This window comes from Enterobacter cloacae complex sp. OE43NF (assembly GCF_023544405.1).
GTDB classification, from domain to species: domain Bacteria; phylum Pseudomonadota; class Gammaproteobacteria; order Enterobacterales; family Enterobacteriaceae; genus Enterobacter; species Enterobacter cloacae.
On record NZ_JAMJFW010000014.1, the window covers coordinates 1 to 57,671 of the forward strand.

Here is a 57,671-nt window from a genome sequence, read left to right on the forward strand (position 1 = left end):
TATGGTGCTGGCTGTTTCATCTGGACAAGGGACGGGGGGCTAAATGGCAACACCAGGTAGTTTAACTATCGGGGGCAGCGATGCCTCCCGTATCAATTCAACTCAGAACAGTAATAACAGCAGTGCTACCCGCACCAAAGGTGAAAACGGATTCACCATCCTTGCATCTGTATATAATTCGTCCTCAGATAGCTATATTCAGAACTATCAGGCGATAGTGTTTGATGCCGTGACGGATACGGGAATACGCAGACAGGCTGATATTACCAGCTATCCCGTTGAGAGCGGGGCAGAGGTGAGCGATCACGTTCAGATTAAGAATAATACATTCAAGCTATCGGGGATTATTTCCGAAACTCCGGTGAGGCTGGAAAAGGATTTGTTATACAGCGCTGGTGTGAATGGCACTCGTATCAGTCAAGCTATCGAATACCTCGATAAGATGTTTGAAAGTCGCCAGCCCATCACATTAGTGACAGAGCACAAAGTGTACGATAATGTTATTCTCTCCGGTATTTCCTACGATTATAAATCTGAATACGCGATGCAATTCGATCTTGAATTTGAACAGATCAGGCTTGTCAGTAAAGCTACAGTTAATGTGATTGCAACTAAAACGCAGGGAAATAAATCTGTAGGCGGTACGGTGAAACAGAAGGTGGTGAACAATGCACCTAAGAAAACTGAATCTGACACTGTTACGACGGAGTTTAAAAAATGAGGGGCTTATGCCCCTTTTTTGATGGTTTCAACACTAAAGCAATGAATCCACATTTTTAAAAGGGACAGATTTAAAAAGATAGCCCTGTAATCCCCAAATTCCCACCTCACGCAGTAACCCCATATGATCTCTATTCTCAATCCCTTCAATAATAATTTTGTCGCAGTGTTTTTTGATTGATGCAATCAACAGGTTGAAGGTTGGTTTCTGCACCTGTTCATTAAAGAAGCAGCGATCTATCTTTACAACCTCAAAGTATCCTTCGATCAAACTAACTACATTCGCGTTTCCTGCGCCAAGGTCATCGAGCCATAGCCCATTTACACCCTGGCTCAGCGATTTTAATAAGGGACTTTTCAATCCCTTATCCAAACCAGGGAAATGCTCAGAAAGTTCAAGTTTGACGAATGGCATAGATTCAAATGCTTTTATCAATGTTTGATCGTGCCGAACGAGAAAAGCCATTTGTTGATCAATGTTTAGTGTGCAAAAAAGTTTATTTCGTTCGAACCACTTTTGTTTGCTGGAAATGATACCGCATTGTTCGTATAGAAAGAGCCGCTTCCTATCTAAATCCCAAGATGAAATAACAAAGTCAGGATGACAAGGACGGCCATCATTGGAAATGAAACGAGTTAAAAGTTCAACGCCCATTAATCTCTCGTCAACATTCATTATTGGGTCTGCAATATAAATGTGTTCCATACTAATTGCTCATTTTAGTTATGTACTGATTATCATCTAAAAAATACCATTTATCAATAAAAGCGATCAATAATTTGTTTTTGATCGTTGTAATCTATTAATTTTTGGTGGTTGACTTTTTTAAAAGTTGTTTGAGTAAATAAATTCTGTCATCCTTTTTTATCTTTTATTTATTATTTATCAATTGGTTGGTTGTTTTTTTTGTGAGAGCTAAGCTCGCAGGTATGAGCAAGGTGAATAGCAGCGCATCAAAAAAATAATTTGACATTAGTTATAAATTTATGCGTGGGGAGCTTGCTCCTCTTTGTTTAATTCTGGGAAAGTGATCTCTGGATAGGCCACCATTTCCACATAGTCGGATAGCTCTTTCATGGAACACCCCGCGCTGTAGGTTTTGAATGCTTCTGTGGCAGCGGCTTGGGAAGAGTGTCCCGTGATGTAGCCGATCCGTTGTTCGGGTACTCCGGCACGGTCGAGACACGTGATAAAATGCCCCCTCAAACTGTGAAAGCATTGACGGTCTGTAGCCATAGGCACTACGCGACGCCGTAAGCGGGTGAATGCTTGGGAATAGAATGGTCCTTTCTTACCGTCTTTGCGTTCAATCTTGTTAGCCTGTGGTAACAGGTAATCTCCAGTGTTCAAACTCAGATAATAATCCACCATGCCGATCAGAAAAGCATGGATAGGAATGTGTCTAATCCCTGCCTTCGTCTTGGATTTGCTAATGTAGAATGTCCGTATCCCTTCCACCATAACGATCTCTTCTTTCTTCAAGCTGGCTATTTCGTCCAGCCTTGCACCAGAGAACAAACCGATCAGAATAACTGCTCGTAGCTCTTCGTCTGCTTCGTTGAGTAGTGTAGATAGCTGATGCCATTCAAACGGCTGATAGCTTTCAATTGTGCGCCGCGCTTCAAGGTTGTGACCATGAAACGGATTTAGGGGGGCTATAGCGTCATAGCGGCGTTTGGCGAACTCGTAGAGGCTACCTAACGATGTAAGCCAGTTTTGCACGGTCTGGGGCGCTACATCGCGTTTCTGCTGCTCTTCTATGAAGTCTGTAACTAATCGGCGTCCAATCTGATCCAGGCTGATATCAACTTTCCCAATACTCTGGAGAAACACCTCAACGGCTCGCGCCGATTTGCTCAGTGTGGAGAATGATCTCCGATCCTGGTAGGCAGTAGCGTATTCATCTCGTAAGAAGCACAGGTGAGGAATCGAACTGGCTCGCTCTTCAATCAATGGTTTATTCTTGTTCTTCCTGATTTGAGAGTGCAGGGAAGTGATCGCAAGCTGAATACGCTTATCCTCAGTATCAGGCTTGAACTGTTCTTTAAGGTTGTTCCACTCTACCAGCATGTGGTTACGGAAGTGACGCGCCTTGTAGATATCTCTTGTCCCTGTACTTTTCCGATACAGGCGCTTCCCGCCGAACATGTGACGCATATAAGACGGGATGTAGATTTGAAACTGCCATACACCGTCCGGTGAAAGATAAAGATACTCCTGGCCCTTGATTGTCATGAGACTGATCCTCTAAAATCTCGCAATCAAGTATCAATAATAGTTACTATGTTGATTCGATGATCGTCGCGTTGCGGAAATTATGAAACAGAGTTTCGATTCCCTTCGCCCGCTCCAGACCTTTCTTAAAGACTAAATCCTAAGCGACTCTGTTTAAAGCTTTCTGGCTGATTTACTTACTGTAAGCAATTTTGAACATCGCACTGCCATCCAGCATTCTCGCTAAATAGCAGTCCGACGTTTTTGACGTTAACCCTTTATTTTTAGTTCCTTGATACGGAAATCATTTCCCATACTGGCTGACACATGGCTGACTACCGCGAGTTCAGCCTGACTGCCCGTGGCTTTGAATTTTCCACTCAGGGTTACCCATTCATTTGCCTGCTTCAGTTCCAGGGGGGCGGAAATGTCTTTGCCATCAGCACGCAGCGAAACCTTTGGCGCTTCATATTTTCCTATGATGCGCGCAATTTTCACCGTCCAGGTATATTCATGCCCGGCAGTCAGACCTGTCAGCGTCTTTTTGAGGATCTCACCGGCATGGTTTTTATTAGGTCTGGTAATAAACTCGACGGCGCGGGTGCTGGTGTCAACCAGGTAAAGATCGTGCCCGGCAGGTCCGGCCTGCCAGTTATTCCAGTTATCGCGCTCAAAGTTGGTTAAATCTTCAAACGGAGCTGCCGCCGCGGCGGAAATATCCGCCTCGCGATACACTTCAACGCTGAATTCACCGGCGTTGTCTTTGTACTGGTCTTTGCCATCGGCAAAAATCAGTGTCAGCGCCCCTTCAGCAGGAACCGACCAGCGGTATTTATGATTACCAACCGGATAATTTTCGTTACCAATGCGTGCCTGAAGCGAAGGATTGCGTAACGTTAGCGTTTCACCCTCTCGGGGAATACGCCCCTGTGGTGCGGTAAGCGCAAAATTTTCACTTCCATTCCTGGCCCAACCACTGGCCAGAATAGTAATTATCTCTCCCGCTTTGAGGGCAACTCCTGTATTTGTCCCTTCGGCATTTTTTGCGTCAACTTTTCCTGACCAGATTAAATTTTCGCTCATGTCTGACTCCTGTGACAGCGTGGCGAAGAATTTCGCCATTGAAAGATAGTCCTTACGAAATGCGTGATTTAAGTCACTCAGTTCTGCTAACCGCCTGATAATTTGAATAAATAAAATCCTGAGAAGCACGAACTTCTCATCATCATTACCCGGTTGTTATCGGCAGGAATGAGAATAGTCAGGTGGTATATACAATTCAAAACGCTAAAAGCTTTATTAAGGGTTGCGATTTTGTAATCAATTAAAAATATTAAAATAATTATCGCTGAATTAGGAATAATCTTAAGAAATAAGAGGGTGAGTGCAGGGTTTTTAAATCGTTTATTCTCCCCATTGTTTACGTTGATATTCATGTAAGCACTTCAGGAAATCGGGCATACTTATCACGTGTCATGCGGGTAAAGTTCAAAAATAAACAAATTATCTTTTTACGTATGCCATACCCTCTGATATACCTTCATTCCCTCATACCAGTCTGAGTGATGGCCGCTGTGGTCTATACTGGCCATTATCGAATACCCAAAGGTGGTGTCATGCATATATTGCCTCCTGTTCGCCCTGAACACTCCATTGAACGTCTGACGGCGGTACTTGAACCCATTGCGGAAAAAGTGAAGCTCGCGCCGCGCAAGCGGATTACCTGGAAACATAAAGGCCGCCAGCAAATGTATCTTTTTCAGGAAGGAGAGCTTTCTTTGTTGCGTGCATCTGACGGGTTGCTGTTAGTTAGCGTTTTTGAGCCACATCTGTTCGGCATTGCCGAGATGATCCAGCCGACGCAAGGACATATACTACGCGCAGAACGGGAGTCTCTGATTTTGCGTGCTGATGCAGATGAAGCCGCCGCGCGATTTCGTGAACAGGGCGTCTGGGAGGATGTGGCAGCCTTGCTGTCGTACCATACGGCCTATCTCATTTATCGTGATGCCCAGGTTGTGCAGCAGCGCACCTATTCCGTGATTCGCAGCTATCTGCAGGAGATGATATTACTGCACGATGAGGTGCGGATGCGAACAACTATTCTGGAATATATTCAGGATCGTACGCTTCTTTCCCGCAGCAGTATTCTCAATGTATTATCTGCACTTAAGCAAGGTAAATATATCGCGTTCAAACGTGGCGGATATTTACTGGAGGTAGGGCATTTGCCAGAGTCATTTTAAAATTTAAAAATAAACAGAAAATGATTTCGCGATCGTCGTGTTTGTCGATATCGTTTGCTCACTGAAATATTCAACAGAGTAAACGGGATTTCTATGAAAAAGACACTTGTTGCATTAATTCTGGCTAACGCTTTTACCGCAACGTCTGCATTTGCAGCGGCAGATACAGGCACCTGGTATAGCGGTGCTAAATTCGGCTGGTCACACTATTTTGACGCCAACACCGGCTCGAAAGCGAGCGATAATAATAATGGCTCGAACCAGTATAATATCGATCATGATAATATCGGTGGTGGGGTATACGCGGGTTATCAGATGACTCCGTGGCTGGCACTGGAAGGCGGGTACGATTATTTAGGCAATATGCAGATTAAAGGCAAACATAGCGCGGGGGCACAAATGAAAAGCCAGGGGCTACAGATGTCCTTAAAAGCCAGCTATGCCGTGACCGACAGCTGGGATATCTATGGTCGTGCCGGAGCGATGGCCTATCGTGCTGAATCTGATGTAAGTGGTCACAATCGTTTTGAAACAGGCGTTCGCCCGCTTGCCGCAGTCGGGACGGAGTATGCGTTTAACAAAAATTTAGCGGGCCGTCTGGAATATCAATGGGTAAGCAACGTGGGTAATGCCAACCAGATTGGCGTCAGCAGCGACGTAAGCTCTGTGACTGCTGGACTGACATGGCGATTTGGACAGCAGGATTAATCTTTGCCATCCTTTCCGTTACAAAAGCCCGACTGTTCAGCAGTTGGGCTTTTGGCATTTAACCGGTGACTAAAGGTTGAAGGACAATGTTAATCTTTTGCAGCCCCGTGACGTTTTTATCTTTCAGGTACTGCTGATTAACCATTTCCAGCTGCTCAAGTTTAGTCAGCGAGGCGAAGACCGGCTGAACAGGGCTATCTTCGGTAAAAATATCTTTCGCGGTAGTCTGTTGTAAATAATCTGATTTCAACTGCGCTGTTAAACGGTCGATCTGAACTTTATTTTCCTGATACAGCGCAGCGATATGCGATGCCGGAATTTCTGGCGGTTTTTCTCCGGGTAAAACTAATGGGATCTGCAGATGATGGATTTGTTCAACCTTATCAGGCGCAGAAGCGCTGCAGGCGGTTAATAAACTGAGGCTGAGCAGAGTCAGTAATAATGACCGTTTCTTCATGGGGGACTCGTGTTAAATAAGCAGAGCGGACATTATCGTAAACAACCGATACATCTTCAGATTAAACTTGTTTAATTTTAAATATCCCGGCGGGAATAATCAGCCAGGCTGACGCAGCCACCCCGTCTGCGTCAGTCATGCACGCAGGGGAAACAATCCGGCAAGAAAACGCTATACGTTATAGCCATCAGGATCCCGTAAGGCTATGCTTCATTCAGCACGATAATAATTACAGAGGCAATGTCATGGATAAAGAACTACTGGATGCGGGTTACCGGGCCTATACCGGGGAGAAAATTGACGTCTACTTCAATACCGGGATCTGCAAACACTCCGGTAACTGCGTGCGCGGCAGCGCAAAGCTGTTTAATCTGAAACGTAAACCGTGGATCATTCCTGATGAAGTGGACGTGGAAACCGTTGTACGCGTGATTGATACCTGCCCGAGCGGTGCGTTGCAGTATCGCCAAAAATAAGCGAGGAACCATGGATATTCTGGAAGGCCATAACAAGTTTTATGTGAACGATGCGAACGGCAATCAGGTTGCAGAGATTGTCTTCGTACCCACAGGTGAGCATCTGAGCATTATTGAGCACACCGATGTCGATCCGAGCCTGAAGGGGCAAGGGGTTGGTAAGCAGCTGGTGGCGAAGGTGGTGGAGAAAATGCGCGGTGAGAATCGCAAAATTATCCCGCTGTGCCCGTTTGCAAAGCATGAGTTTGATAACACGCGGGAATATGACGATATTCGGGCGTAAAACACACCGGCGATGGCCGGTGTTTTTTATCTCACCTGCTCCAGCAGCAATCCCAGCGCGATCGCCACCATAATCCCCCCTGAGGCCATGCTCACCGCACGTGCCGCCTGCGGACGGGTCGCCAGCACCGCTTTCGAACCATATCCCACCAGCAAATAGACCAGTGTGCAGGTGAAAAGATGCATCACACCCAAGGCCGACATCTGCGTGGCAATCGACCAGCTTCCCTTTGGATCGGTAAACTGCGGAAGCAACGCCAGAAACAGTAAGAAGACTTTTGGGTTGAGCCCGCTGATACATAATCCCTTCACCGCCCACTGTTTCCAGTTTCCTGCATGCTGCACGGTGCTTTCCGGCGCGGCAGGATGGCGTAACAGCGTGATGCCGAGCCACAGCAGATAAACCGCCCCCGCAATTGTCAGCCCTGATAATGCCAGTGGATGTTGAGCAATCAACACACCCACGCCCGCCACTACGACCAGCGTGGCGAGCAGATGCCCGGACATCAGTCCCATCACCGCCGGCACTACGCGCCGCCCGTTGATCCCGGCGCTGATCGCATAGGCCCAGTCTGCACCCGGTGTCATGATGAGCAGGAAGGACACCACCCAAAAACCGGCCACAATACTCATTTCCATCGTCTGTGAAACTCCTGTACCTGAATTACCCGGAGAGAAAGAATATCGGTATCGGTACGAAATGAGTTTTCAATGTTATGCTCATAAAACGCTAAAATTGAGAAAATCTTCCATATGGATAGCATTGATCGAAAAATTCTTGCTGAACTGCAGGCTGATGGCCGTTTATCTCTTACGGAGCTGGCGGAGCGGGTGAACCTGAGCCTCTCTCCGTGTCACCGACGCGTACGTGCGCTGGAGCAGAGCGGAGCCATTACGGGGTATCGCGCCAATCTCGATCCCGCCAAAATGGGGTTTAATTTCCTGGCGATTGTGTTTGCCACCCTGAAAGAGGGTGATAAGAAAGCGGTCAGCGCGTTCGAAGAGGCGGTGGAAGAGATCCCGCAAATCGTGCTGGCCCAGCGATTATTTGGCGATCCCGACTACCTGATGCATGTTGTCACCCGCGATCTGTCGGCTTTTCAGAAACTGTATGACGAGAAACTTTCTGCCATGCCAGGCGTACAGCATCTTCGCTCTACGCTGGTGATGAAAACGGTCGTGCAGGACAGACCGTTTCCACTGTAAAAATCAGACGCGCCCGGCAGAAGGCCGGGCACGCGAGGGTTAGCCGACAAACATCACCGACACGCACAGCACGCCAACAATCAGCGTGAGCAGGCTGCCAATGGAGCGATACGGCTTCAGGGAGGGGATCAGGTAGGTCGACAGCGTCGGCATGATAAACAGGATCATGGCGATAAGCGGACCGCTGATGGCGTAAATCATCGAAATGGCGTTCGGGTTAATGCAGCAGACCGCAAAGGTGATCAGCGACACGCCCAGAATAGAAATCGCACGGTTAAAGGCGCGGCTCTTCTTCACGCCGACCTGATTCAGCGACGACTTCACGATTTCCGTCGCCCCTTCAATCACCCCAAAATAGGTGCCCAGGAACGATTTCGACATGGCAATAATCGCCACAATAATGCCGGAAATGCCGAGCCAGGCCGGAGAAGAGGGCATCATCGACAGCGCTGACAGGATCGTCACCCCTTGCTCTTTTGCGGTCACAATATAGGACGGCGGAATCGAGAGCAGGCAGCTGAACACAAAGAACAGCACGCTCAGGCAGATGATCAGATACGCCACCTTCATGATTTTCTTGCACTTGTCCATGGCTGCGTCACCGAACTTCTCGCGGCGATCGACGGCAAAGGTGGAGATAATCGGCGTATGGCTAAACGCGAACACCATCACCGGGATTGAGATCCACACCTGATGCAAAGTGTGGCGATCAAACGCCATCTGGCTGGTGAGCAGTGAGGGTTGCCAGCTGCCGGTCAGGTACAGGGAGACAAACAGGAAATAGGCGATCAGCGGAAATACCAGGAAGCCCATCACTTTGATCGTGATATGACGCCCCATCAGGAAGATAAGATTCAATACCAGTACCACGCCAAAACTGACCAGCACGCGAGTGGCGGTATCCACTGTCATCCTTTTTGCCAGCTGCTCCGTTAATGAATTGGTGATGGCCACGGCGTAAATCTGCACCACCACGAAGAAGGCGATGAAATAGAGCGTGGTGATCAGATTCCCAATTTTCCTGCCGTAGTAGTGGGAGACCGCGCCAGTGATCCCTTCATTGCCTTTCGTTTTTGACGACAGGATAAATTGCGCCAGCGCTTTATGCGGCCAGTAGGTTAATGGGTAGGCCACAAGGGCGGTAATGAACAGGACAATAGCGCCTGCGGAGCCCAGCTGGATGGGCAAGAACAGCGTTCCTGCGCCCACGGCCGTGCCATAGAGAGCGAAACTCCACAGAGTCTCATCTTTTGACCAAATTTTCGACATTAGAGCAACGTATCAACTAGCAAACCATTCAGAATGGAGTGCAATTTACCATAGTTATGCGTTGAGAGCGCAGTTGCTTCGACGGAGTTTGGCCGGACCAGTCGTCCGGCCAGAGGGGAGTTAGCCCGCCAGGGCGCGTCGCTGCTGACGACGCTTCAGGAATTTCTCACGTAACGTGTCATACGCCCAGTTGTAGAACATGGTGTAGGGCAGGAAGAACAGGAAGAAACCTATTTCCAGCGTGAATGCCTGCAGCAGCGTGACGCCAAGAACCGCAGCGACAATCGACACGCCAATCACGATAAACCCACATTCGAACCCCAGGGCATGCAGCGCGCGGACTTTTGCCGTGCGTTTTACGCGCTGGACAGGCCAGAAACGGTCGAAACCGAAGTTATAGATAATGTTCCAGAGCATGGCCGTGGTGGCGAGGATAATGGTCAACCCACCCATCTCCACCACGGAACGCTGCATCAGCCAAGCCGCCGTTGGGGCGAGGATCGCCGTGGCAATCCCCTCAAAGCAGACCGCGTGGAAGATCCGCTCCGGCAGTTTACGTTGGAGTGCATCCTGATGTTGCATAGCTTTCGACCTCGTTAATTCGCCGGTATGGGCGTTGATGGCGCCTATTTTTATCGCTAAAGGTGATATATTAAAGATGGTATCCATCGATAAAGTAGATAGGTTATGCGCTACTCACCTGAAGCCCTTACCGCGTTTGTTGAAACCGTGGCAGCGGGCTCTTTCTCTGCTGCCGCACGGCGGCTGCGTAAAAGCCAGTCAACAATCAGCACCTCGATTGCCAATCTTGAAGCTGACCTCGGTTTTGATCTGTTCGACCGTTCGGCGCGCCAGCCGGTGTTAACCGCTCAGGGAGAGCAGGTGCTGGGCTATGTCCAGGCGATCCTCGCCGCCAGCACGCGGCTGGACGAACTGGCGGTATCGTTGACCGCGCAAACGGAGGCGCGCCTGACGTTTGTCCTCTCTGATACGCTTAACCCGGACGTGCTGGAAGATCTGATGAACCAGTTTGACCAGCGTTTTCCCCATACGGAATTTGAGTGCCTGATTGGCGAGGAAGAGGACGTCATCGATCTGCTGCAAAAGGAGAGGGCGCAGGTTGGCCTGACGGAGGCGCGTGACGCTTACCCGACCGATATCGGCGTCACCCGGCTGCCGATGCAAACCCGGATGGCGATTTATGTCGCGACCACGCATCCTCTGGCCGGGCAACATGAAGTGCAGGCCGATGAGCTGCACGGCTGGCGGGAACTGCGGCTCAGCACCTACCTGGAGCGCGAGGCAACGCTCGCCCGGGGGCCGGTCTGGTCGGCACCGAATTACCTGTTACTGCTGAGTATGGCGGTGCAGGGATTTGGCTGGTGCGTGTTGCCGTGTGCGCTGGTGGAAGAATTTGCCGCCGCGAAATCGCTGGTGCAGTTGAATGTTCCTGGCTGGCCTCGCGCGATCGGTATCGATCTGCTGTGGAATAAACGATCCCCTCCCGGCGTCGCCGGAAGCTGGCTGCGGCAGTATCTGCAGGACGCACGCTGATCCTTGTGATTAAACTCACTATTTTTAAACAATTAAGATAAATGCCAGTAACAATCCTCTACTATCGTCATGTCCTTTAACGCAGAGGTGGTGATGAAAGATGTCGTTATAGTGGGTGCGTTGCGTACAGCTATCGGCTGTTTTCAGGGAGCGCTGGCGCGTCACTCGGCTGTTGAACTGGGTAGCGTGGTGGTGAAAGCGCTGGTGGAGCGCAGCGGGATCCCGGCACATGAAGTCGATGAGGTGATCCTCGGACAGGTCCTGACGGCCGGCGCCGGGCAAAACCCTGCCCGTCAGGCGGCGCTAAAAGGCGGCCTGCCCAACACCGTCTCGGCAATCACCATCAACGACGTCTGTGGCTCAGGGTTAAAGGCGCTGCATCTTGCCACGCAGGCCATCCAGTGTGGTGAAGCGGATGTGGTCATTGCCGGTGGGCAGGAGAACATGAGCCGCGCGCCGCATGTCCTCACCGACAGCCGCACCGGCGCGCAGCTGGGTAACAGCCAGTTGCTCGACAGCCTGGTGCATGACGGGCTGTGGGACGCGTTTAATGATTATCATATGGGCGTGACGGCGGAAAACCTGGCGCGTGAGTACGGTATAAGCCGTGAGCTGCAGGATGCTTACGCGTTGAGCTCGCAGCAGAAAGCGCGTGCCGCGATTGATTCCGGGCGTTTTCGCGATGAAATTGTCCCGGTGTGCACCCAGCGTCAGAACGGTCAGACGATTGTCGTCGACACCGATGAGCAGCCGCGAACCGATGCCAGCGCAGAAGGGCTGGCCATGCTCAATCCTGCTTTTGAAACGCAAGGGTCGGTCACGGCGGGAAATGCCTCTTCGATTAACGACGGTGCGGCGGCGGTGATGATGATGAGCGAAAGCAAAGCGCAGGAACTGGATCTTCCCGTGCTGGCCCGGATTAAGGCGTTTGCCAGCGTGGGGGTTGATCCGGCGTTAATGGGGATCGCGCCGGTGTATGCGACCCGCCGCTGCCTGGATCGCGCGGGCTGGCAGCTTTCCGATGTGGATCTGATTGAAGTCAACGAGGCCTTTGCCGCGCAGGCGATCTCAGTGGGCAAAATGCTGGAGTGGGATCCGCTGCGGGTGAATGTCAACGGCGGTGCGATTGCGCTCGGTCATCCCATCGGTGCTTCCGGCTGCCGCATTCTGGTATCGCTGGTTCACGAGATGAAAAAGCGTAACGCCCGTAAAGGCATTGCCACGCTCTGTATCGGCGGTGGGCAAGGAGTAGCGCTGGCTATCGAACGTTAATCCCTTCCTTCATAAAAAAACCTCCCATCGGGAGGTTTTTTTATGCGCGTTATTCCTGCCTGACGTGATCTCCCTCCATTAATTTCGCCTAAATCCCACTTGTTTGTTGACGTGTATCACGCCGATTTGTACCGAAAAAAATGAAACAAATAATTACGATCTCGCTAACTAAAATAGCATTTATTAAAAAATAAACTGCCATTTCATAAAAATGAAACGTTATTTTAATTGAGGGTTTTTGTCATGTTTAACAAATCTCTGGTTGTAGCTTCTCTTATTGGTACTTCTTTCGCCGCGCAGGCGGTGACCGTCGATCTGCGTCATGAATACATCGACAACGGCGCAAATGCAGACCGTGTTTCAGTCTCGCATCGCTTTGCGAATGGCGTCGGTTTTTCTGTAGAAGCGAAATGGAAATCGGGTGGTGATAAGGCCGACCAGCCGTTTGCGGATGTGGTGGGTAACGGTCATGAAGATCAAATTAGCTGGCGCTGGAAAGCGACAGAGAATATTGCGCTGACTCCCGCGTTCACGCTTGAGAGTAACGACAGTCGTACCATTTATAAACCGAACCTGCACCTGCAATACAGTTTTGATAATGGCTTTTACGTGGCCGCGCGTTATCGTTATGAATATACCCGTTATCCGTCGAGCTCTAATAAAGACGATGACAAAGTTAACCGTGGTGATGCCTGGGTCGGCTGGGTCATGGGAGACTGGCGTACCGAACTGAATTATGTTTATGCAAAAAGTACGGAAGGGATGGTCCGTAATAATAATAAAGATTATTCCACCGAATATAACGCGAAGCTGGCGTATAAATGGGATAAAAACTGGGCGCCGTATGTTGAGGTGGGTAATGTGGGTGTAAAAGAGAGCGATGAACGTCAGACCCGCTTCCGTTTAGGCGTGGCGTATTCCTTCTGATATTTCCCTCCAGGCCCGGTGAGCGCAGCGTCACCGGGCAAAACGTTCAGAGCAAAAAAAGCCCTCCGTAAGGAGGGCAAGGCCAGTTACAGAAACACATTTTTAAATCATGCAGACAACATATCCGGTTGCGCGGGGAGTTTCGCAATATAGAGGGCAGGTTTACCGTCTTTATCGGAACTGAATAGCACCGCTTTCTCGTCCGGTGTAAAGGAGGGATGCGGATGGGTGACCTGGCGGCTATTTTCTACCGTCGCCCAGGAGGTGTCATGACGGGCGATGCGATAGTAGCGCTTTTTGGCCACGTCAAAGGCGTAGAGATAGGGATCGTTATCGATGGTGTAACCGTGGGTGTCTTTCACATCCACCGGTGTGCCGGAACCGTCGCCTACCAGTAACGTGCCGTCGAAATTACTCATCAAATGTGAACAGGATGGCATCTGCATTATCGTCTCATTTACGCCGGTTTGTGGATCGAAGCGGCAGATGGAACGACCCTGCTGGCCTTTCAGATACGAGACGTATACCAGCGCGGAGCCATCCGGGACCCAGAATTCGTGGGTACAGCTTTCACCTTGTGCATGCGTTTTGACTTTACGTATGTCGGTGCCATCTTCGTTGACCAGCCACATCCGGGCATCGACCAGATCGTGTGGTCCCTCGTGACAAAACGCCACCGTATGGTCATCAAACGGACGATAGATAGGATGCCCCAGCCACTTCTTCTCTTCATGAATGATTGAGCCCTCGCCGGTTTTCAGATCCACGCGCAGCAGCCGGCAGTGTGGCCCTTTATGGAAGAAGTCATGGAAAATTTGCCAGTCGTTCAGCGGTGTCCAGTCGCGTTTCGCAATTTCAATGCCCACAAGGCTGGTGCAGTCGCTGTTCGCCACCCAGGTGCCGTAACCGACCCAGTCATCCGGGACGCGGTATACTTCACGCTCTGCCCGTGTCTCAAGAGAGACCTCCATAAGCGTGCGATCGTTCTTCACATAGTAGAAGGCGCGATCGTCCGGGGAGAGAAATCCGCCAAAGGTGTTATCGCCTGCGCCCTCCGTCAGCTGTACGGCTTCGGCGTTCTGCAGATCCAGCAGGTAATAGTTCCAGTGACCATCGAACGCTCCGGCGAACAGCAGATGACTGCCGTCATTAAAGAAGCACTTCTGGTAAAAGTAGTTGCGATGACAGGTTACTTCAGGCGGGGTCAGACGCGTGACTTCGACGCCTGTATCCGGATCCCGGCCGATCTCGTAGTTCAGCTTGACCCGCATACCTTTAGCCATAATGCGCTCCTTTCGACAATAAAATAAGATTAAAAAGTAGGTGTTAAATTATCAAAACACTGTTTTATTTAGTGTGACTTATCGCGCAGTTTGTCAGTTTGAGGGAGATGAAGCGGCGAATCCTGACGCTTCCGTGATCGGAACACCATTTCTGGTATAAAGAATCACAAAAAATGAAACGATGTTTTAAATGTAATTGAAAACCCCATTATGGGCGTTTACACTGTGCTTATCCTTAAAACGGAACGTCGTTTCGTTAATTTTCTGCCTTCGGGCACGATCCATTCTGGAGGTTATCGTGGACGTCAGACAAAGCATCCACAGCGCGCACGCCAAAACCCTCGACACGCAGGGGCTGCGCAGTGAATTTTTAGTTGAGCAGGTGTTCGAAGCCGATCGCTACACCATGGTCTACAGCCACATTGACCGCATTATTGTGGGTGGAATTATGCCGGTGACCAAAACTGTCTCCGTGGGTGGGGAAGTGGGTAAGCAGCTCGGCGTGAGCTATTTCCTGGAACGGCGTGAACTGGGCGTGATTAACATTGGCGGGCCGGGCACCATTACGGTTGACGGCCAGTGCTACGAAATTGGTCACCGCGACGCGCTGTATGTCGGCAAGGGCGCGAAAGAGGTGGTCTTTGCCAGCGCCGATGGCAGCACGCCAGCGAAGTTTTACTACAACTGCGCCCCGGCTCACACCACCTGTCCTACCAAAAAAGTTACCCCGGCAGACGTAGCCCCGGTGACGCTGGGCGATAACCTCACCAGCAACCGTCGTACCATCAACAAATACTTCGTTCCGGATGTGCTGGAGACCTGCCAGCTCAGCATGGGGCTGACCGAGCTGGCGCCGGGCAACCTGTGGAACACCATGCCGTGCCATACCCACGAGCGCCGTATGGAGGTCTATTTCTACTTCAACATGGATGAGGATGCCTGCGTATTCCACATGATGGGTCAACCGCAGGAAACACGCCATATCGTGATGCATAACGAGCAGGCGGTTATCTCTCCGAGCTGGTCAATTCACTCCGGGGTGGGGACGAAGGCGTATACCTTCATCTGGGGAATGGTCGGTGAAAACCAGGTCTTTGATGACATGGACCACGTCGCGGTAAAAGATCTGCGCTAGTCGCGGGCAGTTAAGCATAAATCTGCCTGTTGCTGACAGGCATCGAAAGAGTAAGGAACAAACATGATTCTGGATGCATTCTCTCTGCAAGGTAAAGTGGCTGTGGTTTCCGGTTGTGACACCGGTCTGGGCCAGGGCATGGCGTTGGGGCTGGCAGAAGCGGGCTGCGATATCGTGGGCATCAACATCGTCGAGCCTACGGAAACCATCGAGCGCGTGACCGCGCTGGGCCGCCGTTTCCTGAGCCTGACCGCGGATCTGCGTAAAATCGACGCCATTCCTGACCTGCTGGATCGCGCCGTGGCGGAATTCGGTCATATCGATATTCTGGTCAATAATGCCGGGCTGATCCGCCGTGAAGACGCGATTAACTTCAGCGAGCGCGACTGGGACGACGTGATGAACCTGAATATCAAAAGCGTGTTCTTTATGTCTCAGGCGGCGGCGAAACACTTCATCGCTCAGGGGAATGGCGGCAAGATTATCAATATCGCCTCCATGCTCTCCTTCCAGGGGGGCATCCGGGTGCCGTCTTACACCGCGTCAAAAAGCGCAGTGATGGGGGTCACCCGTCTGCTGGCGAACGAATGGGCGAAGCACAATATCAACGTTAACGCCATTGCCCCGGGCTACATGGCGACCAACAATACCCAGCAGCTGCGTGCGGACGAGCAGCGTAGCGCGGAAATCCTTGACCGAATCCCTGCAGGGCGTTGGGGGCTGCCGGACGATCTGAAAGGGCCTGTGGTGTTCCTGGCATCGAAGGCGTCGGACTACATCAACGGTTATACCGTAGCGGTTGATGGCGGCTGGCTGGCGCGTTAATTCGCGCTGACGAAAGAGCCTCTGCCTGCGGGTGGAGGTTTTTTTTGCTCAAAAATTGTCATTATCCATATCGACAAAGATGAAAAATCCATACTAAAAAATCATAAATGACGCGCATCACAATTTTATTACTTAAATATTAATCAATTAGTAAAATATGGCGATATTTCACCGCGAGTTGAAATTGTAATGTCCATCACAGATCGCCATGCCATAGCGAAATAATCCATATCTTCGCGAATTCAGGCCTGACACTTTTCTTCGCTATCTCGTAATTTCACTTAACGAATTTCTCTGTTCAGGCAGGAAACTATGACATCTATAAATGACTCTACCCTCATGCCCGCGGCGCTGCGCGATACTCGCCGCATGAACCAGTTTGTCTCCATTGCGGCGGCAGTGGCTGGCTTGTTATTTGGACTGGATATCGGCGTCATTGCTGGCGCATTACCGTTTATTACCGATCACTTTGCGCTGAGCAGTCGCCTGCAGGAGTGGGTGGTGAGCAGCATGATGCTTGGCGCGGCCATCGGCGCGCTGTTCAACGGCTGGCTCTCGTTCCGTCTCGGGCGCAAATATAGCCTGATGGTTGGGGCAATTCTGTTTGTGGCTGGCTCCATTGGCTCTGCGTTCGCCACCAACGTGGAAGTGCTGCTGCTCTCCCGCGTCCTGCTGGGCGTGGCGGTCGGGATTGCCTCCTACACTGCGCCGCTGTATCTCTCGGAGATGGCGAGCGAGAACGTGCGCGGCAAGATGATCAGTATGTACCAGTTGATGGTCACGCTGGGTATCGTACTGGCGTTTCTGTCAGATACTTACTTCAGCTACAGTGGTAACTGGCGCGCCATGCTGGGCGTGCTGGCGCTGCCCGCGCTGTTGCTGATTGTGCTGGTGATTTTCCTGCCGAACAGCCCGCGCTGGCTGGCGCAGAAAGGTCGTCACGTGGAAGCGGAAGAGGTGCTGCGCATGCTGCGTGATACCTCAGAGAAAGCGCGTGAAGAGCTGAACGAGATCCGCGAAAGCCTGAAGCTGAAGCAGGGCGGCTGGTCGCTGTTTAAAGCCAACCGCAACGTGCGTCGCGCGGTGTTCCTTGGCATGCTGCTGCAGGCGATGCAGCAGTTCACCGGGATGAACATCATCATGTATTACGCGCCGCGTATCTTCAAAATGGCCGGATTTACCACCACCGAACAGCAGATGATTGCAACGCTGGTGGTCGGGCTGACCTTTATGTTTGCCACGTTTATCGCGGTATTTACCGTGGATAAAGCCGGTCGTAAACCGGCGCTGAAGATTGGCTTTAGCGTAATGGCGCTCGGTACGCTGATCCTCGGTTACTGTCTGATGCAGTTTGATAATGGCACCGCCTCGAGCGGTCTCTCCTGGCTCTCTGTCGGGATGACCATGATGTGTATCGCCGGATATGCCATGAGCGCCGCACCGGTGGTGTGGATCCTGTGCTCTGAAATTCAGCCGCTGAAGTGCCGCGACTTTGGCATCACCTGTTCCACCACCACCAACTGGGTGTCGAACATGATCATCGGCGCAACCTTCCTGACGCTGCTGGATGCCATTGGTGCAGCAGGAACGTTCTGGCTCTACACGGTACTGAACGTGGTGTTTATCGGGGTGACCTTCTGGCTGATTCCTGAAACCAAAGGCGTGACGCTGGAGCATATTGAACGCAAGCTGATGAGCGGGGAGAAACTACGTAATATTGGCGTGTAATGTTATTGCCCGGTGGCGCTTCGCTTACCGGGCCTACAATACCTTGTCGGCCCGGTAAGGCGTCGCCTTTTAACGCATCGCCCGCTTCAGAATACGCTCAGCCTGACGCTGGAAATCTGCAGCGGTCTCTTCCACCGATTTCTGACCATAGTCGATATACTGCAGCGAGGTGCCGAACTGCGCCACAATCTGCGGATCGTCAAAGTAAGGTGACACGCTGAGTTTTGCAGGCAGCGACTGCGCCAGACGCAGGCCTGCAACCGACGGGTCGTTTTCTTTAATGGTACCGGCTTCTGTCAGGTACTGAACCGCCACTTTGCTCAGCGGTACGCCACGCTCCAGGCCCAGCGTCTCCACGCCCTCTTTACTGTTCAGCAGGAAGTTAATCAGCTTTGCCGCCGCTTCCGGGTTTTTGGTCGATTTACCGATCGACAGCATCTGTGCCGGTTTGAAGAACAGGCCCGCATCCGTGGCACCCGGCAGCATCGGGTAACTGCCCAGCACCAGTTTTGCCGGTGGCTTGAGGTTATCGGAGTATTTGTTGATGGTGGAGTTCCACATATAGGTGCCGCCCCATTCCCCCTGGATCCACGGCTTCATCTCATACATGTTGCTCTTGCCAAACGACGCATAGTATTTGGTGTCCGGCATCACGTGGCTATCAATCAGTTTTTTGTAGGTCTGGAAGAACTCCACCCATTGCGCCTTGCTGTAGGTGAATTTTTTGGTTTTCTCGTCCACGGCAGGGATGTTGTATTTCTGAACCATGTAAGAATTTAGCAGCGCCAGCGTGTCCTGGTGTTCCAGTATGACAGGGTAATACTGCTTGCCGAGCTTGCTTTCGAAGGTTTTACCGGCGGCCATCAGTTCGTCCCAGGTTTTTGGGTAGTCGATGCCCGCTTTTTTCCACGTTTCGTCGTTAAAGTAGAAGACGCGCGCGGTCACGGAAATTGGGATCCCGTTCAGCTTGCCGTTGACCGTTGTGGACTGGAGCTCTTTGGCATCAAACTGGCTTAGATCTATCACGTCCTTCATTTTGTTCAGATCGTAAAAGCCGTCGCCGGTTTTCGAGAAGATCGGCAGCCAGTTCCAGTTGGTTTGCATCACATCCGGCTCTGTGCCGCCTGCGATCTGGGTGGTCAGACGGGAAAGATGGCCGTCCCAGCCGGTGTATTCCGCCTTAACGTTAATGTCCGGGTTCTGTTTATGGAACTCTTCTAACGCTTTCAGCGTCACCTGGTGACGGCCATTACCGCCCCACCAGGACATACGTAAATCGGTAGTTTGCGCCATCGATGGCAAAGCAGTAAGGCCCAGGGTCGCGGAGATTGCTGCGCTTAAAAGCACATTTTTCATTTTTCTTGCTCCATCAGAGAGAGAGGTTCAGTTCAGTTTTTGCGTCAAAAATATGGCACTTATTCATGTCGAAGCGGAAATAGACTTTGCGGTTAAGCCCTTTAGCAATCATCGGCTTAGCCTCTTCCGAAGGGATTCTGGCGGTCAGTTCGTTGTCCGCTACCTTCAGGTACACAAAGAATTCGTGGCCCATGTTCTCCACGCGCACCATTTCGCCGCTGCACCCATCCGGGAAAGGCGAGTCTGAGATCGACACAAATTCCGGGCGCACGCCGTAGAACACGTCCTGACCGGCGTAAGCAGCGACTTTTTCCTGCGTTTGCGCATTGAGCGGCATGGTTTCATTGCCGAGGGTGATGTGCAGTTGCCCGGCTTTTTCCACCAACTGGCTTTTACGAATGTTCATCTCCGGTGCACCGATGAATCCCGCGACGAACATGTTGTTGGGCTTGTGGTAGAGGTTATCCGGGGTATCGACCTGCATGATGTGGCCCAGCTTCATTACACAAATACGGTCGCCCATGGTCATCGCTTCGGTCTGGTCATGCGTGACGTAGACGGTGGTGGCCGGTTTACCGGACTGCTTCAGCTGCTTATGCAGATCTGAAATACGAATACGCATCGAGGCACGGAGCTTGGCATCAAGGTTTGACAGCGGTTCGTCAAAGAGAAACACGTCCGGCTTTTTCACAATCGCGCGGCCAACCGCGACTCGCTGGGCCTGTCCACCGGAAAGCTGACGCGGCAGGCGGTCAAGCAGCGACTCCAGCTCCAGGATTTTGGCCGCTTCGTTTACCTGCGACTCAATTTGCTCTTTCGGCAGTTTGCTCAGCTTAAGACCAAAGGCCAGATTTTCGCGCACCGTCATGTGCGGGTAGAGCGCGTAGTTCTGGAACACCATCGCAATGCCGCGCTCCTTCGGTGCGAGGTTGTTCACGATCTTATCGCCGATCCGCACTTCACCGCCGCTGATGGTTTCCAGCCCCGCCAGCATGCGAAGGGTGGTGGACTTGGCACAGCCGGATGGACCGACGATCACCATAAACTCCCCCTCGGCGATCTTCAGGTCGATAGCATGTACGGCTTTGAAGCCGTTGGAGTAAACCTTTTCCAGTTTATTGAAGACAACTTCAGCCATGATATTTCCCTCTTAACCTTTAATTCCGCTGCTGGAGACGCCCTGCACGAAGTAGCGTTGGGCCAGGAAGAACACAATGATGGATGGCAGAATGGAGATGCTCGCCATTGCCAGAATTTCGTTCCACGGCGCACCTTCGGTAACGTCGATGGACATTTTCAGCGCCAGTGCAATCGGGTATTTATCCACGCTGTAGACGTAAATCAGTGGCCCGATAAAGTCATTCATTGACCACATGAACTGGAACAGGGCGACGGAGATAATGGCCGGTTTCAGGATCGGCACCACCACGTACCACAGCACCTGAAGGGAGTTACAGCCGTCGATTTGCGCCGCCTCTTCCATGTCACGCGGCACGCCGCGCAGGAACTGGATCAGCATAAAGACGAAGAACCCCTGCGTGGCGAAGGCCAGCGGCAGGTACAGCGGCATGTAGCTGTTCAACATGCCCATTTCACGGAACATCAGGTACTGCGGAATCAACAGCACGGTGCTGGGCAGCAGCATGGTGGTGATGAGCGTGGCGAACCAGAATTTTTTCCACGGGATCTCAAAGCGGGCAAAACCATACGCCACAATGGTGGAGGAGATAATGGTCAGGATCACTTTGGGGATCACGTACTTAAAGGTGTTCAGCATGTAATGGCCGAAGGTGTACTCGGTCCCGGTCTTCCAGCCGTTGATAAACCCGTCCCAGGTGGCATGTGCCGGCCACAGGCTCAGGGTAGTGAAGATCTCGTGGTTCGGCTTGAACGACGCCGAGAACATCCACACCAGCGGGTAGAGCATCAGCAGGCCGACAAACAGCAGGATCGTATAGCGAACGGTGGCGTTGATTTTCTCTCTGCGCTGCGTACGGGCAACCTCGCGTTCGGCGACGCTTCTTGCCGAGGAAAGGTGTTGAATATCAGCCATTTTTGCCTCCTTTATCGGCGGAGTAGAACACCCAGTATTTCGACGACTTAAAGGCGATACCGGCAAAGACGGCCACCACCAGGAACAGGATCCACGCCAGCGCCGCGCCATAACCCATATCGAAATATTTGAACGCCGTGTCGTAGATGTAGAGCGAGAACAGATAGGTCGAGTAGGTTGGCCCGCCGCCGGTAATGACGTACGGCCCGGTAAATTCCTGGAATGCCTGAGTGGTTTGCATGATGAAGTTGAAGAAAATCACCGGCGTAATCAGCGGCACGGTCACTTTCATGAACATTTGCCATCTGGACGCGCCGTCGATCATTGCCGCTTCATACTGAGACTGCGGAACGTTTTGCAGCGCCGCCAGGAAGATGACCATCGCGGAGCCGAACTGCCAGACGCGCAGCAGGGTCACGGACATCAGCGCCAGAGAGGGCTCACCCAGCCAGTTCACCGGGTCGAAGCCAAATACGCCAATAAAGCTGTTCAGCAGACCATCTATCGCAAATAAGGCGCGCCACAACACAGCAATCGCCACGGAGCTGCCGAGGATCGACGGAATATAGTAAGCGGTACGGAAAAAGCCGATCCCGCGTAATTTGAAGTTGAGAACAAACGCAATCCCTAATGCAAACGCGAGCTTCAGCGGAATGGTCAAAAATACATACGCGAACGTGACACCCATTGATGTCCAGAAGAGCGTGTCTTCAGTAAACATATAGCGATAGTTTTCGATGCCGTTAAACACCGGTGGGCTCATCAAATCGTAATCCGTAAAACTGAGGAAAAACGATGAGACGAAGGGGAAAGCCGTAAAGAGTATCAACCCAATAATGTAGGGTGATATCCATGCGAGCCCCAGCAGCTTGTTTTCATTCATACAGACCTACCTGGCAATCAGTGGGTGAAATGACGGTATGAGTTTCATGACATCCGAACCGTAGTTTTCGAATAATAAAACAGTGTTTTATTTTATATTATGGCTATTTTTTCCCGCGTCATTCGCTTAATGATGGAAATGTGATCAGCATCGAAACGCTGTTTCAATAAAGTGAGGAGGGTGGCATTTTGCCGCTATTTCTGGCGATCAAGGCAGGTCTTGCATGTAAGCAGAAAGAAAAGCGGATGATTAATAACAATAATACCGGAAAGGTACTAACTACCAACTTTGATAGCCAGTACACAGATAGATCAATATCGCGTTCAGATTATTCTTACTTTCTTGTATCATCGGACCACTTGAACTCACGAGGCAGAAATTACCTGCACTCTTAACAGAAGAACGTCTATGTCAGCGATGGATTTCAAAAAAAACACGGACCTCGATTTTCCTTCTTATGCCACCCCGGCTGTCAGCACTAAAGAAATCGACCTTTTGGGGCTGTTAGACATCCTGCTTGCCGCCAAAAAACGCATCATCGCAATTGCGTTCGCGTTTGCGCTGGCCGGACTGGCGATTGCCTTTTTACTGCCGCAGAAATGGACCAGTAAAGCGGTGATCACGCCTGCCGAACAGACGCAGTGGAACCCGCTGCGCCAGATGATGGTGGCACTCCAGGTTCTGGATGTGGACGTAAAAGTGTCCCGTGATGAAGTGTTTGGACTGTTTATCAAAAAGTTTCAGTCGCAGTCATTGCTTGAAGAGTATATGAAATCCTCCCCTTACGTTATGTCACAGCTTGAGGGGACAAACGTGGATCCGCTGGAGCTGCATCGTGCGGTGGTCAATATCTCTGAGAAGATGAAAGCGATTGATAACACTCAGGTAAAAGACGCGGATAAAGCGCCTTACGTCTCCTGGACGCTCAGCTTCACCGCCCCCACGGCGGGAGATGCGCAAACCGTTCTGGAAGGGTATATCAAGTATATTGCCGCGATTGTCGAGCAAGAGATCATGCTGAATATCCGTAACCAGCTCGCCCTGAAAACGAAGGTGGTAGAGCAGCAGCTGGATCTGGATCGGGTGCGTCTGACCAATATTCACAACACCAATCTGCAGCGTCTTAACTATTCGCTGGAAGTGGCTAACGCGGCGGGCATTAAGAAACCTGTCTACAGCAACGGACAGGCCGTAAAAGACGATCCGGATTACTCCGTTGCCCTCGGCGCTGACGGTATCGCGCAGAAATTGCAGATTGAGAAAAATCTTAAGGATGTGTCTGAGCTGAATGCAGACTTCCAGAACCGTGAATATTATCTGGCGCAGCTGAAAAAACTCTCCGTTGAAGACGTTAAACTGGAGCCCTTCAAGTATCAGCTTTCGCCTTCCATGCCGGTGAAAAAAGATGGCCCGGGGAAAGCGTTGATTGTCATGCTGGCGGGGATCCTGGGTGGGCTGTTCGCCTGCGGTAGCGTATTGCTTCGTGAAGCAATGCTTAGCCGTAACCCGCTGCCAGAGCCGGTAGCGGAATAACTGACGCAGAGAAAAAGGGCGCTGAAATCAGCGCCCTTTTTTATTGTAGAAAATCTTCCCGTACGGGGGTAAAGGTATCCAGCAGGGTGCCGGGTTGAAGACATACGCAGCCGTGCATGACGTGTGGCGCTTTGTAGAGCGTATCGCCGGCCCTGACAATATGCCTCTCTTCACCAATGGTGAATTCGAACTCACCGGACAGCACATAGGTTAGCTGTTCATGCGGATGGCTATGCATCGGGCCAATAGCGCCCTGGGCGAAATTCACTTCAACCGCCATCATCTTACCGCTGTGGGCCAGGATCCGACGGGTTACGCCGTTACCCAGATCGTCAAGCGTGGTCTCGTTGTGGAAAATAAACATGCCTTCCCTCATCATAAAATGAAATATTGTTTCATTTAATTTATATCACCTCTTTTTAAAAAGAAACGGCGCGACAAAGAACTGGAAACGCGATCACAAGTTTGCTTCACTGAGATAAACAGAGAAGGAGGGATAATGAAAACAATCGGCCTGCTGGGTGGCATGAGCTGGGAATCGACCATTCCCTACTATCGTTTAATTAATGAAGGGGTGAAGCAGCGCCTCGGGGGACTGCATTCTGCCAGTCTGCTGCTGCACAGCGTGGACTTCCATGAGATTGAAGCGTGCCAGTCGAGCGGTGAATGGGACAAAGCCGGAGAGATACTGGCGCAGGCGGCACTCGGGCTTCAGCGTGCCGGTGCCGAAGGGATTTTGCTCTGTACCAACACGATGCATAAAGTCGCTTCGCACATTGAAGCGCGTTGCCCGCTGCCGTTTTTGCATATTGCGGATGCAACAGGGCGCGCGATTGGCGCGGCGGGGATGCGTCGCGTGGCGCTGCTGGGAACGCGCTACACCATGGAGCAGGATTTTTACCGTGGCCGGTTGAGCAGTGAGTTTGGTATCGAAAGCCTGATCCCGGATGACGCCGACCGGGCGCGCATTAATCAGATTATTTTTGATGAGCTTTGCCTCGGCACCTTCAGTGAGTCTTCCCGGACGTATTACGTCAGCGTGATTGAACAACTTGCCCGGCAGGGGGCAGAAGGGGTGATCTTCGGCTGTACCGAGATCGGCCTGCTGGTACCGGCTGAGCGAAGCCCGATCCCGGTATTCGACACTGCCGCCATTCACGCTGCTGATGCGGTGGAGTTTATGCTGTCATAACGGATTTTGCCGGTCAGGTAAGCGAAGCGCCACCTCACGCGCATGCTCAATCAAATGCCCGGTAAAGGCATCTACCAGTGCCGACGCCGGGCGATGCAGGGGGCGGATCAGGCTGACGGTAAACGGGACGGAGAGGCTAAACGGGCGAATCACAATCTCGCTCCCGGCGTAGTCCAGCGCTGTAAGCGGGTTAACCACGGCTACGCCTACCCCGGCACGTACCATCGCGCATATCGAGGCCGCGCTGTGCGTTTCCACCACCATCCGGCGTTTTACCTGATGTTCGGCAAACAGCGTGTCCAGCAGCTGTCGATAGCTGTCGGTCTGCGACAGGCTAATGTAATTTTCCCCGTGGAAATCAGCGGGGGTCAGTATTGCTTTACTGGCAAGCCGGTGCCCGGCAGGAAGCACGCAAACCTCATCCAGCGTGAGCAGTTCCGTGCGCTCTGTACCTGCTGGGGTAGTGAGGGTTTCGGTTAACCCCAGGTCGTGACGCTGCGCTGAAAGCCACTCTTCCAGCAGCGGAGATTCCTGCGGCACGATAGTGAGACTGACCTCTGGATAACGGGCCAGAAAAGGCTGCAGCAGCGTCGGTAAAAAGGATTGTGAAAAGACGGGCAGGCAGACAATCGACAGTTCGCCCTGACGAAACTCGCGCAGGCTTTCCGCCGCACTGACAATTCTGTCCAGCCCATACCACGAGCGCTGCACTTCCTCGAACAGACGCAGCCCTTGTACCGTTGGGTGCAGCCGGCCCCGGGTGCGTTCAAACAGTTTCAGTCCCAGCACTTTCTCGAACCGTGCCAGCTCGCGGCTTACCGTAGGCTGCGAGGTGTGCAGCATCTGCGCGGCTTCGGTGAGGTTGCCGGCGGTCATCACGGCGTGAAAAATCTCAATATGGCGTAAGTTGACGGCGGGCATAGGGCACCTGAAAGCGAAGGACTGTCCATATCATTTTTGCATAGACTCGCGATAAAACGATATTTTTTATTCTCTTTCTGCTGTGGCGTAATCATAAAAAAGATGACCACCCGGAGAAGACCATGCCACGCCCGCTTAACCAGACTGACACCGATTTAAATGCCGACAACCTGCTGCGCCTGCCTGCCGAGTTTGGCTGCCCGGTATGGGTCTACGATGCGCAAATCGTTCGCGAGAAGATTGCCGCGCTGCATCAGTTTGACGTGGTGCGTTTTGCCCAGAAGGCGTGCTCCAATATCCATATCCTGCGCCTGATGCGCGAGCAGGGCGTGAAGGTTGACTCCGTGTCGCTGGGTGAAATCGAGCGCGCGCTGGCGGCTGGCTTCGATCCTAAAACCGATCCTGACGCAATTGTCTTTACTGCGGATCTGATCGACGACGCGACGCTTGCCCGCGTGCATGAACTGCAGATCCCGGTTAATGCCGGGTCTGTGGATATGCTGGAACAGCTTGGACAGGTTTCTCCCGGCCACCGCGTCTGGCTACGTGTGAACCCCGGTTTTGGCCATGGTCACAGCCAGAAAACCAACACTGGCGGTGAAAACAGTAAACACGGCATCTGGTATGCCGATATGCCCGCCGCCCTTGAGGTATTACAGCGTTACAACCTGAAGCTGGTGGGCATTCATATGCACATTGGTTCGGGCGTGGATTACGGTCACCTGGAACAGGTGTGCGGCGCGATGGTGCGTCAGGTTATCGACTTTGGGCAGGATCTGGAGGCGATCTCCGCCGGTGGCGGCCTTTCGATTCCTTATCGTGAAGGGGAAGAGGCGATCGATACCGATCACTATTACGGCCTGTGGAGCGCCGCCCGCGACAAAGTTGCCGCGCATGTGGGGCATCCGGTGAAGCTCGAAATTGAACCGGGTCGTTTCCTGGTGGCGGAATCTGGCGTGCTGGTTGCTCAGGTGCGTAGCGTGAAAGAGATGGGATCGCGACACTTCGTGCTGATTGATGCGGGCTTTAATGACCTGATGCGTCCGTCCATGTATGGCAGCTACCACCATATTTCAGCGCTCGCCGCCGATGGCCGCGATTTAACCGATGCCCCACGTATTGATACGGTTGTCGCAGGCCCGCTGTGTGAATCGGGCGATGTCTTTACCCAGCAGGAAGGGGGTAAAGTAGAAACCCGCGCGCTGCCGGAGGTGAAACCCGGGGATTATCTGGTGCTGCACGATACCGGCGCTTATGGGGCGTCGATGTCTTCTAACTACAATAGCCGCCCGCTGCTGCCGGAAGTGCTGTTTGATAACGGCAAGGCGCGGCTGATCCGTCGCCGCCAGACCATTCAGGAGCTGCTGGCGCTGGAACTCGTCTGAGTAAAATATGGCCCCTTGGTTACCGAGTCGCGTAGTACCAGCGTACCGGTAAACGGCGGGATCGCTTCTACCGGCTGGTTTTTTGCCAGCCGGATCGCCTGGTCGATGGCCGTGACAATCATATTATCTATCGGCAGATAGACCGATGAGAGCGCAGGCTCGAGCCATTTTGCGCTGGGCGCATCGTCAAAGCCAAACAGTGAAATATCCTGCGGGATCTTCAGCCCTGCCTGGTGCAAGGCTTTGGAGGCTCCCAGCGCCATATCATCGTTACAGGCAAACAGGGCGCTAAACGGCACACCGTCGGCAATCAACTCCCTGCATAGCTCATACCCCCGCGTCATGCCCGCATCGCCGTACTTAATCCGCCGTTCATCCAGACGAATGCCGTGCTTTTCCAGCGCTTTACGGTAGCCCATCAGGCGGGCTTTACCGGTAGGGGTGTGGATAGGGACGGTAATACAGGCGATCTCCCGGTGGCCCTGGTTTATCAGGTAATCCACGGCCTTAAAGGCGGCATCCTGCTGTTCGAAGAAGACGCAGCGATCGGGAGCCTGGCTGACTTCCCGGTTGATGACCACCAGCGGGGTTTGCACGGAGTGGATCAACTTCATGATCGCTTTTTCGCTCATGTAGCGCGTGTAGAGCACAATGGCGTCACACTTGCGATCGGCCAGCATCTGTACCGCCTGTTCTTCCTGTTCCGGCGCGTCATGACCATCGGTGACGATCAGCTGCTTCCCGTGCGTTTCGGTCTGCCGGGAGGCCTGCTGAAGGAGGCGGCCAAAGTAAAAGCCATCGAAGGTCGAGACCACCAGACCAATGCTGTTGCTGGTCTGGTTAGCCAGCGAACGCGCGAGAAAATTCGGGCGATACCCCAGCTCTTCCATTGCCGCGAACACCTGCTGACGCGTGCTCTCTTTGACCTGACCTGTGCCGTTCAGCACGCGCGATACCGTGGCTTTTGATACACCTGCGCGCAGTGAGACATCCAGCATTGTTGCCATTAGACATTCCTGATTCCACGTAACGATCTGCAGTTTAACACAGACCATCCGGCGCATAAGCGACGCGGGAAGGGCAAAACGCCCATCACGATCACGCTTTTCAGTAACGATCTGTCAGAACCGAAGAAATTGCTGCAATTGGTATACCAAATTGGTCATAAATCACGATCTGGAATACCGCTGGTGGTGTTGAGAGCTTAATCACAGAACCATTACCCTCATAAAGCTATTTTTGGTATGCCAATAGTATCCGGCTGTACACCTTATTCAATAAAAGCCCTTTTACTGAGGTAATACCCTATGGCATTGCAGGAAAAACTGATCGACGCTCTGGGCAGTTTCGCCACTAAATTCAACAGTTATCGCTATATCATGGCGATCAAGTCAGCCTTCATTACCTTAATGCCGGTCATCATCGTTGGGGCGTTCTCTGTGCTGATCTCCAATATGGTGCTGGATCCGAAAAACGGCCTGGCGAGCTTCTCGTCGCTGTCGTTCCTCGCCGCGCTAAAGCCGATCACCAGCGCGCTGAATTACGCTACGCTGAACTTCCTCAACATTGGCGCGGTATTCCTGATTGGCATTGAGCTGGGGCGCATCAACGGTATCAAATCCCTTTTCCCGGGGCTGCTGGCGGTGATTTGCTTTATTTGCGTGACGCCCACCACCGTGGAGATGCTGGTGGATGGCGAAATGCACGTGGTGAAAGACGTGCTGCTGCGCCAGTTCTCAGATACCCGCAGCCTGTTCCTCGGCATGTTTATCGCCATTCTGTCCGTTGAAATCTACTGCTGGCTGGAGAACCGCCCGGGGCTGAAGATCCGAATGCCGGACACCGTGCCGCCTAACGTGGCCGCGTCGTTCTCCGCGCTGATCCCGGCGATTATTACCACCACTGCCATTGCCACGCTGGGGTTTGTGTTTCATCAGATCACCGGGATGTATCTCTACGACGCGGTGTATCAGGTGGTGCAACAGCCGCTGGAGCGGGTGGTGCAAAGTCTGCCTGGGATCCTGCTGCTGATGTTCGTTGCACAGCTTTTCTGGGTGATTGGTATCCACGGCAACCAGATGATCAAGCCGATCCGCGAGCCGCTGCTGCTGGGGGCGATCACCGTCAACATGAGCGCGTTTGAGCAGGGTAAAGAGGTGCCGAACATCATCACCATGCCGTTCTGGGATGTATATATGAGCATCGGCGGTTCGGGCCTGACTATCGGCCTGCTGATCGCGGTGATGATTGCCACCAAACGCAAAGAGATGAAAGAGATCGCCAAGCTTTCCATCGGCCCGGGGATTTTTAATATCAACGAGCCGGTGATCTTCGGTATGCCAATCATGCTTAACCCGATCCTCGCCATTCCCTTCATTATCACTCCACTGGTGACGGGCTCCATCGGCTACTTCGCCACCGTGACCGGGTTTGCCGGTAAAGCGGTGGTGATGGTGCCGTGGACGACGCCGCCGCTGATCAACGCCTGGCTCTCTACGGCAGGTTCGATGGGGGCGGTGATCACCCAGCTCATCTGCATTGTGACTGCCGTCATTATCTATCTGCCGTTTGTGAAAATCGCTTCACGCCGCGCAGAGCAGGCCGCGCTGCAGCAGGCCACTGACAACCCGTGAGGATGCGATGAGCACAAAACAGATAGCCATACCGCAGGATTTTATTCTCGGCGCGGCCGCATCGGCCTGGCAGACAGAAGGCTGGAGCGGTAAAAAGCCGGGGCAGGATTCATGGATCGATCTCTGGTACAAGAATGACCGTCACGTCTGGCACAACGGCTATGGCCCGGCGGTGGCGACCGATTTTATCAACCGTTTTCGCGAGGATGTGGCCCTGATGAAGCAGGCGGGGCTGACGCACTACCGCACCTCGATCAACTGGTCACGCTTTTTAACCGACTACGAAAACGCGACGGTGGATGAAGAGTACGCTGCCTACTACGACGCGCTGTTCGATGAGATGCACCGTCAGGGCATTGAGCCGATGATCTGCCTCGAACATTACGAACTGCCGGGCGTGCTGCTGGATACTTACGGCGGCTGGGCGTCAAAGCATGTGGTTGAGCTGTTTGTCCGCTATGCGGAAAAGGTCTTTGCACGCTACCACGGTAAAGTGACCCGCTGGTTTACCTTCAACGAGCCGATTGTCGTCCAGACCCGCGTCTATCTGGACGCGCTGCGTTGGCCGTATGAGCAGAACACCGGCACGTGGATGCAGTGGAATCACCATAAGGTGCTGGCGACGGCAAAGGTGGTGAAGCTGTTTCGCGAGAAAGGCTATCGCGGTTCTGTGGGCTGTATTCTCAACCCGGAGGTGACCTATCCCCGCTCCCGCGCCCCGCATGACCTGCGGGCCGCTGAGATGTACGATCTGTTCTACAACCGCGTCTTCCTCGACCCGCTGGTACACGGGCGCTATCCCGCAGAGCTCTTTACCCTGCTGGAGCAGCATCAGGTTGAGTGGGAGTACACTGCGGACGAGTTGGCGCTGATTGCGGATAACACCGTCGACGAACTGGGGATTAACCTCTACTACCCGCACCGTGTGAAGGCACCTTCCCGCGCCTGGCATCCGGACACGCCATTCCACCCGGCATACTACTACGAGCCGTTTGAACTGCCGGGGCGGCGCATGAACCGCTCCCGCGGCTGGGAGATCTACCCGCGCATTATTTACGACATGGCGATGCGGATTAAAAAAGACTATCGCAATATCGACTGGTTCGTGGCGGAAAGCGGAATGGGAGTGGAAAACGAAGCGCAATTTCGCAATCGCGATGGGATTATCGACGACACTTACCGCATCGATTTCATCAGCGAACACCTCTACTACACGCTGCTGGCGCGGGAGGAGGGGGCGAACTGCCATGGCTATATGCTGTGGGCATTTACCGACAACGTCTCGCCGATGAACGCGTTTAAAAACCGCTACGGGTTGATTGAGATCGATCTGGATAACCAGCGTGCCAGACGAGCAAAAAAATCAGCCTCCTGGTTCCGGCAGCTACGCGATACGCGGAGGCTCACGCTTCAGGTTGATGATGAATGGAAGTAGGCGAAAAGCATGCCGGTTCTGGTAAAATAGCGCACAAACTGGCCGGGAGGACGCCCGGTCTGCGCATTAACTGAAAAAACAGGTGAAAACGTGGATAAGGCTGTCATCCTGCCGGAAAAAAAACAGTACCAGGAAATTGGCGAGGATTTACGGGCGCAGATTATCCAGGGGCACTATCCCGTTGGTTCGCGCCTTCCTCCTGAGCGCAATATTGCCGAGAAGTACGGCGTAAGCCGCACCATCGTGCGTGAGGCCTTACTGATGCTGGAGTTGCAGGGCACGGTGGATATTCGCCAGGGCTCCGGTGTTTATGTGATGCGCATCCCCGAAGAGCATGAAAACGAAGAAGAGCGTTTTCTCAATAGCGACGTGGGGCCGTTTGAGATTTTACAGGCCCGTCAGCTCCTCGAAAGCAATATTGCCGCGTTTGCCGCCAAAATGGCGACCCGTGCAGACATCGACAATCTGCGCCGTATTATCGAGCAGGAGCAACGCGCGATTGCCGCCGACGATAATAGTCAGGACAACAATAAGATGTTCCATCTGGTCCTGGCGGGCGCGACGCAAAATCAGATGCTGCTGGCGACGGTGGAGAGTATCTGGCATCACATGGACAGCAGTCCGCTGTGGCAGCAGTTTAATGGCCACATCGCCAGCCGCGCGTACCGCCTGAAATGGCTGGGTGACCGGCAAACCATCCTGGCCGCGCTGCGCCGCCGTGACGTCATGGGCGCCTGGCAGGCAATGTTCCAGCATCTGGAAAACGTGAAAAAAAGCTTACTTGAACTCTCAGACGAAGACGCGCCGGACTTTGACGGCTATCTCTTTGAATCTGTGCCTATTTTCCAGGGGAAGCTGGTATGACTATTCTGCCGCTCTACGCCGCACCGCAGTATGCGGAGCAGGTGACCGACTGGATCTGGCAGGCCTTTGGCGACGGTCTGCCCCGGGCGTTTTTCCACAGTATTGTTGAGCACAGTCAGACGCCGGGCGCATTACCGCTGACCTTTATTGCCCTGGAGAACGAACAGCTTGTAGGCACCGTAGGGCTCTGGCGCTGCGATCTGATCACCCGACAGGATCTTTGCCCCTGGCTGGCAGCCCTGTATGTGGATGACGCGGCGCGAGGCAAGGGGCTGGCGGGGCTGCTGCAAAAGCATGTTATCCACTATGCCGCACAGGCCGGGTATGACACGTTGCATCTCTGGTCTGCCTGCCGTGACTTCTACGAACGTTACGGCTGGCAGTATATCGGCGATGCGCTGGAGTACCCGGACAAAACGGTACATCTCTATCGCTATTCGTCCGGGGCTTCGGCGGGTGCCCCAACAGAGTGACGGCGCACTAACGTTGGACTAAACAGGTGGGTGATTTCCGGTGGCTGACGCTGCTCGGCGAGTGCTAACGCCAGCTCGGCCGCCTGCGTGGCCATGGTGATAATGGGGTAGCGGACGGTGGTCAGGCGAGGGCGCACGTAGCGGGAGACCAGCACATCATCGAAGCCAATAAGGGAAATTTCTCCCGGCACCTCAATCCCGTTGTCATTTAACACCCCCATAGCTCCGGCTGCCATTGAGTCGTTATAGCTGGCGACAGCGGTGAAGTTCCTTCCACGTCCTAACAGCTCTGTCATTGCCTGTTCGCCGCCGCTCTCGTCGGGTTCACCGTAAGCCACCAGCCGGTCATTGCACGGCAGACCGTTTTCGCGCAGGGCATCGTAATACCCCTGCAGGCGATCTTCGGCATCGGAAATGGGGTGGTTTGAGCAGAGATAACCAATGCGGGTGTGACCCTGTTGAATCAGATGGCGGGTGGCAAGCCAGGCACCGTAGCGGTCGTCGAGCGCCACGCAGCGTTTCTCAAACCCGGGAATAATCCGGTTGATGATCACCATGCCGGGGATCTGCTTCATCAGATGAATGAGTTCGGCGTCGGGGATCATTTTGGCATGGACAACCAGCGCCGCGCAGCGGTGGCGGATCAGTTGCTCGATAGCCTGGCGTTCTTTTTGTTCATTGTGATAGCCATTGCCGATCAGCAAAAAATTCCCGGTCTGATAAGAAACCTGCTCAACCGCTTTCACCATGGCGCCGAAAAAGGGGTCAGAGACATCACCCACAACCAGCCCGATGGTTTCGGTTGACTGTTGAGCGAGCGCACGGGCGTTAGCATTAGGATGGTAGTTCAAAGATTCCATGGCGTTTTGCACCGCCTGGCGTGATGCGTCACTGGCTTTTGGGGAGTCGTTGATCACGCGCGACACGGTCGCGACGGAAACACCTGCCAGACGGGCCACATCCTTTATTGTCGCCATTCATTACCTTCTTAGTGGGGGTAAGCGTTTACACGCCAATAAGTGTTGCGGAAAAGCGCCGTGCATTCAAGGGGGGCGCACTTTCCCTCTCCACAAACGTGACGCAGCACAACCCCGGCGGTGTAATCGTTACACGGCCAGACATGTCGGAATAATGTCAATCTGAACCTTTAGTTACACTTTGCCTCAGGCTGTTGCGATTGTCCGATAGCGGGAAAGAAGACGACATTGATAAAGTTGAGATCCCAGAGGTATTGATTGGTGAGATTTCTTAGTACGGTTTCGTACTCATCTCTTGCACCAACCTGCGCGGATGCGCAGGTTTTTTTTCGCCTCTATTTTTGCTGTCGCTCCTGTACCACTTCTCGTGTAATCTGCCACCATTTACTAACCCTTCACACTGGCTGGCAAAGGGAGTTGAGATGCTTTTTGGGTTCTTTCGCACACTGTTCCGTATCCTCTTTCGCGTCCGTTTAACGGGCGATGCAACGGCGCTCCGCGGCGAGCGTGTACTTATCACACCAAACCATGTTTCCTTTATCGACGGCATCCTGCTGGCGCTGTTTCTGCCTGTGCGCCCGGTGTTTGCGGTCTATACCTCTATTAGTCAGCAGTGGTACATGCGCTGGCTCACCCCGCTGATTGATTTTGTGCCGCTCGACCCGACAAAACCGATGATGATTAAACATCTGGTACGTCTGGTTGAGCAGGGACGTCCGGTGGTGATTTTCCCGGAAGGGCGGATCTCGGTCACCGGCTCGCTGATGAAAATCTACGACGGGGCAGGGTTTGTGGCGGCGAAGTCAAAAGCGACCGTTGTGCCACTTCGTATTGAAGGGGCGGAGCTCACCCATTTCAGCCGTCTGAAAGGGTTAGTGAAGCAGCGCCTGTTCCCGAAAATTACCCTGCATATTCTGCCGCCAACCTCATTACCGATGCCCGACGCGCCGCGTGCGCGCGACCGCCGTAAAATCGCCGGTGAAATGCTGCACCAGATCATGATGGAAGCGCGGATGGCCGTCCGCCCGCGCGAAACGCTCTATGAATCTCTGCTGTCGGCGCAGTACCGCTATGGCGCGAAGAAAAACTGCATTGAAGACATTAACTTCACCCCGGACACCTATCGCAAGCTGCTGACCAAAACCCTGTTCGTGGGACGTATCCTTGAGAAATACAGCCAGAAAGGCGAGAAGATTGGCCTGATGCTGCCTAACGCCGGGATCAGCGCGGCGGTGATTTTTGGTGCGGTTTCCCGGGGCCGTATCCCGGCGATGATGAACTACACGGCGGGCGTAAAAGGGCTGACCAGCGCCATCACCGCGGCTCAAATCAATACCGTTTTCACCTCGCGCCAGTTCCTCGACAAAGGCAAGCTGTGGCACCTGCCGGAGCAGCTGACGCAGGTACGCTGGGTCTTCCTGGAAGATCTGAAAGCAGACGTGACGACGGGTGACAAGCTGTGGATTTTCGCTCACCTGCTGATGCCGCGTCTGGCCCAGGTCAAACAGCAGCCGGAAGATGACGCCATTATCCTCTTTACCTCTGGCTCAGAGGGAAACCCGAAAGGGGTGGTTCACAGTCACAAGAGCATTCTGGCAAACGTGGAGCAGATTAAAAGTATTGCTGACTTTACCGCCAATGACCGGTTCATGTCGGCGCTGCCGCTGTTCCACTCCTTTGGCCTGACGGTGGGGCTTTTTACCCCGCTGTTGACCGGTGCCGAAGTGTTCCTTTACCCAAGCCCGCTCCATTATCGCATTGTGCCGGAGCTGGTGTATGACCGTAACTGCACCGTGCTGTTTGGCACCTCAACCTTCCTCGGTAATTACGCGCGCTTTGCCAATCCGTATGACTTTTACCGCGTGCGCTATGTGGTGGCCGGGGCGGAAAAACTGCAGGAGAGCACGCGCCAGATTTGGCAGGACAAGTTTGGTCTGCGCATTCTTGAAGGCTATGGCGTTACCGAATGCGCGCCGGTGGTCTCGATCAACGTGCCGATGGCGGCGAAGCCGGGGACGGTGGGCCGTATTTTGCCGGGAATGGATGCGCGTCTGCTGGCGGTACCTGGCATTGAGGACGGTGGCCGTCTGCAACTCAAGGGGCCAAACGTGATGAACGGTTATCTGCGCGTGGAAAATCCGGGCGTGCTGGAAGTGCCGACGGCGGAAAACGTCAATGGCGAGAATGAGACGGGTTGGTATGACACCGGAGATATTGTCCGTTTCGATGAACAGGGCTTCGTGCAAATCCAGGGCCGGGCAAAACGCTTCGCCAAAATTGCGGGTGAGATGGTCTCGCTGGAGATGGTTGAGCAGCTGGCGACAGCGGTATCCGCTGACAAGCTGCATGCTACGGTTGTGAAGAGCGATGCCAGCAAAGGCGAAGCACTGGTGTTGTTCACCACCGACAGCGAACTAAAACGCGACCGGTTGCTACAGCATGCGCGTGAACATGGCATTCCTGAGCTGGCGGTACCGCGCGATATTCGTTACCTGAAGCAGCTTCCGGTGCTGGGCAGCGGTAAGCCCGATTTCGTGACCCTGAAGGGTATGGTTGACGAGGCGGAACAGCAAAATGCGTGAGTCAGTACACACTAACACTTCCCTCTGGTCGAAGGGCATGATGGCGGTCATTGCCGCCCAGTTTCTCTCTGCCTTTGGTGACAATGCGTTACTGTTTGCCACCCTGGCATTGCTGAAGGCCGAGTTTTATCCGGACTGGAGCCAGCCCATTCTGCAGATGGTGTTTGTGGGTGCTTACATTATTTTTGCTCCGTTTGTTGGGCAGGTGGCGGACAGCTTCCCGAAAGGCCGGGTGATGATGTTTGCGAACGGCCTTAAACTGCTGGGCGCCGCCAGTATTTGTTTTGGTATCAACCCGTTTATCGGCTACACGCTGGTGGGCATTGGCGCAGCGGCGTACTCCCCGGCGAAGTATGGCATCCTGGGGGAACTCACGACCGGCGATAAGCTGGTGAAAGCCAACGGGCTGATGGAGTCCTCTACCATTGCGGCGATCCTGCTCGGTTCTGTCGCAGGGGGCGTGCTGGCGGACTGGCATGTGCTGGCGGCGCTGAGCGTGTGTGCAGTGGTGTATGGCGGGGCGGTGGTAGCCAACCTGTTTATTCCAAAATTGCCGGTGGCACGCCCGGGGCAATCCTGGCGCTTTACGCCTATGACAGGCAGTTTCTTCAACGCCTGCCGCGTACTGTGGTGTAACGGTGAAACGCGCTTCTCCCTGATGGGCACCAGCATGTTCTGGGGCGCAGGCGTCACGCTGCGTTTTCTGCTGGTGCTGTGGGTGCCGGTGGCGCTGGGGATTACTGACAATGCGACACCGACTTATCTTAACGCAATGGTGGCGATTGGGATTGTCGTTGGGGCTGGCGCGGCGGCGAAGCTGGTGACGCTTGAGACCGTTGCACGCTGCATGCCTGCGGGGATCCTGATTGGCGTGGTGGTGCTTATCTTCTCGCTGCAGCACGCCTTGCTACCCGCCTACGCGCTGCTTGTCCTGATTGGTATTCTGGGGGGCTTTTTCGTTGTGCCGCTCAATGCGCTGTTGCAGGAACGCGGCAAGCAGACCGTCGGCGCAGGGAATGCCATTGCAGTGCAAAATCTCGGTGAAAACCTGGCGATGCTGTTAATGCTGGGGCTCTATTCGCTGGCCGTTAAAGTCGGTGTGCCGGTGGTGGGGATTGGCGTAGGATTCGGTGCGCTGTTTGCGCTGGCGATTACCGGATTATGGCTCTGGCAGCGTCGCCGTTGATAAGAGCGGCCTGACGCCCTCACCACGGCCTTCTCCTACGGGAGAGGGCGCAAACATTAAAAACGGCAACCAGGTTGCCGTTTGCTTTTATCACGGTGCCGGGTAGGTGTATACCTGATGCACCGCTTCAATCTCTGCTAATACCTCTTCACTTAGATTCAGATGGAAACTCTCGATATTCGTTTTCAGCTGTTCCATGGTCGTTGCGCCCAGCAGAGTGCTGGCAACAAACGGCTGACGACGCACGAAGGCCAGAGCCATCTGAGCCGGATCAAGACCGTGACGTTTCGCGATATCCACATAGGCCGCCACGGCTTTTTGTGTCTGCTCACCGCTGTAGCGGGTAAAGCGGCTGAACAAAGTGTTACGCGCTCCGGCAGGTTTCGCGCCGTTCAGGTATTTCCCTGTCAACGTACCAAAGCCCAGACATGAATAGGCGAGCAATTCCACCTCTTCGTATTGCGTCACTTCGGCCAGACCCACTTCATAGCTGCGGTTGAGCAGGCTGTATGGGTTCTGGATGGTGACGATGCGGGGCAGGTCATGTTTGTCCGCCAGGTGCAGATAGCGCATCACGCCAAAGGCCGTTTCGTTAGAGACACCGATGTAGCGGATTTTTCCCGCTCGCTGGCATTCGGCCAGGGCTTCCAGCGTTTCCAGTAGCGTAACGGCCGGAGCGCTCTCATTCCAGCTATAGCCCAGCTTTCCAAAGCAGTTGGTGGGGCGCTGCGGCCAGTGAACCTGATAGAGATCGAGATAGTCGGTTTGCAGGCGCTTCAGGCTGGCATCCAGCGCGGCGCGGATATTTTTGCGATCGAGGATCTGGTTTGGACGGATCCCGGCATCGTTGTTGCGTGCGGGGCCGCTGACTTTTGACGCAACAACCAGCTTTTCGCGATTCCCGCGTTTGGCGAGCCAGTTGCCGACGTAGGTTTCGGTAAGCCCCTGCGTTTCCGGACGAGGCGGTACAGGGTACATCTCAGCAACATCAATCAGGTTAATGCCCTGGCTGACGGCATAATCGAGTTGTGCATGGGCATCGGCTTCGCTGTTTTGTTCACCAAATGTCATCGTGCCCAACCCCAGTTGGCTTATTTCCAGAGCGCTGTGGGGGATACGGTGATAATGCATAGCCGGCTTCCTTCATTAGAAATACAGACCACGTCAGGAACCTCCCGACAAAGGAATATAAACATGGCAGAGGGGAAGCAAAAGGGGAAGAAAAAAATCAAAAAGGCCAGCAAGCCACTGACCTTTATCTGTTTATCGCTCGATAATCTGCGAAACTTCGTCGCGATTGATCTGCATTTTATTACCCTGCTGGTCATGGTAGCTGACCAGGCCAGTATCATCGTCGACTTCAGGTTTACCGTCGGTCAGGATCATCCGGCCATCTTTCGTCGCCATAACGTAATCGCTGCTACAGCCCGATACCGCAAACGCTAAACCCACTGCTGAAATCAACACTGCCCATTTTTTCATCGTTATCGTCCTCACCTGGCTCGTATCAAATCATAGTGTAGTATTAACCTGATATATCGAAAGGAGAAAGGGGGAAAATCTTAAATCCCCGTCGATTATGTTTGATAGTTCGCAAAATGAGTAAAAAACTATGTTTTCAGCAAGAAATGGCGAGCCAGCAGCGCACCTGTGAAGTTCTTTTTGAGATAAAAGCCGCGCGGCAACGTGAGTATCGGTTCGCCCTGGGCGCCGATAGCCTCGGTGAGGGCTTTGCTGTTGGCCGCTTTTGGACGCAGCTGTAAAACTTCTCCGTGTCGGGCCGTGATGCGCTCTACCTGCCCAAGGACGATCATATCCATCAGCTCTTCCCAGTCCAGCCTCAACTGCCGCTCTTCATCTTCATTGGGACTCCAGAGCAGCGGCGCGCCTACCCGGCGTTCAGCCAGCGGGATCTGGCGTTCACCCTCAACCGGAACCCAGAGTACGCGCTTGAGTTTATGGCGAACATGGCTGGTTTCCCACGTCACGCCGGTATTCCCGGTTAACGGCGCCACGCAGACAAAGGTGGTTTCAAGGGGCTTTCCCAGACGGTCTATGGGAATGGTTTTTAGCTCAACGCCCAGAGCCGCAAAATCCTGCTCGGGTTTACTCCCCGCACTAGCCCCCAGCCACAGCTCAAGCAACATGCCGATCCAGCCCTTATCTCGTTTCAGATCCTTTGGGGTCGGCAACCCTGCCATCGCTGCCAGTTCGCCAAGCGAAAAGCCCGCCAGACGCTGTGCCTGCCCAAGCAACTGGGCTTCGCTTGTTGGCGGAGAAAGCATGGGTGAGAGCGCAAGCATGACGGCAACCTTTTGATTAAAAAATAAACTAAGAAACTATCCCCTGTGGATAGAGTTTAACTTTTTCTGTACGAATATGCCATGTGCATGATTTTTAGGTTTTTTTAGTTATGTGCGACCATCCTTTCAGAAGTGAAAAACGGGTTGTTCAATTCTGGTCACTGACAATAAACAGGATCTTACACCATGTTATCCACAGAAAAGTGGGATAACTGGGAATAACCCTGACTACTGTTTCAATTTACAGCCTTGACGTGCGACGAAAATCGAATTTTCACACAAATTGTGCCTAACTTATTGGCACAATCTGTGGATAAAACCGACGCTGTTCGATCTTTCATCAGCATAACGATCATAGGTGTGATGATCGTCACGTAATTCCTTCCAGGGGCGCTAAAAACAGAGCTAATTAAATGAAAATTATAGGAATGTTTTCAGCGGGTGACACGGTGTAGCGAGGGGCTCTTCAGGTTGTTCATCGGTAATTCCACACTTCTTCACAACTATATCCACAGAAAAGGTGAATAAAATTGCCCTTGTTGCCGCTTATCTGTTTATAACTCTGCGCATATTTGTGAGTTATTCAAATGTTATTAGGTTGCAGGCCTGTAAGAGAGTGGTTTACCGCCTCCCTGTAGTGTGAAACAATCATTCATATATCAGATTTAGTTTGGGGTAGTCCGGTGATTGATGACGATGGCTACCGCCCGAACGTAGGAATAGTAATTTGTAATCGTCAGGGCCAGGTGATGTGGGCCCGGCGATATGGTCAGCACTCCTGGCAGTTTCCGCAAGGCGGGATCAACCCAGGGGAGTCCCCAGAACAAGCGATGTACCGGGAGCTGTTTGAAGAGGTCGGTTTAAGCCGAAAAGATGTTCGCATCCTGGCTTCGACCCGCAACTGGTTGCGTTACAAGTTACCGAAACGTTTGGTGCGTTGGGACACAAAGCCGGTTTGTATCGGCCAGAAACAGAAGTGGTTTCTGTTGCAATTGGTGGGCAACGATTCAGATATCAATATGCAAACCAGCAGTACGCCGGAGTTTGATGGCTGGCGCTGGGTGAGTTACTGGTATCCTGTTCGTCAGGTCGTGTCATTTAAACGCGATGTTTACCGTAGGGTGATGAAAGAGTTCGCAAGTGTTGTCATGCAGCTTCAGGAGATCCCGCCTAAGCCGCAGAGCGCACCTGCCTGGCGACGTAAAAGAGGTTAAGCTACGCAAATCATGCTCACCCGCTTGCGAGAAATAGTCGAGAAAGTGGCCAGTGCGCCTCGTCTGAACGAGGCGCTGAATATTCTGGTCACTGACATCTGTCTTGCGATGGAAACTGAAGTCTGTTCGGTGTATCTGGCCGATCATGACCGACGTTGCTACTACCTGATGGCGACCCGTGGTTTAAAAAAACCACGCGGTCGTACCGTTACGCTCGCCTTTGATGAAGGTATCGTAGGCCTGGTGGGGCGACTGGCTGAACCCATCAACCTTGCCGACGCGCAAAAGCACCCCAGCTTTAAATACATTCCCTCCGTAAAAGAAGAGCGTTTCCGCGCCTTCCTGGGCGTACCGATCATCCAGCGTCGTCAACTGCTTGGCGTACTGGTCGTTCAGCAGCGCGAACTGCGTCAGTATGACGAAAGCGAAGAGTCTTTCCTCGTGACGCTAGCCACGCAGATGGCTGCGATCCTCTCTCAGTCTCAGCTTGCCGCCCTGTTTGGGCAGTACCGTCACACGCGTATTCGTGCGCTGCCGGCCTCGCCTGGCGTGGCGATTGCTGAAGGCTGGATGGACGCCACCCTGCCGCTGATGGAACAGGTGTACGAAGCCTCAACGCTGGATGAAACGCTTGAGCGCGAGCGCCTCACCGCGGCGCTGGAAGAGGCGGCCAACGAATTTCGGCGTTACAGCAAACGCTTTGCCGCCGGGGCGCAAAAAGAGACGGCGGCCATTTTTGACCTCTATTCGCACCTGCTCTCCGATGCGCGTCTGCGCCGTGAGCTTTTTGCCGAGGTTGATAAAGGTGCCGTAGCGGAATGGGCCGTTAAAAAGGTCATCGAAAAATTTGCTGAGCAATTTGCCGCACTGACAGACGGTTACCTGAAAGAGCGTGCGGGAGATTTACGTACACTCGGTCAGCGACTGCTGTTCCACCTTGATGACACGATCCAGGGGCCGAATGCCTGGCCAAAACGCTTTGTACTGGTTGCCGATGAATTGTCCGCGACCACGCTGGCGGAGCTGCCGCAGGACAGGCTGGCAGGTGTGGTGGTGCGCGATGGCGCAGCTAACTCCCATGCGGCTATTATGGTTCGTGCCCTGGGTATCCCCACCGTTATGGGGGCCGATATTCAGCCCTCGGTGCTGCACCGACGCACGCTGGTGGTGGATGGCTATCGCGGTGAGCTCCTGGTCGATCCTGAGCCGGTCCTGCTCCAGGAATACCAGCGTCTTATCAGTGAAGAGAATGAATTAAGCAAGCTGGCGGAAGATGACGTCGACCTGCCTGCACAGCTTAAAAGCGGCGAGCGCATCAAAGTTATGCTCAATGCAGGTTTAAGCCCCGAGCATGAAGAGAAGCTCGGCAGCCGCATTGATGGTATCGGCTTATATCGCACTGAAATCCCGTTCATGCTGCAAAGCGGCTTCCCCTCTGAAGAGGAGCAGGTTGCGCAGTATCAGGGCATGTTGCAGATGTTTAACGACAAGCCGGTTACCCTGCGTACCCTGGACGTTGGGGCGGATAAACAGCTGCCGTATATGCCAATCAGTGAAGAAAACCCGTGCCTGGGCTGGCGTGGGATCCGCATTACGCTGGATCAGCCTGAGATCTTCCTGATCCAGGTGCGCGCCATGCTGCGCGCGAATGCGGCGACCGGGAACCTCAGCATTTTACTGCCTATGGTCACCAGCATTGATGAGATCGACGAAGCGCGACGGTTGATCGAACGTGCAGGCCGTGAAGTCGAAGAGATGATCGGTTACGCGATCCCCAAACCGCGGATCGGGGTGATGCTCGAAGTGCCTTCCATGGTCTTCATGCTGCCGCAGCTGGCGAACCGGGTCGATTTTATCTCTGTCGGAACCAACGATCTGACGCAGTATATTCTGGCCGTCGATCGTAACAACACGCGTGTTGCCAGTATTTATGACAGCCTGCATCCGGCTATCATTCGGGCGCTGGCGATGATTGCCCGCGAAGCGGAGCAATACGGTATCGATTTGCGGCTGTGTGGCGAAATGGCCGGGGATTCAATGTGCGTTGCGATCCTCATCGGCCTGGGGTATCGCCATCTGTCGATGAACGGCCGCGCTGTCGCACGTGTGAAGTACCTGCTGCGCCATATTGACATCGAGGATGCCCGCGAGCTGGCCGAGCGCAGTCTTGAAGCGCAACTGGCAACAGAAGTGCGTCATCAGGTCGCAGCGTTTATGGAGCGACGCGGCATGGGCGGCCTGATCCGCGGTGGCCGCTGAGGTCTTTCTCTCTCTTCCTGTAGGCTGAGGGATCCACAATGGTTCATAAACAGAAGCAATAATGCTGCTCTCAGAATGACCACCAGAGCTGTATGTTCCCCCTCACCCCAGCCCTCTCTCAGGTGGCGAGGGAGCCGTCCGTGCGTAATTTTTCGGTGGGGATCCCTCTGCCCCGTGGGAGAGGGCAACATCCCACACCATCCTCTATACACATCTTTTACATCTCTGGCGCATCCTCCGCGTCCGCCTTGTGCTATGATTCGCAACTTTGGAGCCTCTGCTGACTGCCGGGGCGCATCTCTACCGCTGTCCACTTTCAGCGGAATAACAACATCTTGTGGTGACAGATGAACAGTGGTTATCTGCATTTTCCGGAATTTGATCCGGTCATTTTCTCAGTAGGACCCGTTTCGCTTCACTGGTACGGTCTGATGTACCTGGTGGGCTTCATTTTTGCTATGTGGCTTGCTGGCCGTCGCGCCAGTCGTCCTGGCAGCGGCTGGACCAAAAACGAAGTCGAAAACCTGCTTTACGCGGGCTTCCTCGGTGTGTTCCTTGGTGGGCGTATTGGCTATGTCCTGTTCTATAACCTCCCGGTATTCCTCAACGATCCGCTCTATCTGTTCCGCGTCTGGGACGGGGGGATGTCCTTCCATGGCGGCCTGATTGGTGTGATTCTGGTGATGGTGATTTTTGCCAAACGCACCAAACGCAACTTCTTCCAGGTATCGGATTTTATCGCGCCATTGATTCCGTTTGGTCTGGGGGCTGGTCGTCTGGGCAACTTTATCAACGGCGAGCTGTGGGGACGTGTCGACCCGAGCGTTTCCTTTACTATGCTGTTCCCGGGCTCGCGCGCGGAAGACCTGGCGCTGCTGCCGTCTCATCCTGAATGGCAATCCATTTTTGATACGTACGGCGTTCTGCCGCGTCACATGTCTCAGCTCTATGAACTGGCGCTGGAAGGCGTGGTGCTGTTTATCATCCTGAATCTGTTTATCCGCAAACCGCGCCCGATGGGGGCTGTCTCCGGCCTGTTCCTGATTGGCTACGGTGCGTTCCGTATCATCGTTGAGTTCTTCCGCCAGCCGGATGCGCAGTTCACCGGCGAGTGGGTACAGTACATCAGCATGGGGCAAATCCTCTCCATTCCGATGATCGTGGCAGGTGCCATTATGATGATTTGGGCGTATCGTCGTCGTCCACAGCAACAACTTTCCTGAGGAACCATGAAACAGTATCTTGAATTGATGAAAAAAGTGCTCGACGAGGGCACGCCGAAAAATGACCGTACCGGAACCGGCACGCTCTCCATTTTTGGCCACCAGATGCGCTTCAACCTGCAAGAAGGCTTCCCCCTGGTGACGACAAAGCGCTGCCACCTGCGCTCGATCATTCATGAACTGCTCTGGTTCCTGCAAGGCGATACCAACGTTGCCTATCTGCACGAAAACAATGTCTCTATCTGGGACGAATGGGCAGATGAAAACGGCAATCTGGGCCCGGTGTACGGCAAGCAGTGGCGTGCGTGGCCAACGCCTGATGGCCGCCATATTGACCAGATCACCACCGTGATGAACCAGCTGAAAAACGACCCGGACTCGCGCCGTATTATCGTTTCTGCCTGGAACGTGGGTGAGCTGGATAAAATGGCGCTGGCACCGTGCCATGCGTTCTTCCAGTTCTATGTGGCTGATGGCAAACTCTCCTGCCAGCTTTACCAGCGCTCTTGCGATGTCTTCCTCGGCCTGCCGTTTAACATCGCCAGCTATGCGCTGTTAGTACATATGATGGCCCAGCAGTGCGATCTGGAAGTGGGCGATTTTGTCTGGACCGGTGGGGATACGCACCTGTACAGCAACCACATGGAACAGACGCATCTCCAGCTGACCCGTGAGCCGCGTGCACTGCCGAAGCTGATTATCAAACGTAAACCGGAATCGATCTTCGATTACCGCTTTGACGACTTCGAGATTGAGGGATACGACCCGCATCCGGGCATCAAAGCGCCTGTCGCAATCTGATACAGCAAATCGTTACATAACCGGCGCATTTACGCGCCGGTTTTTTTTCGTCTGTACTCTGTTCCCCGAGGCGTTATCCAGTCGGCGTGCAACGCGCTGCAACGGATAACATTCTCTGGATAACGCCTCGTAAAACCCCGAATTGCGGCTCGTCATGTTCACGGCGTTTCGCCACACTCCCGGCATGAAAAAAGAGCACGGCTTTACGCTTATCGAAACTCTGGTTGCCATTTCGCTGGTTATTATCCTCAGCGCGACAGGGCTCGCCGGCTGGGACAACTGGCAACAGCGGCAGAGGTTGTGGCAGGTCGCCTGTCAGGTCCGCGACTATCTGGTGTTTCTGCGAAACGATGCCAATCGTCACAACCGTGACCACCTGATCACGCTTCAGCAGGACGACAGAGGCGCCTGTTTGATGAGCTCTGCAGTGCAGGGCTGTGAGAACAACAGCCCGTATGTGCTCAGACCGTTGTGGCCTGACGTCGTGCTAAGGGAGGTTACGCCTTCATTAGGATTCTACGGATTAAGGGACACGGCGTGGGCAGGGCGGATACGGGTACAGAGCAGGGCAGGAGAATGGATGATTGTCGTCTCAAACGGAGGGCGTATCAGGATGTGCACTGTTGCAGGGGAAAACTCATGCCGATGAACCAGCACGGCTTCTCACTCACAGAGGTGCTGATTGCAATGGCGATCAGCAGCATTCTGCTACTCAGCACGTCGCGTTTTTTACCGGAGCTGCAACGGGCAGTTTTGCTGCAATCCAGTGCGCAGGAGCGTGAAGAAGAGATCTGGCAACGCCTGTTCGCGATTGGCAAGCAGTTACAGCGCGCGGGATATTGCGCGGGTAATTGTCAGGGGCAGAGCCTGACCATCGGCAGGGAGGGAAGCTGTGTGATTGTCCGATGGGATGCAAACAGTAACGGCACCTGGGACACCTCAGCATCGGATAACGAAAGTACGGGGTTTCGTCTGGAATCAGGCGCGCTGGAAACCCTGCGTGGCGCGACGGGGTGTGAAGGAAAAGGATGGGAGAAGCTTACCGACCCGGCCCGGCTTATGATCCACACATTTGTGGTACGTAAACATGAGCATCCGGGATTTGCGCCAGCGTTATATCTCCAGCTGTCCGCCAGCGCGGTGAATGATAAGCACGCTGCCCCTTACCAGGCTCGCTATGGCGTTACGGGGTTTAACTTGTGAGCCGCCAGCATGGGATTGCCTCACTGACGCTGGTTCTGCTGTTACTGGTGTTAGGCACACTGATCCTGACCGGTCTTAACCAGCAACTCATAACATTTACCATGCTGGTTGGCGACGAGAGCCGCGCCATCCAGCAGCAGGCAGCCACGCAGTCTGCGCTGGAGTGGGGGCGCGTTCAGCGCTGGTCGTTGCAGCCTGATGTACAGTGCAAACAGAGACAAACGCAACGTGTTTGTTTGCGTGTACTGAATGAGTCGCAGGTGTTACTCATCGCTGGAGATGGAGAGCTGTTGCTCTGGCGTGGCGGGGAGATTGTCAACGGGCACATACGCTTTTTACCTCATGGCTGGAGTGATTTTTGCCCGCTAAAGGAGCGTGCGTTATGTCGGTTGCCGTAAAGAATGAAAAGGGGTTCAGCATGGTCGATGTGTTGCTGGCGATGCTGCTGCTGGTGGCGATCGTAACGGCGCTGTCCGGCTATCACCGGGCGCTGGCTTCCCGCTTTGCCCTGTTTAGCCAGTATCGTCAGCTCTGGCACATCGCCTGGACGCAGTCGCAGATGGATGCTGGTACTCTGCCAGCAGGCTGGCAGATAAACCGGATGCAGACAACGCAGTCTGGATGTGTCAGCATCACGGTTACACTTATTTCTCCTCTGGGTCGACGCGGTGAGATGACGCGTCTGCATTGCCCGGTTAGCCAGTAGTCGGGAGCGTCTATGTTAAGGGTCTACCACTCAAATCGTCTGGATGTGCTGGAAGCGCTGATGGAATTTATCGTTGAGCGCGAGCGGCTCGACGATCCGTTTGAGCCTGAAATGGTGCTGGTGCAGAGCACCGGTATGGCACAATGGCTGCAGATGTCGCTTTCCCGTAAATTTGGCATCGCGGCGAATATCGATTTTCCGCTTCCCGCGAGCTTTATCTGGGAGATGTTTGTCCGCGTGTTGCCTGACATCCCGGAGCAGAGCGCGTTTAACAAACAGAGCATGAGCTGGAAGCTGATGGCGCTTTTGCCAGATATGCTCACGCATGATGAGTTTGCCATGCTGCGCCACTACCTGCATGACGATACCGACAAACGCAAGCTGTTCCAGCTGGCATCACGTACCGCGGATCTCTATGACCAGTATTTAGTGTATCGTCCGGAATGGCTGACTCGCTGGGAGGCGGGTGAGTTAGTGGAAGGTCTGCCGGAGGCGCAGGTCTGGCAGGCGCCGCTGTGGAAAGCGCTGGTGGAGCATACCGAAAAGCTGGGTCAACCCAAGTGGCACCGTGCGAACCTCTACCAACGGTTCATCTCCATACTGGAAAATAGCACTGACCGACCGGCCCGGCTGCCCTCCCGCGTATTTATCTGCGGTATTTCCGCCTTGCCACCCGTCTATCTGGATGCGCTGAAAGCGCTCGGAAAACACACCGACATCCATATTCTGTTTACTAACCCCTGCCGCCATTACTGGGGCGACATTCAGGATGACCGGTGGCTTTCGCGGCTTGTGACGCGCCAGCGGCGACGTCTCTTTGAAGAACGCACGGTGCCCTTGTTTAAAGACAGTGCCTCTGCCGCGCAGCTTTTTGATGAGCAGGGCATTCAGAACCTGCCAAACCCGCTGCTTGCCTCTTGGGGCAAGCTGGGCCGGGACTACATTCATATGCTCTCTGATATCACCTCGTCAGGCGAAGGCGACGTGGATGCGTTTGTTGAAATCACGCCGGACAGCCTGCTGCACAATATCCAGTCCGATATTCTGGATCTGGAAAATCGCGCGGTGATGGGCGTGACGGCCGAAGAATTTGAACGCAGCGACACGAAACGGAGACTGGATCCCGACGATCGCAGTATCACGGTGCATGTTTGCCACAGTGCGCAGCGTGAAGTCGAAGTCCTGCACGATCAGTTGCTCGCCATGCTGCAGGACGATCCTGACCTGACACCGCGTGATATCGTGGTGATGGTGGCAGATATCGACAGCTACAGCCCCTTTATTCAGGCCGTTTTCGGCAGTGCGACGGGAGAGCGCTACCTGCCTTATGCCATCTCTGACCGTCGGGCTCGCCAGTCTCACCCGGCCTTGCAGGCATTCGTTACCCTGCTGTCACTGCCCGACAGCCGCTTCATTTCCGAAGATGTCCTGGCATTGCTCGATGTCCCCGTGCTGGCCGCTCGTTTCAACATTAACGAAGAGGGGTTGCGCTACCTTCGTCAGTGGGTAAACGAGTCTGGCGTACGTTGGGGGATCGATGACGACAACGTACAGGAGTTTGAGCTTCCCCCTACCGGGCAGCACACCTGGCAGTTTGGTCTGACGCGTATGCTGCTGGGGTATGCCATGGAAAGCAGCCAGGGCGAGTGGAACGAGGTCCTGCCTTATGATGAGTCCAGCGGGCTCATTGCGGAGCTGGTTGGGCATTTAGCCTCGCTGCTGATGCAGCTTAACCGCTGGCGACGTGCGCTAATGCAGCCGCGTCCGCTGGAGGAGTGGCTGCCGGTTTGCCGGGAACTGCTCAATGATTTCTTCCTGCCGGACAGTGACACGGAAGCGGCAATGGCGCTGATTGAAACACAGTGGCAGGCGATAGTCGATGAGGGGGTGAACTCCCACTATAACGAAGCGATCCCGCTTTCGCTTCTGCGGGACGAATTGACCCTGCGCCTCGATCAGGAGCGTATCAGCCAGCGCTTCCTTGCCGGGCCGATCAATATCTGCACGCTGATGCCCATGCGTTCCATTCCCTTCAAAGTGGTGTGTCTGCTTGGTATGAATGACGGTGTTTATCCGCGAGCCCTGCCGCCGCTGGGCTTTGATCTCATGAGCCCGGCACCGAAGCGGGGCGACCGTAGCCGTCGTGATGATGACCGCTACCTCTTCCTTGAGGCGCTTATTTCCGCGCAGAACAAGCTTTACATCAGTTATATCGGTCGGTCGATTCAGGACAACAGCGAGCGTTTTCCCTCTGTTCTGGTGCAGGAACTGGTGGACTATATCGGACAGAGCCACTACCTGCCGGGGGATGAAGAACGTAACTGCGATGAGAGCGACCAGCGGGTGAAAGCGCATATCACCTGTTGTCACAGCCGTATGCCGTTTGACCCGATGAACTACGTCGCCAGCGAATTGCAGAGCTATGCCCAGGAGTGGCTGCCCGCGGCGAAAAAAGAGGGGAAGGCGCACAGCGATTTCATTCAGGAGCTCGACGCGCGGCCCATTGAAACCCTGACCTTCGAACAGCTGCAGCGGTTTTGGGCGCATCCGGTACGCGCCTTCTTCCAGCAGCGGTTGCAGGTAAATTTCCGCTCGGAAGAGAGCGAAATTCCTGACGCAGAACCGTTTACGCTGGAAGGGCTGGAACGTTATCAGTTAAACCTCCAGCTGCTGAATGCGCTGGTGGAGCAGGAAGATGCTGACAAACTGTTCCGCCGCTATCGCGCTGCGGGGCAATTACCGTATGGTGCGTTTGGGGAGATCGTCTGGGAGGCGCAGTGCACAGAGATGAAGGCGCTTGCCGAGCGTGTTATCGAATGCCGACAGCCGGGAACAAGCCTCGAAATCGACCTCAACTGCAACGGTATCCAGCTGACGGGCTGGCTGACGCAGGTTCAACCGGACGGGCTGCTGCGCTGGCGGCCTTCCATGCTGAGCGTTTCACAGGGTTTGCAACTCTGGCTCGAACATCTTGTCTACAGTGCTGGCGGTAACCAGGGTGAAAGCCGGATGTTTGTACGCAAGGAGGGCGAGTGGCGTTTCCCGCCAATGGAGCCGGAGCAGGCGTTACATTACTTATCCTTGTACATTGAAGGTTACCGTCAGGGGATGAACAAGCCGCTGCTGCTGCTGCCTGAAAGTGGCGGGGCGTGGATAAAAGCCTGTTATGACGCGCAGAATGATGCGATGTTAACGGATGACGCTTCACTGCAGAAAGCGCGGAGTAAATTTGTTCAGGCCTGGGAAGGTAACATGATGGTCCGTGGTGAAGGCGATGATGTCTGGTATCAACGGTTATGGCGAACGCTTGAGCCAGAATACTTTGAGACCATCACGGAAGAGGCACAACGTTACCTGTTACCGTTGTTCAAATTTAATCAGTCCTGAGCGCTGTATAAAAATTGCGCAGTAAAGGGTGTTCATTTATGATGCACCTGCTATCACGGACTGATGTACAGAAAGAAAGAGAAGCTGGCGTGTCCAGCACGAAGTTTGTTAATGATGTAGCCGTGATAAAGAGGTCGTTAATGCCAGGCAGCACCTTGTTCAAAGCGTTTGTTTTGTTTGTCGCCCTTTGGGCTCCCGTCACTCAGGCAGGCTCCGGTTGGCAACCCGTTCAGGAAACTATCCGTAAGAGCGAAAAAGATACCCGTCAGTATCAGGCTGTCCGCCTTGATAACGGGATGACCGTGCTGCTGGTTTCCGATCCGCAGGCGGTGAAATCCCTCTCGGCGCTTGTAGTACCCGTTGGGTCGCTGGAAGATCCCGAAGCGCACCCGGGTCTTGCGCACTATCTGGAACATATGACGCTGATGGGGTCCAAAAAATACCCCCAGCCGGATAGCCTCTCCGAATTTCTGAAAATGCATGGCGGCAGCCACAACGCCAGTACGGCACCGTATCGGACGGCGTTTTATCTGGAAGTCGAAAATGATGCGCTGGAAGGGGCGGTGGATCGTCTCGCCGATGCCATTGCCGCACCGCTGCTGGATAAAAAATACGCTGACCGTGAACGTAATGCCGTCAATGCTGAATTGACCCTGGCCCGTACGCGAGACGGTATGCGCATGGCGCAGGTGAGCGCCGAAACCATCAACCCGGCGCACCCTGGATCCCGTTTTTCCGGGGGGAACCTCGAGACGCTGAGTGACAAACCAAACAGCCCGGTGCTTGATGCGCTGCATGCGTTTCGCGACAAATACTACTCCGCAAACCTGATGAAAGCGGTTATCTACAGCAACAAACCGTTGCCAGAACTGGCTGCCATGGCGGCGCAGACCTTTGGACGGGTACCAAATAAAAACATCGACCTGCCGCAGATAAACGTACCGGTTGTCACCGACGCGCAGAAAGGGATCGTGATCCACTACGTGCCCGCACTGCCGCGCAAGGTGTTACGCGTTGAGTTCCGCATTGATAACAATACCGCACAGTTCCGCAGTAAAACGGATGAACTGGTCACCTATCTTATTGGTAACCGTAGCCCGGGAACGCTTTCTGACTGGCTGCAAAAGCAGGGGCTGGTGGAAGGGATCCGTGCCGACTCCGATCCAGTGGTTAACGGCAACAGCGGTGTGCTGGCGATTTCCGCCACCCTGACCAACAAAGGGCTGGCGCACCGTGATGAGGTGGTCGCGGCTATCTTCAGCTATCTCTCGTTGCTGCGCGATAAAGGCGTCGATAAACGCTACTTTGACGAACTGGCACACGTGCTGGATCTCGATTTCCGCTATCCGTCCATTACCCGCGACATGGACTATGTTGAGTGGCTGGCGGATACCATGATCCGCGTGCCGGTTGAACATACCCTGGACGCGGTCAACATTGCCGACCAGTATGACGCTGAGGCGATAAAAGCGCGCCTGGCAATGATGACCCCACAGAATGCCCGCATCTGGTACATCAGCCCGAACGAGCCGCATAACAAAACGGCCTATTTCGTGGATGCCCCTTACCAGGTGGATAAAATCAGTGAGCAAACGTTCGCAAACTGGCAGAAAAAGGCCAGCGAGATCGCGTTGAAGCTGCCGGAGCTGAATCCCTACATCCCGGATGATTTCTCCCTGATTAAAACCGCGAAAGCGTACCCACACCCGAAGCTTACTGTTGATGAGCCGACGTTGCGCGTGGTGTACACCCCAAGCCACTACTTCGCCAGCGAGCCAAAAGCCGATGTCAGCGTTGTTCTTCGCAACCCGAAAGCGATGGATAGCGCCAAAAATCAGGTGATGTTTGCGCTCAATGACTATCTGGCCGGTATCGCGCTTGACCAGCTCAGCAACCAGGCCGCGGTGGGTGGAATCAGCTTCTCTACCAACGCCAATAACGGACTGATGGTCAATGCAAACGGCTATACCCAGCGTCTGCCTCAGCTGTTTCAGGCGTTGCTGGAGGGCTATTTCAGCTACACGCCAACGGAAGAGCAGTTTGAGCAGGCGAAGTCCTGGTATGCGCAGATGATGGATTCCGCTGAGAAAGGCAAGGCGTACGATCAGGCGATTATGCCGGCGCAGATGCTGTCGCAAATCCCTTATTTCCAGCGTGAAGATCGCCGGGCGCTGCTGCCATCCATCACATTAAAAGAGGTGCTGGCCTACCGCGACGCGCTGAAAACTAACACGCGCCCGGAGTTTCTTATCGTCGGCAACATGAGCGAGGACCAGGCCAAAACGCTGGCAGAGAACGTACGTCAGCAGCTCGGTTCAAAAGGCGACGAGTGGTGCCGTAACCAGGACGTGCTGGTTGAGAAAAAACAGAATGTGATTTTTGAAAAAGCAGGTAACAGCACGGATTCCGCGCTGGCCGCCGTGTTTGTTCCTACGGGCTATGATGAATTTGCCAGCTCTGCGCAGAGTGCCGTTCTGGGACAAATTATACAGCCGTGGTTCTACAATCAGCTGCGCACAGAAGAGCAGCTTGGCTACGCGGTCTTTGCCTTCTCCATGAACGTTGGCCGCCAGTGGGGGCTGGGTTTCCTGCTGCAGAGCAGCGATAAACAGCCCGCTTATCTCTGGCAGCGTTACCAGGCTTTCTTCCCGCAAGCGGAAGCTAAACTGCGAGCCATGAAGCCGGATGAGTTTGCCCAAATCCAGCAGGCCGTCATCGCGCAGGTGATGCAGCCGCCTCAGACGCTGGGTGAAGAAGCATCCCAGCTGAGCAAAGATTTCGATCGCGGTAATCTGAAATTTGATTCGCGTGATAAAGTAGTGGCCGAGATAAAACAGCTGACGCCTCAGAAGGTTGCCGACTTCTTCCATCAGGCGGTGGTTAAACCGCAGGGAATAGCCATTCTGTCTCAGGTTTCTGGTAGCCAGAACGGAAAAACGGACTACGTTAACCTGAAAGGCTGGAAAATCTGGAAGAGCGTCAGCGCCCTGCAGCAATCTATGCCCTGGAGTAAGAAAGAATGACCGACACCGCTGAGTCCCTTGATCCCTTACGTTTACCTCTGCAGGGTGAACGATTGATTGAAGCCTCAGCGGGAACGGGAAAAACCTTCACCATTGCCGCGCTTTATCTGCGTCTGTTGCTGGGGCTTGGCGGCCAGGCCGCTTTTCCGCGTCCGTTAAGCGTGGAGGAGCTGCTGGTGGTGACCTTCACCGAGGCCGCCACCGCTGAGCTGCGCGGCCGTATCCGTGCCAATATTCATGAACTGCGTATCGCCTGTCTGCGCGAAAGCACGGATAACCCACTCTACGCGAGCCTGTTGGAAGAGATTGCCGATAAACAGCAGGCCGCACAGTGGCTGCTTCTGGCTGAACGGCAAATGGACGAGGCCTCTGTCTTCACCATCCACGGTTTTTGCCAGCGCATGCTGAGCCTGAATGCGTTTGAATCCGGCATGCTGTTTGAACTGCAGCTTATTGAAGATGAGTCTGAGCTTCGCTACCAGGCCTGTGCTGATTTCTGGCGTCGCCACTGTTATCCGTTACAGCGGGACATCGCCGAAGCGGTACATGCGTTGTGGAAAGGCCCTGAGGAGCTTCTGCGCGCCATTGAGCGCTATCTCCAGGGAGAGGCCCCGGTCATTAAATCGCCACCGCCTGCGGATGAAACGCTGGCCTTGCGCCATGAAAAAATCGTCGCGAAGATTGCAGCCGTTAAGCAAAAATGGATTGAGTCTGTCGGCGAGATCGACGCCATTATCGAAAACTCCGGGATCGACAGGCGCAAGTTTAACCGTGGCAATCAGGGGAAATGGATCGATAAGATCACTGCCTGGGCGCAGGAAGAGACGCGCGGTTACCAGCTCCCGGATGCGCTGGAAAAATTTTCCCGGCGTTTTCTGGTTGAGCGAACCAAAGCCGATGGCATTGTTCCGGAGCACCCGCTGTTTGTTGAGATCGAAACCCTGCTGGCAGAGCCATTAACCCTTAACGACCTGATGATCACCCGCGCCATGGCGGAGATCCGTGAAGCGGTGTCGCGTGAGAAACGCCGCCGGGGTGAGCTGGGCTTTGACGATATGCTAAGTCGCCTGGACGCGGCGTTGTGCAGTGAAAATGGCGAGGCGCTTGCCGCCGCCATCCGCACGCGCTTTCCGGTGGCGATGATTGACGAATTTCAGGATACCGATCCCCAGCAGTACCGCATTTTCCGCCGCATCTGGCGACAGCAGCCCAACACAACACTGTTGCTCATTGGCGATCCAAAACAGGCCATTTATGCCTTCCGTGGCGCGGATATTTTCACTTACATGAAAGCCCGCAGCGAGGTTGAAGCGCACTACACCCTGGACACCAACTGGCGCTCCTCGCCGGGGATGGTGGAGAGCGTCAATGCGCTCTTCAGCCGCATGGATTCGGCGTTTATGTTCAGGGAGATTCCCTTCCAGCCGGTAAAGTTCGCCGCCAGAAATGTTTCGTTGCGCTTTGAATTCAACGGCGTGAACCAGCCCGCCATGAATTTCTGGCTGCTGGACGGCGAGGGGTGCGGCGTTACGGACTATCAACATGCGATGGCTCAGCACTGCGCCGCGCAGATCCGGGACTGGCTCAGCGCAGGTACGCGCGGTGAGGCGTTGCTTTGGAAGGGGGACACATCAGCCCCGGTAAAAGCATCCGATATTACGGTGCTGGTGCGCAGCCGTCAGGAGGCGGCGCTTATCCGTGATGCCCTGACGTCACTGAACATCCCGTCCGTGTATCTCTCTAACCGCGATAGCGTCTTTGAAACGCTGGAAGCGCAGGAGATGCTGTGGCTGCTGCAGGCCGTGCTGGCGCCGGAGCGGGAAAGCACCCTTCGCAGCGCGCTGGCAAGCAGCATGCTGGGACTGAACGCGCGCGATATTGATGCGCTAAATTGCGACGAAGCCGCCTGGGATGCGGTGGTCGAAGAGTTTGTGCAGTACCGCGAGCGCTGGCAAAAACGCGGCGTGATGGCGATGCTGCGTGAACTGATGAGGCAGCGTCACATTGCCGAGAATATGCTCGCCACAGCGGGCGGCGAGCGCCGTCTGACCGATATTTTGCATATCAGCGAACTGTTGCAGGAGGCGGGCACGCAGCTGGAGAGCGAGCATGCCCTGGTGCGCTGGCTGGCGCAGCAAATTGCCGATCCGAACAGTAACTCGTCGAGCCAGCAGATGCGTCTTGAGAGTGATAAACACCTGGTGCAAATCGTCACCATTCACAAGTCGAAAGGCCTGGAGTATCCGCTGGTCTGGCTGCCTTTTATCGCCAATTATCGGGTGCAGGATCAGGCTTTTTATCACGATCGCGAGTCGTTCGAAGCGGTGCTCGATCTCAGCAAAGCAGAGTCCAGCGTAGAACTGGCCGAGGCCGAGCGCCTGGCGGAAGATTTACGCTTGCTCTATGTGGCCCTGACCCGCTCGGTCTGGTACTGCAGTCTGGGTATCGCTCCGCTATTCCGCCGCCGTGGCGAAAAGGGAGGCGAGACCGATTTTCATCTGAGCGCGCTGGGCAGGCTGATTCAGCTTGGTGAGCCAAAAGATGCTGCCGGGCTGCGTCAGTGTATTGAAACACTGTGCGGGGAACATATTGCCCTGCATATCCCGTCGCAACCCGATAACAGTCGCTGGCAGCTGCCAGAACAGCAGACAACCGACCTGCAGGCCCGGCAGATTACGCGAACCGTTGCAGACGACTGGCGCGTTACCAGCTATTCCGGTTTACAGCAGCACGGGCAGAGCATTGCGCAGGATCTGATGCCTAAGCTTGACGTGGATGCCGCAGGTACCGGCAGTGTGCCGGATGAACCGGTGCTGACCCCTCATCAATTTCCGCGCGGCGCGTCACCGGGCACATTTTTACACAGCCTGTTTGAAGAGCTGGATTTCACGCAACCTGTCTCAGAGGAGTGGGTGCTGAAAATGTTGCAAAGCGGCGGCTACGACGCGCAATGGCAGCCGGTGCTCAGCGAATGGATCACCGCTATCCTTCACGCCCCGCTCACGACACAGTGTATTTCGCTCAGCCAGCTGACCGCCAGAGATAAGCAGGTGGAGATGGAGTTTTATCTCCCCATCGCCAGCCCGCTAAGAGCCGAGGCGCTGGATGCGCTGATCCGCGAGCACGACCCGCTATCCGCCGGTTGCCCGCCACTTAACTTCCGTCAGGTTCAGGGGATGCTGAAGGGCTTTATCGATCTGGTGTTCCGCCATGAAGGGCGTTACTACCTGTTGGATTACAAATCGAACTGGTTGGGTGAAAACAGCGAAGCCTATACCCAACAGGCGATGGCCTCTGCCATGCAGATGCATCGTTACGATCTGCAGTACCAGCTGTATACCCTGGCGCTGCATCGCTATCTGCGTCATCGCATTGCAAATTACCGCTACGAAGACCATTTTGGCGGGGTGATTTACCTCTTCCTGCGCGGGGTGGATGCCGCCGATCCGCAGTCTGGTATTTTTAGTACGCGCCCGGACGCGGCACTGATTGAGAAAATGGACAGTTTATTTGCCGCAGGCACGGAGGAGTTGGCATGACGATGCAGGAATTACTGCTGGAAGCCGTAGAACAGCGTTTACTGCGCCATCTTGATGTGCAGTTCGCCATCATGGTGGCTGGCGAGCAGCCGGCCGTGATGCTGGCTGCCGCTATCCTGAGCAACGACGCGGGGGAAGGGCATGTCTGCCTGCCGCTTTCGCGCCTGACCATTGATGAGAAAATGCCTGCGGCTCTTCAGTCCTGTTTTGCCCTGCTGGGCGAGTCGGTAGACTGGC

52 protein-coding genes and 1 pseudogene (1 of these 53 running past the window's edge) are annotated in these 57,671 nt (G+C 53.9%); 33 read left to right on the forward strand and 20 right to left on the reverse strand.

Annotated elements, in window-relative coordinates:
- Positions 1-43 precede the first annotated feature (43 nt).
- Positions 44-721, forward strand: coding sequence for a phage baseplate protein (locus M8370_RS08690; RefSeq protein ID WP_013098598.1), 678 nt, complete (start codon positions 44-46; stop codon positions 719-721).
- 33 nt (positions 722-754) lie between these two features.
- Here the strand turns inward: M8370_RS08690 and M8370_RS08695 are convergent, their stop codons facing one another.
- The 3 genes from M8370_RS08695 to M8370_RS08705 form a co-directional block, all read right to left on the reverse strand.
- On the reverse strand, positions 755-1,426 hold the full coding sequence (locus M8370_RS08695) for an EAL domain-containing protein (protein WP_044157545.1): 672 nt from the start codon (positions 1,424-1,426) through the stop codon (positions 755-757).
- 279 nt (positions 1,427-1,705) lie between these two features.
- On the reverse strand, positions 1,706-2,956 hold the full coding sequence (locus M8370_RS08700) for a tyrosine-type recombinase/integrase (RefSeq protein ID WP_003862885.1): 1,251 nt from the start codon (positions 2,954-2,956) through the stop codon (positions 1,706-1,708).
- A 249-nt stretch (positions 2,957-3,205) separates the two neighbouring features.
- Entirely contained in the window at positions 3,206-4,147 is a 942-nt protein-coding gene (locus M8370_RS08705) for a LecA/PA-IL family lectin (RefSeq protein WP_230202357.1), read from the reverse strand.
- A gap of 404 nt (positions 4,148-4,551) precedes the next feature.
- Between M8370_RS08705 and M8370_RS08710 the strand changes: the two genes are divergently transcribed.
- Together M8370_RS08710 and M8370_RS08715 are read left to right on the forward strand one after the other, a co-directional pair.
- Entirely contained in the window at positions 4,552-5,181 is a 630-nt protein-coding gene (locus M8370_RS08710; RefSeq protein ID WP_250020796.1) for a helix-turn-helix domain-containing protein, read from the forward strand.
- A gap of 93 nt (positions 5,182-5,274) precedes the next feature.
- On the forward strand, positions 5,275-5,889 hold the full coding sequence (locus M8370_RS08715; protein ID WP_222168922.1) for an outer membrane beta-barrel protein: 615 nt from the start codon (positions 5,275-5,277) through the stop codon (positions 5,887-5,889).
- A gap of 58 nt (positions 5,890-5,947) precedes the next feature.
- Here the strand turns inward: M8370_RS08715 and M8370_RS08720 are convergent, their stop codons facing one another.
- Positions 5,948-6,346, reverse strand: a complete 399-nt coding sequence (locus M8370_RS08720; protein ID WP_013098587.1) for a KPN_03583 family lipoprotein — start codon at positions 6,344-6,346, stop codon at positions 5,948-5,950.
- A 245-nt stretch (positions 6,347-6,591) separates the two neighbouring features.
- On the opposite strand from M8370_RS08720, the gene yjdI reads away from it, so the two are divergent.
- Both yjdI and M8370_RS08730 read left to right on the forward strand, forming a co-directional pair.
- Positions 6,592-6,822, forward strand: a complete 231-nt coding sequence (gene yjdI, locus M8370_RS08725) for a 4Fe-4S mono-cluster protein YjdI (RefSeq protein ID WP_013098586.1) — start codon at positions 6,592-6,594, stop codon at positions 6,820-6,822.
- 10 nt (positions 6,823-6,832) lie between these two features.
- Positions 6,833-7,105 (forward strand): GNAT family N-acetyltransferase, encoded by a 273-nt coding sequence (locus M8370_RS08730; RefSeq protein ID WP_013098585.1) that lies wholly within the window; start codon positions 6,833-6,835, stop codon positions 7,103-7,105.
- Between the two features lie 26 nt (positions 7,106-7,131).
- On the opposite strand, the gene M8370_RS08735 is transcribed toward M8370_RS08730, so the two are convergent.
- A complete protein-coding gene (locus M8370_RS08735) occupies positions 7,132-7,743 on the reverse strand; it encodes a LysE family translocator (protein ID WP_250020774.1) in 612 nt (203 codons plus the stop codon).
- Positions 7,744-7,857: 114 nt separating this feature from the next.
- On the opposite strand from M8370_RS08735, the gene M8370_RS08740 reads away from it, so the two are divergent.
- Positions 7,858-8,310 carry an Lrp/AsnC family transcriptional regulator gene (locus M8370_RS08740; RefSeq protein WP_013098583.1) on the forward strand — a complete coding sequence of 151 codons (453 nt, stop codon included), beginning with the start codon at positions 7,858-7,860 and terminating at the stop codon, positions 8,308-8,310.
- Positions 8,311-8,349: 39 nt separating this feature from the next.
- Here M8370_RS08740 and M8370_RS08745 read toward each other — a convergent pair whose 3' ends face one another.
- Entirely contained in the window at positions 8,350-9,579 is a 1,230-nt protein-coding gene (locus M8370_RS08745; protein ID WP_038420528.1) for an amino acid permease, read from the reverse strand.
- Positions 9,580-9,699: 120 nt separating this feature from the next.
- The gene (locus M8370_RS08750) at positions 9,700-10,161 is read right to left on the reverse strand and encodes a multidrug/biocide efflux PACE transporter (RefSeq protein ID WP_020687112.1); all 462 of its coding nucleotides are present in this window, start codon (positions 10,159-10,161) and stop codon (positions 9,700-9,702) included.
- 105 nt (positions 10,162-10,266) lie between these two features.
- Here M8370_RS08750 and M8370_RS08755 point away from each other — a divergent pair, with 105 nt between their 5' ends.
- From M8370_RS08755 to M8370_RS08765, 3 genes are all read left to right on the forward strand, one after another.
- Complete coding sequence (locus M8370_RS08755; protein ID WP_013098580.1) at positions 10,267-11,133, forward strand: LysR family transcriptional regulator; 867 nt, start codon at positions 10,267-10,269, stop codon at positions 11,131-11,133.
- A gap of 93 nt (positions 11,134-11,226) precedes the next feature.
- Positions 11,227-12,405, forward strand: a complete 1,179-nt coding sequence (locus M8370_RS08760; protein WP_023620438.1) for an acetyl-CoA C-acetyltransferase — start codon at positions 11,227-11,229, stop codon at positions 12,403-12,405.
- 243 nt (positions 12,406-12,648) lie between these two features.
- Positions 12,649-13,332, forward strand: coding sequence for an oligogalacturonate-specific porin KdgM family protein (locus tag M8370_RS08765; protein WP_020687115.1), 684 nt, complete (start codon positions 12,649-12,651; stop codon positions 13,330-13,332).
- Positions 13,333-13,439: 107 nt separating this feature from the next.
- Here the strand turns inward: M8370_RS08765 and M8370_RS08770 are convergent, their stop codons facing one another.
- The gene (locus M8370_RS08770; protein ID WP_062730106.1) at positions 13,440-14,615 is read right to left on the reverse strand and encodes an oligogalacturonate lyase family protein; all 1,176 of its coding nucleotides are present in this window, start codon (positions 14,613-14,615) and stop codon (positions 13,440-13,442) included.
- Between the two features lie 298 nt (positions 14,616-14,913).
- On the opposite strand from M8370_RS08770, the gene kduI reads away from it, so the two are divergent.
- The 3 genes from kduI to araE all read left to right on the forward strand — a co-directional run bounded on the left by kduI (position 14,914) and on the right by araE (position 18,303).
- The gene (gene kduI, locus M8370_RS08775) at positions 14,914-15,750 is read left to right on the forward strand and encodes a 5-dehydro-4-deoxy-D-glucuronate isomerase (RefSeq protein ID WP_062730105.1); all 837 of its coding nucleotides are present in this window, start codon (positions 14,914-14,916) and stop codon (positions 15,748-15,750) included.
- A gap of 63 nt (positions 15,751-15,813) precedes the next feature.
- A complete protein-coding gene (kduD, locus tag M8370_RS08780) occupies positions 15,814-16,575 on the forward strand; it encodes a 2-dehydro-3-deoxy-D-gluconate 5-dehydrogenase KduD (protein WP_013098575.1) in 762 nt (253 codons plus the stop codon).
- Positions 16,576-16,869: 294 nt separating this feature from the next.
- Positions 16,870-18,303 carry an arabinose-proton symporter AraE gene (gene araE, locus M8370_RS08785; RefSeq protein ID WP_349665602.1) on the forward strand — a complete coding sequence of 478 codons (1,434 nt, stop codon included), beginning with the start codon at positions 16,870-16,872 and terminating at the stop codon, positions 18,301-18,303.
- Between the two features lie 69 nt (positions 18,304-18,372).
- Here araE and M8370_RS08790 read toward each other — a convergent pair whose 3' ends face one another.
- Genes M8370_RS08790 through M8370_RS08805 form a run of 4 tightly spaced genes read right to left on the reverse strand, consistent with a single transcriptional unit; the run spans position 18,373 to position 22,595 of the window.
- Entirely contained in the window at positions 18,373-19,659 is a 1,287-nt protein-coding gene (locus M8370_RS08790) for an ABC transporter substrate-binding protein (protein ID WP_029883169.1), read from the reverse strand.
- A gap of 13 nt (positions 19,660-19,672) precedes the next feature.
- A complete protein-coding gene (locus tag M8370_RS08795; protein WP_058679598.1) occupies positions 19,673-20,797 on the reverse strand; it encodes an ABC transporter ATP-binding protein in 1,125 nt (374 codons plus the stop codon).
- Positions 20,798-20,809: 12 nt separating this feature from the next.
- Positions 20,810-21,712 carry a carbohydrate ABC transporter permease gene (locus M8370_RS08800; RefSeq protein ID WP_250020776.1) on the reverse strand — a complete coding sequence of 301 codons (903 nt, stop codon included), beginning with the start codon at positions 21,710-21,712 and terminating at the stop codon, positions 20,810-20,812.
- A complete protein-coding gene (locus tag M8370_RS08805; RefSeq protein ID WP_013098570.1) occupies positions 21,705-22,595 on the reverse strand; it encodes a carbohydrate ABC transporter permease in 891 nt (296 codons plus the stop codon). The genes M8370_RS08800 and M8370_RS08805 overlap by 8 nt, the downstream gene beginning before the upstream one ends.
- A gap of 408 nt (positions 22,596-23,003) precedes the next feature.
- On the opposite strand from M8370_RS08805, the gene wzz(fepE) reads away from it, so the two are divergent.
- The gene (gene wzz(fepE) / locus M8370_RS08810; protein ID WP_013098569.1) at positions 23,004-24,128 is read left to right on the forward strand and encodes an LPS O-antigen length regulator Wzz(fepE); all 1,125 of its coding nucleotides are present in this window, start codon (positions 23,004-23,006) and stop codon (positions 24,126-24,128) included.
- A gap of 40 nt (positions 24,129-24,168) precedes the next feature.
- On the opposite strand, the gene M8370_RS08815 is transcribed toward wzz(fepE), so the two are convergent.
- A complete protein-coding gene (locus tag M8370_RS08815) occupies positions 24,169-24,492 on the reverse strand; it encodes a cupin domain-containing protein (RefSeq protein ID WP_250020777.1) in 324 nt (107 codons plus the stop codon).
- Positions 24,493-24,627: 135 nt separating this feature from the next.
- Here M8370_RS08815 and M8370_RS08820 point away from each other — a divergent pair, with 135 nt between their 5' ends.
- A complete protein-coding gene (locus M8370_RS08820) occupies positions 24,628-25,320 on the forward strand; it encodes an aspartate/glutamate racemase (RefSeq protein ID WP_020689349.1) in 693 nt (230 codons plus the stop codon).
- Here M8370_RS08820 and M8370_RS08825 read toward each other — a convergent pair.
- Positions 25,315-26,241, reverse strand: coding sequence for a LysR family transcriptional regulator (locus M8370_RS08825; RefSeq protein WP_250020778.1), 927 nt, complete (start codon positions 26,239-26,241; stop codon positions 25,315-25,317). The genes M8370_RS08820 and M8370_RS08825 overlap by 6 nt on opposite strands.
- A gap of 122 nt (positions 26,242-26,363) precedes the next feature.
- Here M8370_RS08825 and lysA point away from each other — a divergent pair, with 122 nt between their 5' ends.
- On the forward strand, positions 26,364-27,626 hold the full coding sequence (lysA, locus tag M8370_RS08830; protein WP_040021662.1) for a diaminopimelate decarboxylase: 1,263 nt from the start codon (positions 26,364-26,366) through the stop codon (positions 27,624-27,626).
- Here lysA and M8370_RS08835 read toward each other — a convergent pair.
- A complete protein-coding gene (locus M8370_RS08835) occupies positions 27,596-28,633 on the reverse strand; it encodes a LacI family DNA-binding transcriptional regulator (protein WP_038983866.1) in 1,038 nt (345 codons plus the stop codon). The two genes, lysA and M8370_RS08835, sit on opposite strands and share 31 nt — an antisense overlap.
- A gap of 300 nt (positions 28,634-28,933) precedes the next feature.
- Between M8370_RS08835 and M8370_RS08840 the strand changes: the two genes are divergently transcribed.
- The 4 genes from M8370_RS08840 (at position 28,934) to M8370_RS08855 (ending at position 33,031) form a co-directional block, all read left to right on the forward strand.
- Complete coding sequence (locus tag M8370_RS08840; protein ID WP_013098563.1) at positions 28,934-30,259, forward strand: PTS sugar transporter subunit IIC; 1,326 nt, start codon at positions 28,934-28,936, stop codon at positions 30,257-30,259.
- A 7-nt stretch (positions 30,260-30,266) separates the two neighbouring features.
- Entirely contained in the window at positions 30,267-31,694 is a 1,428-nt protein-coding gene (locus M8370_RS08845; RefSeq protein ID WP_062730100.1) for a glycoside hydrolase family 1 protein, read from the forward strand.
- A gap of 90 nt (positions 31,695-31,784) precedes the next feature.
- Positions 31,785-32,558, forward strand: coding sequence for a GntR family transcriptional regulator (locus M8370_RS08850; protein ID WP_013098561.1), 774 nt, complete (start codon positions 31,785-31,787; stop codon positions 32,556-32,558).
- Positions 32,555-33,031, forward strand: coding sequence for a GNAT family N-acetyltransferase (locus tag M8370_RS08855; RefSeq protein ID WP_040021659.1), 477 nt, complete (start codon positions 32,555-32,557; stop codon positions 33,029-33,031). Before M8370_RS08850 ends, M8370_RS08855 begins: the two co-directional genes overlap by 4 nt.
- Here the strand turns inward: M8370_RS08855 and galR are convergent.
- Entirely contained in the window at positions 32,992-34,008 is a 1,017-nt protein-coding gene (galR, locus tag M8370_RS08860) for an HTH-type transcriptional regulator GalR (RefSeq protein WP_013098559.1), read from the reverse strand. The two genes, M8370_RS08855 and galR, sit on opposite strands and share 40 nt — an antisense overlap.
- Before the next feature lie 422 nt (positions 34,009-34,430).
- On the opposite strand from galR, the gene aas reads away from it, so the two are divergent.
- Positions 34,431-36,590 (forward strand): bifunctional acyl-ACP--phospholipid O-acyltransferase/long-chain-fatty-acid--ACP ligase, encoded by a 2,160-nt coding sequence (aas, locus tag M8370_RS08865; protein WP_129327566.1) that lies wholly within the window; start codon positions 34,431-34,433, stop codon positions 36,588-36,590.
- Positions 36,583-37,776, forward strand: a complete 1,194-nt coding sequence (gene lplT, locus M8370_RS08870) for a lysophospholipid transporter LplT (protein ID WP_250020779.1) — start codon at positions 36,583-36,585, stop codon at positions 37,774-37,776. The genes aas and lplT overlap by 8 nt, the downstream gene beginning before the upstream one ends.
- Positions 37,777-37,866: 90 nt before the next feature.
- Here lplT and M8370_RS08875 read toward each other — a convergent pair whose 3' ends face one another.
- The 4 genes and pseudogenes from M8370_RS08875 to M8370_RS08890 all read right to left on the reverse strand — a co-directional run.
- Positions 37,867-38,907, reverse strand: a complete 1,041-nt coding sequence (locus M8370_RS08875; RefSeq protein ID WP_013098556.1) for an NADP(H)-dependent aldo-keto reductase — start codon at positions 38,905-38,907, stop codon at positions 37,867-37,869.
- Positions 38,908-39,039: 132 nt separating this feature from the next.
- Complete coding sequence (locus M8370_RS08880) at positions 39,040-39,258, reverse strand: YgdI/YgdR family lipoprotein (protein ID WP_013098555.1); 219 nt, start codon at positions 39,256-39,258, stop codon at positions 39,040-39,042.
- A 128-nt stretch (positions 39,259-39,386) separates the two neighbouring features.
- A complete protein-coding gene (mutH, locus tag M8370_RS08885; RefSeq protein ID WP_250020780.1) occupies positions 39,387-40,079 on the reverse strand; it encodes a DNA mismatch repair endonuclease MutH in 693 nt (230 codons plus the stop codon).
- Between the two features lie 154 nt (positions 40,080-40,233).
- A pseudogene (locus tag M8370_RS08890) lies at positions 40,234-40,320 on the reverse strand (hypothetical protein); the annotation flags it as partial.
- Positions 40,321-40,762: 442 nt separating this feature from the next.
- On the opposite strand from M8370_RS08890, the gene rppH reads away from it, so the two are divergent.
- The 12 genes from rppH to recD form a co-directional block, all read left to right on the forward strand.
- A complete protein-coding gene (gene rppH, locus M8370_RS08895) occupies positions 40,763-41,293 on the forward strand; it encodes an RNA pyrophosphohydrolase (protein WP_013098553.1) in 531 nt (176 codons plus the stop codon).
- Positions 41,294-41,305: 12 nt separating this feature from the next.
- Positions 41,306-43,552, forward strand: a complete 2,247-nt coding sequence (gene ptsP, locus M8370_RS08900; RefSeq protein ID WP_250020781.1) for a phosphoenolpyruvate--protein phosphotransferase — start codon at positions 41,306-41,308, stop codon at positions 43,550-43,552.
- Positions 43,553-43,899: 347 nt separating this feature from the next.
- Positions 43,900-44,775 (forward strand): prolipoprotein diacylglyceryl transferase, encoded by an 876-nt coding sequence (gene lgt, locus M8370_RS08905; protein WP_013098551.1) that lies wholly within the window; start codon positions 43,900-43,902, stop codon positions 44,773-44,775.
- Positions 44,776-44,781: 6 nt separating this feature from the next.
- Entirely contained in the window at positions 44,782-45,576 is a 795-nt protein-coding gene (gene thyA / locus M8370_RS08910; RefSeq protein ID WP_013098550.1) for a thymidylate synthase, read from the forward strand.
- Positions 45,577-45,760: 184 nt separating this feature from the next.
- Positions 45,761-46,225 (forward strand): prepilin peptidase-dependent protein, encoded by a 465-nt coding sequence (locus M8370_RS08915; protein ID WP_047351683.1) that lies wholly within the window; start codon positions 45,761-45,763, stop codon positions 46,223-46,225.
- On the forward strand, positions 46,216-46,779 hold the full coding sequence (locus M8370_RS08920) for a prepilin peptidase-dependent protein (RefSeq protein WP_047351666.1): 564 nt from the start codon (positions 46,216-46,218) through the stop codon (positions 46,777-46,779). Before M8370_RS08915 ends, M8370_RS08920 begins: the two co-directional genes overlap by 10 nt.
- A complete protein-coding gene (locus M8370_RS08925) occupies positions 46,776-47,177 on the forward strand; it encodes a DUF2509 family protein (RefSeq protein WP_250020783.1) in 402 nt (133 codons plus the stop codon). The genes M8370_RS08920 and M8370_RS08925 overlap by 4 nt, the downstream gene beginning before the upstream one ends.
- Positions 47,162-47,485 carry a prepilin-type N-terminal cleavage/methylation domain-containing protein gene (locus M8370_RS08930; RefSeq protein ID WP_250020785.1) on the forward strand — a complete coding sequence of 108 codons (324 nt, stop codon included), beginning with the start codon at positions 47,162-47,164 and terminating at the stop codon, positions 47,483-47,485. Before M8370_RS08925 ends, M8370_RS08930 begins: the two co-directional genes overlap by 16 nt.
- Before the next feature lie 12 nt (positions 47,486-47,497).
- On the forward strand, positions 47,498-50,872 hold the full coding sequence (gene recC, locus M8370_RS08935; protein ID WP_038983848.1) for an exodeoxyribonuclease V subunit gamma: 3,375 nt from the start codon (positions 47,498-47,500) through the stop codon (positions 50,870-50,872).
- Between the two features lie 140 nt (positions 50,873-51,012).
- A complete protein-coding gene (ptrA, locus tag M8370_RS08940) occupies positions 51,013-53,895 on the forward strand; it encodes a pitrilysin (RefSeq protein ID WP_250020786.1) in 2,883 nt (960 codons plus the stop codon).
- Positions 53,892-57,434 carry an exodeoxyribonuclease V subunit beta gene (recB, locus tag M8370_RS08945; RefSeq protein ID WP_250020787.1) on the forward strand — a complete coding sequence of 1,181 codons (3,543 nt, stop codon included), beginning with the start codon at positions 53,892-53,894 and terminating at the stop codon, positions 57,432-57,434. Before ptrA ends, recB begins: the two co-directional genes overlap by 4 nt.
- Positions 57,431-57,671: the beginning of an exodeoxyribonuclease V subunit alpha gene (gene recD, locus M8370_RS08950; RefSeq protein WP_058650446.1), read on the forward strand. Its footprint extends 1,580 nt past the window's final position; only the first 241 of its 1,821 coding nucleotides appear in the window; its start codon is at positions 57,431-57,433; its stop codon lies off the right edge, out of view. Before recB ends, recD begins: the two co-directional genes overlap by 4 nt.

Coding starts and splice junctions, on each gene's coding strand:
- M8370_RS08695 (WP_044157545.1), bottom strand. CDS start 1,426: ATGGAACACATTTATATTGCAGACCCAATAATGAATGTTGACGAGAGA.
- M8370_RS08920 (WP_047351666.1), top strand. CDS start 46,216: ATGCCGATGAACCAGCACGGCTTCTCACTCACAGAGGTGCTGATTGCA.
- M8370_RS08755 (WP_013098580.1), top strand. CDS start 10,267: ATGCGCTACTCACCTGAAGCCCTTACCGCGTTTGTTGAAACCGTGGCA.
- M8370_RS08730 (WP_013098585.1), top strand. CDS start 6,833: ATGGATATTCTGGAAGGCCATAACAAGTTTTATGTGAACGATGCGAAC.
- recB (WP_250020787.1), top strand. CDS start 53,892: ATGACCGACACCGCTGAGTCCCTTGATCCCTTACGTTTACCTCTGCAG.
- M8370_RS08770 (WP_062730106.1), bottom strand. CDS start 14,615: ATGGCTAAAGGTATGCGGGTCAAGCTGAACTACGAGATCGGCCGGGAT.
- M8370_RS08690 (WP_013098598.1), top strand. CDS start 44: ATGGCAACACCAGGTAGTTTAACTATCGGGGGCAGCGATGCCTCCCGT.
- M8370_RS08835 (WP_038983866.1), bottom strand. CDS start 28,633: ATGGCAACAATGCTGGATGTCTCACTGCGCGCAGGTGTATCAAAAGCC.
- M8370_RS08820 (WP_020689349.1), top strand. CDS start 24,628: ATGAAAACAATCGGCCTGCTGGGTGGCATGAGCTGGGAATCGACCATT.
- M8370_RS08745 (WP_038420528.1), bottom strand. CDS start 9,579: ATGTCGAAAATTTGGTCAAAAGATGAGACTCTGTGGAGTTTCGCTCTC.
- thyA (WP_013098550.1), top strand. CDS start 44,782: ATGAAACAGTATCTTGAATTGATGAAAAAAGTGCTCGACGAGGGCACG.
- M8370_RS08750 (WP_020687112.1), bottom strand. CDS start 10,161: ATGCAACATCAGGATGCACTCCAACGTAAACTGCCGGAGCGGATCTTC.
- M8370_RS08930 (WP_250020785.1), top strand. CDS start 47,162: ATGTCGGTTGCCGTAAAGAATGAAAAGGGGTTCAGCATGGTCGATGTG.
- M8370_RS08845 (WP_062730100.1), top strand. CDS start 30,267: ATGAGCACAAAACAGATAGCCATACCGCAGGATTTTATTCTCGGCGCG.
- M8370_RS08840 (WP_013098563.1), top strand. CDS start 28,934: ATGGCATTGCAGGAAAAACTGATCGACGCTCTGGGCAGTTTCGCCACT.
- ptrA (WP_250020786.1), top strand. CDS start 51,013: ATGCCAGGCAGCACCTTGTTCAAAGCGTTTGTTTTGTTTGTCGCCCTT.
- aas (WP_129327566.1), top strand. CDS start 34,431: ATGCTTTTTGGGTTCTTTCGCACACTGTTCCGTATCCTCTTTCGCGTC.
- M8370_RS08880 (WP_013098555.1), bottom strand. CDS start 39,258: ATGAAAAAATGGGCAGTGTTGATTTCAGCAGTGGGTTTAGCGTTTGCG.
- M8370_RS08760 (WP_023620438.1), top strand. CDS start 11,227: ATGAAAGATGTCGTTATAGTGGGTGCGTTGCGTACAGCTATCGGCTGT.
- recC (WP_038983848.1), top strand. CDS start 47,498: ATGTTAAGGGTCTACCACTCAAATCGTCTGGATGTGCTGGAAGCGCTG.
- kduD (WP_013098575.1), top strand. CDS start 15,814: ATGATTCTGGATGCATTCTCTCTGCAAGGTAAAGTGGCTGTGGTTTCC.
- lplT (WP_250020779.1), top strand. CDS start 36,583: ATGCGTGAGTCAGTACACACTAACACTTCCCTCTGGTCGAAGGGCATG.
- M8370_RS08765 (WP_020687115.1), top strand. CDS start 12,649: ATGTTTAACAAATCTCTGGTTGTAGCTTCTCTTATTGGTACTTCTTTC.
- lgt (WP_013098551.1), top strand. CDS start 43,900: ATGAACAGTGGTTATCTGCATTTTCCGGAATTTGATCCGGTCATTTTC.
- M8370_RS08710 (WP_250020796.1), top strand. CDS start 4,552: ATGCATATATTGCCTCCTGTTCGCCCTGAACACTCCATTGAACGTCTG.
- mutH (WP_250020780.1), bottom strand. CDS start 40,079: ATGCTTGCGCTCTCACCCATGCTTTCTCCGCCAACAAGCGAAGCCCAG.
- ptsP (WP_250020781.1), top strand. CDS start 41,306: ATGCTCACCCGCTTGCGAGAAATAGTCGAGAAAGTGGCCAGTGCGCCT.
- M8370_RS08800 (WP_250020776.1), bottom strand. CDS start 21,712: ATGGCTGATATTCAACACCTTTCCTCGGCAAGAAGCGTCGCCGAACGC.
- M8370_RS08815 (WP_250020777.1), bottom strand. CDS start 24,492: ATGTTTATTTTCCACAACGAGACCACGCTTGACGATCTGGGTAACGGC.
- galR (WP_013098559.1), bottom strand. CDS start 34,008: ATGGCGACAATAAAGGATGTGGCCCGTCTGGCAGGTGTTTCCGTCGCG.
- yjdI (WP_013098586.1), top strand. CDS start 6,592: ATGGATAAAGAACTACTGGATGCGGGTTACCGGGCCTATACCGGGGAG.
- M8370_RS08805 (WP_013098570.1), bottom strand. CDS start 22,595: ATGAATGAAAACAAGCTGCTGGGGCTCGCATGGATATCACCCTACATT.
- M8370_RS08720 (WP_013098587.1), bottom strand. CDS start 6,346: ATGAAGAAACGGTCATTATTACTGACTCTGCTCAGCCTCAGTTTATTA.
- M8370_RS08875 (WP_013098556.1), bottom strand. CDS start 38,907: ATGCATTATCACCGTATCCCCCACAGCGCTCTGGAAATAAGCCAACTG.
- M8370_RS08915 (WP_047351683.1), top strand. CDS start 45,761: ATGAAAAAAGAGCACGGCTTTACGCTTATCGAAACTCTGGTTGCCATT.
- M8370_RS08715 (WP_222168922.1), top strand. CDS start 5,275: ATGAAAAAGACACTTGTTGCATTAATTCTGGCTAACGCTTTTACCGCA.
- M8370_RS08740 (WP_013098583.1), top strand. CDS start 7,858: ATGGATAGCATTGATCGAAAAATTCTTGCTGAACTGCAGGCTGATGGC.
- M8370_RS08700 (WP_003862885.1), bottom strand. CDS start 2,956: ATGACAATCAAGGGCCAGGAGTATCTTTATCTTTCACCGGACGGTGTA.
- M8370_RS08825 (WP_250020778.1), bottom strand. CDS start 26,241: ATGCCCGCCGTCAACTTACGCCATATTGAGATTTTTCACGCCGTGATG.
- M8370_RS08790 (WP_029883169.1), bottom strand. CDS start 19,659: ATGAAAAATGTGCTTTTAAGCGCAGCAATCTCCGCGACCCTGGGCCTT.
- M8370_RS08735 (WP_250020774.1), bottom strand. CDS start 7,743: ATGGAAATGAGTATTGTGGCCGGTTTTTGGGTGGTGTCCTTCCTGCTC.
- M8370_RS08795 (WP_058679598.1), bottom strand. CDS start 20,797: ATGGCTGAAGTTGTCTTCAATAAACTGGAAAAGGTTTACTCCAACGGC.
- M8370_RS08855 (WP_040021659.1), top strand. CDS start 32,555: ATGACTATTCTGCCGCTCTACGCCGCACCGCAGTATGCGGAGCAGGTG.
- lysA (WP_040021662.1), top strand. CDS start 26,364: ATGCCACGCCCGCTTAACCAGACTGACACCGATTTAAATGCCGACAAC.